This is a genomic window from Burkholderia sp. A2, from assembly GCF_001729305.1.
GTDB classification, from domain to species: Bacteria; Pseudomonadota; Gammaproteobacteria; order Burkholderiales; family Burkholderiaceae; genus Burkholderia; species Burkholderia sola.
The window spans coordinates 57672-115342 of the sequence record NZ_LZXX01000082.1; the positions used below are offsets into that span (position 1 = coordinate 57672).

The window sequence follows — 57671 nt, forward strand, 5'->3', positions numbered from 1 at the left end:
GCCTGCCGAAGGCGGTGGCGTTCACCCATCGGCAGCTCGTGCTGCATACGCTCGCGGGCATGGCGGCGTTGTCGGGCGCCCGCGATCGCGGCCGCGTGCATCGTGACGACGTCTACATGCCGATCACGCCGATGTTTCATGTGCACGCATGGGGCATGCCGTACATCGCGACCGCGCTCGGGCTCAAGCAGGTCTATCCGGGCCGTTATTCGCCGGACGGATTGGTGGCGCTGATCGCGCGCGAAGCGGTGACGTTCTCGCATTGCGTGCCGACGCTGCTCGCGATGATGCTCGACAGCCCGGCGTCCGCGGCGGTCGACCTGTCGGCGTGGAAGGTGATCGTCGGTGGCTCGCCGCTGTCCGACGGGCTGGCGCGGGCGGCGCTCGCGCGCGGGATCGAGGTCTACACCGGGTACGGGATGTCGGAGACCTGCCCGCTGATGACGATCGCGCAGATCGACCCGCCGCGCGCGGCCGGCGGTGCATCGGCCGACGACGACATCGCGCGCCGGACGAAGGCCGGGCTGCCGCTGCCGCTCGTCGACCTGCGCATCGTCGATGCGCAGTTTCGCGACGTGCCGCACGACGGCCGCTCGGCGGGCGAGGTCGTCGTGCGGATGCCGTGGGCGACGCAAGGCTATCTCGGCGATGCGCCGGCGTCGGCGGCGCTGTGGGCCGGCGGCTATCTGCATACGAACGACATCGGCGTGATCGATCCCGACGGCCGGCTGCAGATCACCGACCGGATCAAGGACGTGATCAAGACGGGCGGCGAATGGGTTTCGTCGCTCGAACTGGAGGACATCCTGTCGCGTCATCCGGCCGTGCGCGAATCGGCCGTGATCGGCGTGAAGGATGCGCGCTGGGGCGAGCGTCCGCTCGCGCTGGTCGTGCTGACCGACGAGCAGGTCGGTCGCGTCGAGCCGGAGGAATTGAAAGCGCATGTGAAGCAGGTGGCCGACCGCGGGCTGATCTCGCGCTATGCGGTGCCGGAGCGGCTGCTGATCGTCGACGCGATCGAGAAGACGAGCGTCGGGAAGATCAACAAGCGCGCGTTGCGCGAGCGCTACCAGCCCGACTGAGCGGCGCTTCGACCGCCTGCGACGCCGGTCGGTCGGGATAAGACATCTTCTCCGCCAGACGTCCCCCCCGAATGGGGGGCTGAACATCGCGCGCCGGTTCGACAACAATGCGGGTCCTTTGTCGTCGACCGGTACGCGCGGCATGCGCCTCCGCCGGTACGGACATCACCTAGTTTTGAGGGCCGGCGCGGAATCGCTATGCTGTTTTCGACGCGCGGCGAGACCCGGCCGGCCCTCCGGTCGGGTCGCCGGCTTCGCCTGCCATGCCGGCGGACACGCAATCAGCGCGAGGAGAACAGGAACAGCATGGCGCCGACGGACAGCAGACAACCGGCCCGCGCGCCGGACACCGATGCGATCGAAGTGCTGGTGCGCACCAAGCTGGCGCCGGCGTCGACCCGCGGAATCGTGGCGCGCATCGCGCGGCTCGGCCGGCTCAGGCGCGGCCTCGACCGTCGGCTGACGCTCGTGTGCGCGCCGGCCGGATATGGCAAGACCACGCTGCTGGCGGAATGGCGCCATGCGCTGGTGGCGTCGGGCGTGAAAGTCGCGTGGGTGAGTCTCGATCAGGACGACGACAACCCGTCGATCTTCGCGTCCTACGTGGTTGCCGCGATCGTCGACGCAACCGGCGGAGTCGGCGCCCGCGCGCAGCAGTTGCTGCGCGATCGCGCGCTGATTCCGCTGAAGACCGTATTCGACGAACTCCTCAACGAACTGGACAGCGCGGGCGTCGACCTGTTCCTGATGCTCGACGACTTCGATCGCCTCGCGTCGCCGGTCATCCACGACGCGATGTTCGACCTGCTGCGCTATGCGCCGTCGAACCTGCACGTCGTGCTGGCGTGCCGCTCGGTACCCGCGTTGCCGCTCAGCTATTTCGAATCGCGCGACGAACTCGTGCGGGTGGACGAGAACGACCTGCGCTTCGACGACGCGGAGACGCGCGCGTTCTTCGAGCGGGTGGCCGGCAAGCCGCTCAAAGCGGAAAACGTCGAGCGTCTGCGCGCGGCGACGGAAGGCTGGGTGTCGGGCCTGCAACTGGCGGCGCTGGCGCTGCACGACGACAGCGACGCGGTACGCGTCGCCGAACAGGTCAGCCACGCACGCGCCGGCATCGCCACCTACCTGAACGAGAACGTGATGACGCGGGTGCCGGACGCGATCCGCCACTTCCTGCTGCATACGGCCGTGCTCGACCGGATGACGCCGGCGCTGTGCGATGCGCTGACCGGCCGCGACGACGCGCTCGACTGCCTCGAATGGCTGGGCGCGCACAATCTGTTCATCCGGTCGATCGACGGCGACCGCCGGCGCTACCGCTATCACGCGCTGTTCCTGCAATACCTGCGTGAGGAGCTGGCGCTGCGCGAGCCCGGCGCGGTGGCCACGCTGCATCGCCGCGCGAGCGCCTGGTACGCAGCCGAGCGGCATTGGCCGGACGCCGTCAGGCACGCGCTCGCGGCGGGCGATTTCGATGCGGCGGCCGGCTGGGTCGAGGCATGCGCGATGAAGCTCATCGCGTCGAGCGACGTGCGTACCGTGCTCGACTGGGTGTCGCGCCTGCCCGCGCCGGCGCTGACGGGCCGCCTGCGGTTGAGGATCGCGCATACGTGGGCGCTCGCGCTGTCGATGCAGATGGTCGAGGCGCGCCGCGCGCTGGAAGCGCTGGAAGCCGACATCGCGGCCGGGCGGCTCGATACCGACGCCGTCACGGCGACCGAACTGCTGGCCGTCCGCTCGCTCATCGCGGGGCTGTCGGATCGCAGCATCGAATCGCTGCAGCTCGGCGAGCGCGTGCTGGCGGCCGCCCCGCCGGCCGGTTCGTGGGTCGAGCAGATCGGGCAGACGACGCTGATCTTCGGGCTCGGCTATGCGGGTCGCCTCGGCGACGTGCGGGATCTCGGCGCGCGCGCGGAACATGCGGCGTCGGGGCACGAGCCGCTTTACGCGAACGTGTACCGACGGAACATGTCGGGCCTGGCCGAGTTCGTCGCGGGGCGCCTGCACGACGCGTCGAAGACGTTCGAGACGGCGTTGCGTGCCGCGGAGCGATCGGCGGGGCGACTGTCGGCGGCGACGGCGCTGTCGGCCGGCTACCTGTCGGCGATCTACTACGAATGGAACGACTGGGCGAAGGTGCGCGACGCGCAGGCCGACCGTTTCGACATCGCGATGCAGGCCTGTTCGCTCGGGCCGCTGCTGAGGTTCATGCAGACCGCCGCACTGCTGCAATTCCAGTCGGGAAACGACGCGCGCGCGCACGACGTGCTCGACGAAGCCGATCGCGTCGCGTGCAGCCGGCAATGGCTGCGGCTGCGCGTCGGGTGCATGGCGACCGGTATCCGGCTGCATCTCGCCGCCGGCAAGCCGACGCAGGCCCATCGCGTGGGGCGCGCGCTCGCATCGCTGGTATCGCCCGTGCCGCCGGACGAAGCGTCGAGCCACGTCGAGACGTGGCAGATGGCGCAATCCGCGCAGGCGAGGCTGCTGCTCGCCGATGCGCGGGCGAACGAAGCCGCGCAGCGCATGGCGATCGTGCACGCGGTGCTGGCCGCGCGCGGGTTCGACTGGTTCGCGGCGCAGGCCGCCGTGTTGCATGCGATCGCGCTCGACCAGGCGGGCGACGACAGCGCGGCGCTCGCGGCGTTCGCGCGTGCGCTCGAATACGGCCAGGGCAACGGACTCGTCCGCACCTTCGTCGACGAAGGTGCCGCGGCCGAGCGTCTGCTGGCGCGCGTACAAAAGCGCGCCGACCGCTTTCCGGCAGTCGGCGCATGGTATCTGCGCGATCTGGCCCGTGCGTTCGACGCGCAGCGGGCATCGAACGCCACGCCGGCCACGCGGCAGGGTGGGCCGGGCAACCTCAGCGCGCGGGAAGTCGAGATCCTCGACTACGTCGCGCGTGGCCTGTCGAACAAGGAAATCGCCCGCGCGCTGCGTGTCGCGCCGGAGACGATCAAGTGGCACCTGAAGAACATCTTCGAGAAGCTCAACGTGACGTCGCGCATCCAGGCGGTGCGTAGCGGGCTGGCGCTCGATCCGTCGCGAGTGCGGCGCGACGACGAATGACCGGCTGGGACGGCGCCGACCCGCGTCAGTGGTGTGCGGCGAACGCGGCCACGATCTCGTCGATCGCCGCGCGGATGCGCGCGGTGTGGCGCAGGTCGCGGTGCGTGACGAGCCAGACCTCGTACGGCGACTGCCGCACGCGGTCCGGCCAGATGCGCGTGAGCGCGTCGCGCTCACCCATGTGAACGGGAATCTCGCCGACGCCGAGGCCCGCCCGAAGCGCCGCACGCATCATCAGGTTCGAGTTCGTGCGCGTGACGATGCGCCCGCCGTCGATCGGTTCGCCGGCGAGGGTCGGCTCGCGGCTGGCGTCGATGTACGGCTGGTAGACGACGAGGTCGTGGCCCGCGAACGCGCGGCCGCGCTCGGGCTCGCGGTGCCGATGCAGATAATCGGGCGACGCGAACAGGCCCATGTCCCAGCATGCCAGCCGGCGCGCGACCAGATCGGGGTTCTCGGGCCGCACGGTGCGGATCGCGATATCGGCTTCGCGTTTCGCGAGATTCAGGATGTGGGTCGACGTGTTCAGCGCGACGGAGACGTCGGGGTGCTTCGCGTGCAGCCGCGCGATCGACGGCATCACGAACTCGATCGCGAGCGCGTCGGTCGTCGTGATCTTCACCTCGCCGGCGAGCCGCCGGTCGACGCCCTGCGTCAGTCGCACCAGCTCGTGCGCGTGCTGCTCCATCGCCTCGGCCGCGCGTAGCGCCAGTTCGCCGACCGGCGTGGGCAGATAACCTTTCGACGAACGCAGGAACAGTGTCGCGCCGAGCATGTGCTCGAGCGTCGCGAGCCGCCGCCCGACCGTCGCCTGATCGACGCCGAGCGTCTGCGCCGCGCGACGCAGCGTGCGCTCGCGATGGATCGCCAGAAAGACGCGCGCGTCGTCCCAGTTCATCGTGTGTCCCGACTGATGCATTTTTGCATTCCCCGACCGGTAATTCGCTGCGTGCCCGCACGCGGCATCGCCCATAGACTGGCTTCACATACATGGCGATGCCGCGATTCGGGGATGGCCCGCGAATCGGCCGCGCATCGACGAACGTTGAGGATCATATCGTGATGGATGACGCGAACTCCCTTCCCACCCACATGACCGCGATCGAAATCGTGCGGCCCGGCGGCCCCGACGTGCTCGTACCGGCGACGCGCGCCGTACCGGTGCCGGGCGCCGGCGACGTGCTGATCCGGATTCACGCGGCCGGCGTCAATGGACCGGACGTGTTCCAGCGCAAGGGGCTGTACGATCCGCCGCCTGGCGCGTCCGACATTCCCGGGCTCGAAATTGCCGGCGAAGTCGTCGCGGTGGGGTACGACGTCACGCGGTTCGCCGTCGGCGATCGCGTCTGCGCGCTGATTCCCGGCGGCGGCTACGCGGAATACGCGGTCGCGAACGAGAGCAACACGCTCGCGATTCCCGATGGCCTCGGCATGGCCGAGGCGGCGGCGCTGCCGGAAACCTTCATGACCGTCTGGCTCAATCTGTTCCAGCGCGGCCGGTTTTCGGCCGGCGAAAGCGTGCTGATCCACGGCGGCGCGTCGGGGATCGGCACGACGGCGACGATGCTGGCGAAGGCGTTCGGCGCGTCGACGATCATCACGACCGTCGGGTCGGATGTGCAGCGCGACGCGAGCATGCGGCTCGGCGCGGATCTCGCGATCGACTATCGCAGTGAGGATTTCGTCGACGCGGTCGCGCGCTTCACGGGCGGCAAGGGCGTCGACGTGATCGTCGACATCATCGCGGGCGACTACGTCGCGCGCAATTTCGCGGCGGCCGCGATGAACGGCCGCATCGTGCAGATCGGCGTGATCAACGGGCCCGCGAAGGCGCTCGACCTGTTTCCGATGCTGACGAAGCGGCTCACGCACATCGGCTCGACGCTGCGCTCGCGCACTTACGCGGAGAAGGCGCAGATCATTCGCGAGCTCGAGGAGGCTGTGTGGCCGCTGATCCGGCAGGGCACGGTCAAGCCTCAGGTCTACCGGCTGTTCGATCTGCACGACGCGCGCGCGGCGCACGAGCTGATGGATTCGGGGCGACATATCGGCAAGATCGTGCTGGTGACGGCGGCCGCGGATGGAGCGATTCGGGCTGCCGTCGACGCAAACGCCAAGCATTCCACATGATCGGCCCACGCTTCAGCCCCCCGGTCGGGGGGCTGAAGCCGCGGCGCGGATGGCCCGACAATCGGTGACACCGAATGCGTCGCCGCGCCTGCCGGCGCGTCGCGTGGATGCAGCACCGGACTGGACGATGAGTCGAAATGGACATGCTCGAGAACATGCGGACGTTCGTGCGCGTCGTGCAGGCCGGCAGCTTCACCGCCGTCGCGAAGCAGACCGATGTGGCGACCGCACAGGTGTCGCGGGCCGTCGCGAGCCTGGAGGCGTATGCGCAGATTCGTCTGTTGAACCGGACCACACGGAAGATCGCGCTGACCGACAGCGGGCGCCGCTATTTCGAGCGCCTGCAATCGATCCTCGGCGATGTCGACCAGGCGAATGCAGAGGCGCGGAACGCGCTGGTCTGCCCGTACGGACGCCTGCGCGTGCATACGATGCCGGGGCTCGGACAGAGTCACGTGACCGCGTTGGCGGTCGCCTATCAGGCGCGCTTTCCCGAAGTCGCGATCGAGATGACCTACTCGCAGCGGATGCCCAATCTCGTCGAGGAGGGCTACGACGTATCGGTCGTCACGGCCGCGAGCTTGCCCGACTCCGCCTGCATCGCGCATCCGTGCGGCACGTCCTTCAGCGTGCTGGTCGCGTCGCCGGCATACCTCGCCCGCTACGGCGCGCCGTCCGGGCCCGCCGACCTGGCGCGCCATATCTGCCTGCGCCTCGATACGCCGGCGGAAGCGAACGACGAATGGCTGCTGCACGACCCTGGCGGCCAGACTGCATCGCATGCGGTAACGGCCGCGCCGTTCCACGCGAATGCGCCCGAGGCGCTGTCGATCGCGCTGCGCGCGGGGCTGGGCATCGGCTCGCTCGCGATCTATTCGGCGATCGACGACCTGCGCAGCGGGCGGCTCGTGCGCGTGCTGCCGGACTACCGGTTGACGATGCTCGACGTGTACGCGATGTATGCATCGCGCCGCTTTCTGGACGCGAAGGTCCGCACCTTTGTCGATCATCTGCGCGCGGCGCTGTCGCCCGCGCTGAAAGCCGACGCGCGCGCGCTCGACGCGCTCGCGGCGCCGCACGGCCGCGAGCGTGCCCGCGCGGTGTCCGATGTCACGGCCTGACGGCCGGGCCCATCCGTCGTCCCTATTTGTTCCTGTCGAGGAGAATCCGATGAAGTCCCGTTTTGCAATCGTCGTTGCAGGTTTCGTTGCGCTGGCGCCGTTGGCCGGTCACGCGCAGTCCGCCGCGTCCGCTGCGTCCGCCGAGCAGGCGCCGTCGGCCGCCGCGTCGCCGCGCGCGGCGAAGAAGGCCGAACGCGCGGCCGACCGCGCGTTCGCGAAGAAGGTTCGCCAGGCGGTCGTCAGGGCGCCCGGCGTGGGTAATGCGCAGATCACCGTGTTCGCGAAGGCGAAGACGGGCGATGTGACACTGGCCGGGCAGATCGCCGACGCGTCGCAGGATCGGGCCGCGGTGGACGCGGCTCGCCAGGTATCGGGCGTGACGTCGGTGAAGAGCAAGCTCCAGTTACGCCTGGAAGGCGGCCAGTAACGGGCAGGGTTGACGGCATCGGGTGCATGTCTTTGCGGGTCTCGTCGTGTAAAGAATCCACGTCGAAGGTCCGGGAAGGCGCGCACCCGTGTCGCCGGTGGCGCGGCGTCAGATGCGACCCAGCAGCACCAGTATCACGACAATGACGACGATCAGCCCGACGGTCCCCGATGGCCAGTAACCCCAGCTTCGGCTGTGCGGCCATGCAGGAAATGCTCCGATGAGCAGCAGAATCAGAACGATGATGAGGATCGTACCGAGCATCGCATCCCTCCAGAATTTATTCGACACGGTGTGCGCTGTCGCAATTCGCGTGCCGCGACGGCACGATGAAAACCGGCGCAAGCGCATCGTCTGGATCCGCATAATTCATGCGATGAATACCGATGGATTCAGAAAATAAATTTCAAAAATGCGCACCCGGTCGCTATGCTGGGCCTTCGGTTTTCCTCAGGCGAGCGCAATGGCTGAACTCTTTCTGGTACGGCACGGGCAGGCGTCGTTCGGTACCGACGACTACGACCGGCTGTCCGCGGCCGGCGACCGGCAAGGCGTGTGGCTGGGCGAATACTTCGCACGGCAGGGCCTGACGTTCGACCGCGTGATCTGCGGCACGATGAACCGCCATGCGCAGACGGTCGCCGCGATCCTGCGCGGGATGGGCCGCGAAGGCGTCGAGGTCGACCGCCATCCGGGCCTGAACGAATACGATTTCCACGGATTGTTCGCGGCAGCCGCCAGCGACTACCCGGAGATCGCGCGCCTCGCGGCCGGGTCGATGAAGGATCATTTCCGCGCGCTCCGTCAGGTGCTCCAGCTGTGGGCCGAGGACAAGCTCGGCGATGCGGCCCCCGAAACGTGGGCCCATTTCCAGCAGCGCGTGGCCGACGCGCGCGCGGCGATCCGCGCAGGCGGCGGCCAGCGCGTACTCGCGGTGAGTTCCGGCGGCCCGATCGCGGTCACCGTGCAGCAGGTGCTCGCGGCGCCGCCGTCGAGCGCGATCGCGCTGAACCTGCAGATCCGCAACAGCAGTCTTTCGCAGTTTTTCTTCAACGCCGACGCGTTCCACCTCGCGTCGTTCAACGGCATCCCGCATCTGGAGGATCCCGAACGACACGCGCTGCGAACCTACGGCTGACCCACGAACGATCGCGACGATGACGAACCCTTCCCAGCAACTCGACGTAGCCCGCCTCACGCGCTATCTGGAAACGCACGTCCCGGGCTTCGAAGGCCCGCTCGACACGGAGAAGTTTGCCGGCGGCCAGTCGAATCCGACTTTCCTGCTGAATGCGAAGAGCGGCCGCTACGTGCTGCGCCGCCAGCCGCCGGGCGAGCTGCTGAAATCCGCGCACGCGGTCGACCGCGAATTCCGCGTGCTCGCCGCGCTGTCGGGCACCGCGGTGCCGGTCGCGCACCCGTATCACCTGTGCGAGGACCGCGACGTGATCGGCAGCCTGTTCTACGTGATGAGCTTCGAGGACGGCCGGATCTTCTGGGATCCCGCGCTGCCGGAACTGCCGAAGGCCGATCGCGCGACTTGCTACGACGCGCTGCTGCAAACGATGGCCGCGCTGCACGATGTCGATGTCGACGCGGTGGGCCTCGCCGACTACGGCCGCCCGGGCAACTACTTCGAGCGGCAGATCGGCGTGTGGACGAAGCAGTATCGCGCGGCCGAAACCGGGCGCCTCGACGCGATGGAAACGCTGATCGACTGGTTGCCGAAGGCGTGCCCCGAGGACACGGGCCGGCCGGCGCTCGTGCATGGCGACTTCCGGATCGACAACCTGATGTTCGCGCGCGACGGCTATCGCGTGCAGGCCGTGCTCGACTGGGAACTGTCGACGCTCGGCAACCCGCTCGCCGATCTCGCGTATTTCTGCATGTGCCTGCGGCTGCCGTCGGGCGGGCAGGTGCGCGGGCTCGCGGGCCAGGATCGTGCCGCACTCGGTATTCCGGACGAAGCGGCGATCGTCGCGCGCTACTGCGAATTGCGCGGGATCGCGCCGATCCGCGACTGGCACTTTTACCTCGCATTCAGTTTCTTCCGGCTCGCGGCGATCGCGCAGGGCGTGAAGGCACGCGCGCTGCAGGGCAACGCATCGAGCGAGCAGGCGCTGCGCGTCGGCGAAATGGCCGGCCGGCTGGCCGAACTGGCCGTCGGCGTGATCGACGCGCATCGCTGACCTCGCCGCGAATTGCCACGAATCGCCACGGCCATCACGCGGCGGCACGACCACACAATCCATGGAGGAGCACAGCAACATGGCAACGAACCTGTTCGACCTGACGGGCAAGATCGCATTGGTGACGGGCGCGAGCCGCGGCATCGGCGAGGAAATCGCGAAACTGCTCGCCGAGCAGGGTGCGCACGTGATCGTGTCGAGCCGCAAGCTCGACGACTGCCAGGCGGTTGCGGACGCAATCGTCGCGGCGGGCGGCCGCGCCGAGGCGCTGGCGTGCCACGTCGGGCGGCTGGAGGACATCGCCGCGACGTTCGAGCACATTCGCGGCAAGCACGGCCGCCTCGACATCCTCGTGAACAACGCGGCCGCGAACCCGTATTTCGGGCACATCCTCGATACCGATCTCGCCGCGTACGACAAGACCGTCGACGTGAACATCCGCGGCTACTTCTTCATGTCGGTCGAGGCCGGCAAGCTGATGAAGACGCACGGCGGCGGCGCGATCGTCAACACGGCGTCGGTGAATGCGCTGCAACCGGGCGAGCGGCAGGGCATCTACTCGATCACGAAGGCGGCCGTCGTCAACATGACGAAGGCGTTCGCGAAGGAATGCGGGCCGTTCGGCATCCGCGTGAACGCACTGCTGCCGGGCCTCACGAAGACGAAGTTCGCAGGCGCGCTGTTCGCCGACAAGGACATCTACGAAGCGTGGATGACGAAGATCCCGCTGCGCCGTCACGCGGAGCCGCGCGAAATGGCCGGCACCGTGCTGTATCTCGTGTCGGACGCGGCGAGCTACACGAACGGCGAATGCATCGTCGTCGACGGCGGCCTGACGATCTGAGCGCGCGATGAAACTCGACAGCTACGCCGGCCAGGTCGTGATGATCACCGGCGCCGCGAGCGGCTTCGGCGCGCTGCTCGCGAGCGAGCTCGCCGCGATGGGCGCGCGGCTCGCGCTCGGCGACCTGAGCGGCGACGCGCTCGAACGCGTGGCCGCGCCGCTGCGCGCGGCCGGCGCCGACGTCGTCGCGCAGCACTGCGACGTGCGCGTCGAAACGGACGTCGCCACGCTGGTGCAGGAAGCCGTCGCGCGCTTCGGGCGGCTCGACGTCGGCATCAACAACGCGGGCATCGCGCCGCCGATGAAGGCGCTGATCGACACCGACGAAGCCGATCTCGACCTGAGCTTCGCTGTGAACGCGAAGGGCGTGTTCTTCGGGATGAAGCACCAGATCCGCCAGATGCTCGCGCAGCGCGAAGGCGTGATCCTGAACGTCGCTTCGATGGCCGGGCTCGGCGGCGCGCCGAAGCTGGCCGCGTATGCGGCGTCGAAACATGCGGTGGTCGGGCTCACGAAGACGGCCGCGCTCGAATACGCGCGCCACGGCATCCGCGTGAACGCGGTGTGCCCGTTCTACAGCACGACGCCGATGGTCACCGACAGCGAGCTCGGCGAGCGCCAGGATTTTCTGGCGCAGGGCTCGCCGATGAAGCGGCTCGGCCGCCCCGCCGAAATCGTCGCGACGATGCTGATGCTGTGCGCGAAGGACAACACTTATCTGACCGGGCAGGCCGTCGCCGTCGACGGCGGCGTCTCGGCCTTCTGAACCGAACGAACGGAAACGCGAAAATCTCGAGGAGTCGATCATGGACTTTGGCTACACCCCGAAAGTGGAAGCACTGCGCGAACGCGTGAGCGCATTCATGGATGCGCACATCGTGCCGCGCATCCGCCAGTGGAACGAAGAGGTGCACGCGGGCAAGTATCCGGTGTCGTTCATGGAGGAACTGAAGGAGCGCGCGAAAGCGGAGGGGCTGTGGAACCTGTTCCTGCCGCACCTGAAGGACGACGAGCCGGGCACGGGGCTGACGAACCTCGAATACGCGCCGCTCGCCGAAATCATGGGGCGCGTGAGCTGGGCGTCGGAAGTGTTCAACTGCAACGCGCCGGACACCGGCAACATGGAACTGCTGCACATGTTCGCGACGCCCGAGCAGCGCGAACGGTGGCTGCTGCCGCTGCTGCGCGGCGAAATCCGCTCGGCGTTCGCGATGACGGAGCCCGACGTCGCGTCGTCGGATGCGACCAACATCACGACGCGCATCGAGCGCGCGGGCGACGAGTACGTGATCAACGGCCGCAAGTGGTTCATCACGAACGCCGCGCATCCGAACTGCAAGATCTTCATCGTGATGGGCAAGACCGATCCCGAGGCCGAATCGCACCAGCAGCAGAGCATGATCCTCGTGCCGCGCGACACGCCGGGCGTGACGGTCGTGCGCAACATCACGGTGGTCAATCACTACGCGCCGGAAGGGCACTGCGAGATCACGTTCGACAACGTGCGCGTGCCGGCGCGCAACCTGCTCGGCGAGGAAGGCAGCGGCTTCGCGCTCGCGCAGGCGCGCCTCGGGCCGGGCCGCATCCACCACTGCATGCGGTCGATCGGCGCGGCCGAGCTGGCGCTGGAGCTGATGGTCGACCGCGCGCAGTCGCGCGTCGCGTTCGGCAAGCCGCTGAACCGGCACGGCACCGTCGGCGAATGGATCGCGCGCTCGCGCATCGAGATCGACCAGGCGCGCCTGCTGGTGCTGAAGGCCGCGTGGATGATCGACAAGGTCGGCGCGAAGGCCGCGCGCAAGGAGATCTCGATGATCAAGGCGCTCGTGCCGACCGTCTATACGGACGTGTGCGATCGCGCGATGCAGGTATTCGGCGCGGCCGGGCTGAGTCCCGATACGCCGCTGGCCGACCTGTGGACCTGGGGCCGTGCGCTGCGCTTCGCCGACGGCCCGGACGAGGTGCACCTGCAGGCGATCGCGCGGATGGAGATCAAGGACGGCGAACCCGGTTCGACCGCGCGGTACCTGACGCCGCCGCCGCGCGGCTGAGCGGGGCGCCGCGCGGGAGAGCGACGTGGGCGAACGGGAGGCGCACGCCGTATTAAGATGCCGGCAAGGAGATCCGGCGATGCGCCTTTCGAAGATTGATCTGAACCTGTTCGTCGTATTCGAGGCGATTTACAACAAGCGCAACCTGACGCGCGCGGCCGAGGTGCTGAACCTCACGCAGCCGGCCGTCAGCAACGCGCTGGCGCGGCTGCGCAAGACGCTGAACGATCCGCTGTTCGTCAGCACGCCGGCCGGGATGATGCCGACGCCGATGGCCGAGAACATCGTCGGCCGCGTGCGTGAGGCGCTGCAATTGCTCGATTCGAGCGCGCACGAAGGCGACGTGTTCGATCCGGCTTCGTCCGAGCGCGTATTCCGGCTGAGCATGAGCGACCTGACCGAGGCGCTGCTGCTGCCGGCGCTCGGCGAACTGCTGCAGACGCATGCGCCCGGCATGCACGTGCGCAGCTACACGATGGACCGCCGCGAGGTCGCGACCGCGCTCGCGAACGGCTCGGTCGACATCGCGATCGACGCGCCGCTGATCGGCGATCCGCATCTGCACCAGGCGCTGCTCGTGCAGGACCGCTACGCGTGCATGATCCGCGACGATCATCCGTTCAAGGGCGACACGCTGACCATGGACGACTACCTGTCGATGGGCCACATCCACGTATCGAGCCGCCGCAAGGGCAGCGGGCACGTCGACGCGGAACTGACGCGGCTCGGGCTGCGCCGCAACATCCAGATGCGCGTGCAGCACTACATGGTCGCGCCGCTGATCGCGATGCGCGGCGATCTCGCGCTGACGGCGCCGCTGCGGCTGCTGCAGCGCTATCCGGCGCGTATTCTCGAACTGCCGTTCGAGATGCCGGGACTCGACTACTTCTGCTACTGGCATCGCAGCGCCGACCAGGATCAGGGCAGCCGGTGGCTGCGCGAGCAGTTGATGGCGTTGATGGGCGGGGTGGGGCAGGGGCGGTGACGTGAGCGCGCCCGCTCAATACGAATCGTCGTCGAAGCGAGACGACGCCGGCCGGCGCTTCATGTCCTTCAGCCAGCGCCTGACCTGATCCGGGTCCTCGAACTCGCGCAGCGCGACGCTCAGGTCCTGGTTGCTCCGCTGCGTGCCGGCGATGTCGCGCGCCAGCATGCGCAGCACGGTATCGGGCGCGACCTTGGTGGACGATGCGATCCCGTACGTGCGCCGGAAGTCGTTCTCGACGTGCACGATCTCCTGATCGAGTTCGCGCAGCTGTTCCTCGAGGATGCCGTTGTAGCGCGTGAGCCGCGCTTCGCCGAGGCCGTCGATCGCACGCCGGTCGATCTGCTCGATCTCCAGCTGGAGTTCGAGCAGGTGCAGCAGGTTGCCCTTCTCGTAGGCGCGGTTGACCCGCTGCATCAGCACGGTCTTGCGCTGCTGTTCCTGCGGGTCGGTTTCGCGATCGGGATGCAGCGCGCTGGCGAGCTTGCGATAGATCTCGCGGATCGATTTGTTCGATTCGGCCTGCTCGGCTTCGATCCTGGCCTGGGCGGCCGATTGCTTCGGTGCTTTCTTGCGCTTCGCGCGCTGCGCCTCGCGGGCCGCGTGGGCGGCCATGTCGCGCTCGAACTGGGCGTCGAGTTCGGCCTGCATGCGCTCGGCAAGCTCGTCGGGCGACAGAGCGTCGAGATTTTCCGGCTGTTCGGCGTCGGGTTCCTGCTCCGGCTTGGCCGTTTCAGGAGCGGCCGCTGCAGCGCCGCCATCGGGGGACGCGGCATGCCGGTTGTAAATAACCTTCAGCGCCGCGTCGTCGCTGACGTTCAGCACATCACCCGCCATCTCGGCGATCAGGTCCGACAGCGTGCGCTGCTCGGCCTTGCTCAGGCCCTTCTGCAGGAACGCGTCGTCGAGCAGATGGATCAGCCGGATGCGCAGCGCCGTCGCTTCCTGTTCGAGCGGCAACAGGCCGTCGACGAACTTCTTCTGGAACGCCGGCATCACGGCTTCCCACGCGCCGAGCCGCTCGCGGCGCTTTTCGATCTGCTTGACGAGCGTATTGAACGTTTGCTGGGCTTTCGACAGGCTGGCTGTCTCGTGGCCGGGTGCGATGGCGACCGCGGCACCGCGACGTGCGGTCATGATGAATGTCCTCCGGCCGCGGCGGGACGCGCGGCAGGCCGTATTTTAGCCGCATGCCTGCGGGGCGGCGCGGAATGAGGGCGCGTCCCCACGGCGATCGGCGGCGCGTCAGCGCTTCACGGCGGACACGGCCGGCGCGCTGGAATCCGCGCCCGGGGAGCCGTTCGGCCCGTCGGCCGCTTCGGCATTCCTCTGTTCGGCGAGGCGCTTCGCGGCCAGGCGTTCCTGCGCGGCGACGATGTCGTCCGGATAGCTGTTGCGCTGCCTGAAGGAAATCGGTTGCAGGCACAACCGGGGCAAGCTGGAGTGCGGTCCGTCAGTCGCCGAACAACTGCCCCTGCCCGGAGATCACGCGTTCGAAATCATCGCGCAGAAACGGCAGGATCGCATCGGCGACCGGCTGAAGCTGGCGGCTCAGGTAGAACGCATAGTCGATCGGCGAGCGCATCGTCTCCAGCGGCTCGGGGCCGGCCGTCGTCATCACGTAGCTGATCCAGCCGCCGCGCTGATACTGCAGCGGCCGGCCCTGCGCCTGATTGAACTCGTCGGCGATCCGCGCCGCGCGCACGTGCGGCGGCACGTTGCGCTCGTATTCGCGCAGCGGCCGGCGCACGCGCTTGCGGTAGACGAGTTGATCGTCGAATTCGCCGGCCAGCGTGCGCCGCACGTAGTCGCGAATGAAATCCTGGTACGGTTCGCGGCTGAACACGCGCCGGTACAACTCGCGCTGGAATTGCTGCGCGAGCGGTGTCCAGTCGGTGCGCACCGTTTCGAGCCCTTTGAACACGAGGTCCTCGCCGCCGTCGGCCGTCGCCGCGAGGCCGGCGTACCGCTTCTTGCTGCCTTCTTCCGCGCCGCGCACGGTCGGCATCAGGAAGCGGCGGTAATGCCGCTCGTATTGCAGCTCCAGCGCGCTGTCGAGCCCGAACCGTTCGCGCAGATGGGCTTGCCACCAGCGGTTCACGTGCTCGACGAGCGCGCGGCCCTTGGCGCCGGCGTCGTCATCGTCATGCGCGCGGCCGAGCCACACGAACGTCGAATCGGTATCGCCGTAAATCACTTCGTAACCCTGATCTTCGATCAGTTGGCGCGTGCGGTGCATGATCTCGTGGCCGCGCATCGTGATCGACGACGCGAGGCGCGGGTCGAAGAAGCGGCAGCCCGTCGAGCCGAGCACGCCGTAAAACGAATTCATGATGATCTTCAGCGCCTGCGACAGCGGCGCGTTGCGCTGCCGTTTCGCTTCGTCGCGGCCTTCCGACACGCGACGCACGATGTCGGGCAGGCAGTGCGCGGTGCGCGAGAAACGCGCGCCGAGAAAACCGGGCACCGACGCGTCGTCGCCGGGATGCGCGAGCCCTTCGATCAGGCCGACCGGATCGATCAGGAACGTGCGGATGATCGACGGATAGAGGCTCTTGTAGTCGAACACGAGCACCGAGTCGTACAGCCCGGGGCGCGAATCCATCACGAAGCCGCCGGGGCTGTTCTGCCCCGTCACGTCGCCGAGGTTAGGCGCGACATAGCCGAGCCGGTGCATGCGCGGCAGGTACAGGTGCGTGAACGCCGCGACCGAGCCGCCGGTGCGATCGGCCGCGAGGCCCGTGACGCTCGCGCGTTCCAGCGCGAAGGACAGCAGGTCGGCCTTGTCGAAGATGCGCGTGACGAGTTCGCAGTCCTTCAGGTTGTAGCGCGCGAGCGCGGGCTTGTCGTGATCGAAGCGGCGCTGGATCTCGTCCATTCGCTGGTACGGATTGTCGATCGACTTGCCTTCGCCGAGCAGCGACTGCGACACGTATTCGAGGCTGAAGGACGGGAAGGTCCACGTCGCGGATTTCAGCATGTCGATGCCGTCGAGGATCAGCCGGCCGGCCGCGCCGGCGAAGAAGTGGTCGGGCTGCTGGCCGTGCGCACGCCAGTCGAGCACGCTGCCGCCGCGCCCGAGCTTCAGCGGGATGCCGTATTGCTCCGCGTGCGCATGCAGGATGCGCAGGTCGAACTGCACGAGGTTCCAGCCGATCACCGCGTCGGGGTCGTGTTCGTTGAACCAGTCGTTGAGTCGCGCCAGCATCGTGGCCCGGCTGTCGCAGTAGTCGAGGTTGAAGTCCAGCGCGCTTGCGCTGCCGCTTTCGTCGCCGTTCGGCGGGCCGAGCATGTAGACCTGGCGCTGCCCGCAGCCTTCGAGCGCGATCGAGTACAGCTCGCCGTGGACGCTGGTTTCGATGTCGAGCGACACGCAGCGCAGCACGGGGCGGTAACCGGTTGCGGGCTTCAGCTCGCCGGCCGTGAGCGTGCCGTCGCGGCCGGGCTGGCCGCGAAACTGGACGCAGGCGGTGATGAAGCGCTCCATCGCGTAGCGGTCGGGTGGCTGCACGTCGGCTTCGTAGACGTCGACGCCGGCTGCGGCGAGCCGCTTTTGCAGCCCGGACAGATGGCGGTAGCGCTTGCAATAGAGGCCGACGACCGGGCGCTGCCGGAAGTCGCGCAGTGTGAGTGGGCGCAACTCGGCTTCGCGCTCGTCGGCCAGCGTCCGTTCAGCGAGCGCCTGCTGTTCGGCCGGGATGAACGCGACGGCTTCCTGCGGGCGCAACCGCACGCGGCGCGGACCGTGTTCGGTGGCCAGCCAGAACTCGATCTCGATGCCGGATGCGGTATCCCGCCAGTGGCGGGTAAGGATGAAGCCCTGCTCGAACGCCGTCAAAACGCTTGCTCGTGGTGGATGCCCAGGGGGCGGATTTTAGCGCCTGGAAGCGCTTCGCGCCGGCGGCGGGCCGGTGGCATCAGGTGGCAGGAAGCGGGCGCGTGATGCGCCATCCGATGCGGGCCGCATCGATTGGCCGCAGCAACCAGCGGCGCGCGACGATCGCGTGGCGCTTCTGCGTGACGTATTCGTCTACCGCGAGTTCGAGGGCATCGTCACCGACGCGGGACAGTGTCGCGGTGGCGCCGGAGCCATCCGCGAATTCGATGATGGAGGGATGCGGCTTTGCGGTGCGAGGTGCATCGCGGTCGAGCGTCACGATGCTGCCTTGGTAGAGGTGCGAATGGCTTGTACGCAGCAGGATGGCGGTGGGCATGGAAAGCGCTGCGGAAAACGTCGGCTTGGGCAACGTGAGCCCGATTCCGGAGCCTATGGGAAGGTGAGCGTTTGCAGCGTCATGGCCGGCGGATGCCGGGCTGTTCGGTGCCTGAGGCCGGACCCGAGCCGGCACCTCTCAAACATGCCCCTCATGCTCGATCGCCCCGCCATGCCCCGCGCGTGCCGCGACCCTCGCCGGCACCCCTGACGCCCTGGCCGCCCGCTTCGCCCACATCGCCGTGAGAATCGGCACGAGAATCGCCGTCACGAGGCACGCGGTCGCGACGATCGCCGTCGCCGCCGGCACCATCGGCTTGAACTTCGGAATCATCTCGCCGATGATCGCCGGGTTCGCGACCGCGGCCCCGGCCGTCGACGACGCGGCCAGCCCGGCCGTCCCGTTGCCGCCGCCCACGAACTTGTCGGCGAGAATCAACGGCACACCGGTTACGACGATCACCGCGAGCCCGAGCGCGATGCCCGGCAGCCCGCTCTTCGCGATCACGTTGAGATCGATGCCGTTGCCGAGCGCGAAGCCGAAGAACGGAATCAGCGGGTGGACGCAGCGCCCGAACAATTCGCGCAGCGCCACGTCGAGATTGCCGAGCGTGAAGCCGATCAGGAACGGCAGCACCGCGCCGACGAAAAGCCGTGTCTCGAACACCGCGACACCGGCCGCGCCGAGAATCAGCATGCTGACGAGCGGCCCCGATTCGATCGACATCAATACGAACGCACCGGCTTCTTCCTTGGTGCCGTACTGCTGCATCACGGCCGCGTAGAGGCCGCCGTTGGTCATGTCCATCGACGTCGTGATCGCGAGCAGCGACAGGCCCGCGAACAGGCCCGTGCGGATACCGTCGTCGGGGATGAATCGTGCGGCGATCACCGTCGCGAGCCACGCGACCACGATTTTCGTCGCGAGCAGCGTGCCCGATTTGCGCAGCACGACGCCTGTTGCGCGCAGGTCGATCGTCGCGCCCATGCAGAAGAACCAGACGGCGAGGATCGGCACCGTGCCCGCGATCAGGCCGTTGGTGAACGAGCCGAAGTACTTCCCGGCATTCGGTGCGAACGTGTGCACGCACGCGCCCAGCAGCATCGGGACCAGCATGAGGCCGCCCGGAATGCGGTCGATAGCCTGTTTCAGCTTCACGTCTCCTCCGTGGACGTCGATGCGTCCCGTTGTCGAATGATGTCTGCTGACTGACTATAGGACAGGATTCGGAACGGTGGCCGGTTTTTATGCGTTTCGACGGTAGTCGTATCATCCCCAAGCAGTCGGCACCGTAGCGACGAGTCGAAGTGACGACGGTCGCGCAGGATTGCGCGTGCGCCGGCCCCGAACCGGCAAACCGAAAAAACGATAAGGCGTAGAGGGCGAACGATGAAGATGAAAATGACGATGCGCATGGGCATCGCGATGCTGGCGCTCGGCGCGAGCCTGGGTGCGAACGGTGCATACGCAAACAGCGCGGTCGATTGCGGGAAGCTCGACGCAGCCACGAGCGGCCCCGACGACAACTTCCGGCCGCCGGCGTTCGGCACGGTCATCGGCGCGGGGCGCGCGTATTTCCATTCGGCGCCCGACGCGCAGTGCGTGACGAAGCGGACCTTCATCGTCCCCGGCGATTCGGTGACCGTCTACAAGTCGCACGGGCGCTGGTACAACATCATGTACGTGAACGGCAAGACTGGCGACGACTTCGAAGGATGGGTCGAGCAGGGGCGCGTGCGCCTCGGCGGTCAATACGGCGCGCAGTAGTCGCCGCCGGCGTGGCGGCTACATCGGCGCCGATGCGACATCGCGCCTCAGGTTCTCTGCGCGCAGCGGCCGCTGGTACAGGTATCCCTGCGCGTACTGGATCCCGACCGCATGCAGCGCGCGATGCTGGGCTTCCGTCTCCACGCCTTCCGCGATGATCTTCATGCCGTAGTGATGCGCGACGGCCGCGATCCCCTCGATGAGCTGCGCGCTGCCGCTGTCCAGCTGCGAGACGAACTGTCGATCGATCTTCACGTAGTCGAAAGGGAAGCGCGACAGCATGTCGAGATTGCTGTGATGCGTGCCGAAATCGTCGATCGCGAACTTCGCGCCTTTGGATCGCAGCGCCTGGAAGATCTCGGTGGTGCGCGCGTTCTTCTCGAGCAGGATGCGCTCGGTGACTTCGAGCACCAGCGTGAAGCCGGGCGGCAGCGCGCGGATCGTTTCCTCGACGACGGCCACGAACCGCGTGCGCTCGAGATCCTGCGGCGCCACGTTCACGGCGATGCGCAGCGGCGCGGACGGCGTCAGCGCGGTCAGCTCGGACACCGCCGTGCGCAGCACGAATTCGGTGACCTTCGGCAGCAGCGTGCTCGATTCCACCTGCGGGATGAACACGGCCGGGCTGATGGCCCCCCACTTCGGATGGTGCCAGCGCAGCAGCGCCTCGACGCCGACCGTCCTGCGCGTCTGCACGTCGACGATCGGCTGGTACACGACATGGAACTCGTTGCGTCTGAGCGCGTGGCGCACGGCCTTCAGCAACAGCCGCCGCGGCGCCATCGCGAGCAGGTAGGCGGCCATCACGAGGCTGTCGGCCAGCAGGACGATCGTCGCGCAGATCAGCCGGTCGTGGCGCTGGACCTGTGACGCGTAGCGCGCCGATGCGACGACCGACACCGTGAACGGCCAGCGCTGCGACGCAATCGTGCTGCCGCCCGTGGGGCCTGCGTCCGTGTCCGGCGCGAACCTCCCGTGCTGATCGAGGCGGCCCGACCCCGCGATCGACAGCGTCGCCGTTTCCGCCCCGTTGGCGGTGCCGAGGGCGAGCGCGTCGGCCACGTAGTCGCCTTCGATCAGGTACAGGACGCCCGCGCCGCGCGCAGTGGCGCGGAACGCGTACAGCACCGGAATGCCGTGCTGGAACGCCGTCTGGCGCAGCAGCGTGACGGTCATCGATCCCGGTTCGGGCTCGCGCGCATACTTGATGAGCGGCACGTCGATCGAACCGAGCGCCGACGAGCACATGACGCGGCCGTCGTTCACCAGCGCGACCGCACGCAGATAGCGCAGGCGAGTGCTCACTTCGGCCAGCGTCCGGAACACCGTCGCACACGGCTTTCCGACGAGCGCGGTCAGCTCGTCCGCGTGTCGGAGGCGCACGCCGTCCAGGATGCGGTCCACGGAAGCCACGATGTCGTTGGCCACGGCGCGCTCATGCGCGGTGACGGTATCGCGTGCGTAGCGGTCGGCTAGCACGATCGCGAACGCGGGCACGAGTACGCAAATGATCACGGCGGCGAAAAGGACGACGCGCGGCCAAGCGCCGCCGCGGTGGAAAAGATGTGTCGAGCCGGGCGGGAGCGCCCGCAATCCCGTGGTTGCCTTTGGTGTTGTACGCATGGCGTGGCAAGTCGAACCAGTCGGTGCGCCGACGGCGTGCATGCCGCATGCCTGATTCGGACCATGCGGCTTGCGCGCCGGTTTCGGGACGCCGGCCGAGTCGACCGTCGCGATGGCATCCGCTCGGCCAGTCGCGATCAGCCATTCATCTGGCAGCATTCCTCAATAACATGCGCGCATTCGGCATGTATATCGACGCAACGTACCGAAAAAAGCCCCGGCCACACGGTGCGTGCAGCCGGGACAAAAGACACCGTCTCTTGGCACGAGGATGGTGCGCGGCAAGTATAAGATGCGGCGCGCCATTACGTAATATTGTTGTCTAAAAATTGATGCCGTTTCGGGATTGTGTCTCGAAAGGAAACATTTCAATAGGGCGCCGTGGTCGGCAGTTTGCCGCCATCGCGTCAAACCGGAGCGTTGCGATGGAAGAAAGTGCCGCACCGACGGTCATGGTGACCGATGGCGCCGCCGCGGCGGACGGCGGGTCACTGTGGATCCGGATTTCGGTGGACGGGGAGGCCCGCGACTATTCGCTCGATCGCGCGCTCACGTCGCGCGGTACGCCGCGTTACGACAGTATCCGCGGCGCGCACGGCGTGTTGTCGGAAGGAGAACGACGGGAATTGCGGGTGCTGCTGGCGCGCATTGCCGACCCCGCGATGTGGGCCGGCATCGTCGGTACGTTCATCCAGGTGCTGACGCGCCCCGACGAGCCGTGAACGATGCAGTGCCGGCGGCGATTGCTCGCTTCAGAAATCGTTGCGCATTTTGTGGAGCAGGGCGCTGGGCGACTGGTGCGTGTCCACGGCGGTGAGGACATCGGTCATGAACCACGGCAGGTTCAGCTGCGTATCGGAATCGCCGACGCAGACGCGAATCGGCGGCGCGCTGGACGGTGAACGGGCGCCTTGCGCGGCATCCCGCGACGGCACGCAATTCTTTGCGTAGGCCTGAGCGTGAACCGGCGCGACGCCGGAGGACGCACCGGCGAATGCCGACGCGGACACGCCGATGGTGGCAAACAGGGTCAGGGCAGCGGCAAGGGCGACGCGTTTCATGAGGGGTCTCCGGCGATGCTCGTTCGACCATTCGAGCCGCCGCGAGTTCGTCGGCCAAGATATGAGTCACCTGCCCGAAGAGACTGCTCGGCCGCGTGCAACGCCGGCCGCCCGCGTCGGTCGCTCGCCGCACTGGTGTCGTTCCGCGCATGTATATTGTCGCCGTGCATCGATCGGCCGACGACATCGCGCGGCTTCGTTTGCACGTCACCGCGCGCGCACTGCCAACCTGCCGGAGCGCGGTGCTCGCGGTGAAGCGCCAAGCGCCATTACAAGAACCAGAGAACGTTCCGAGCCCGCCCATGAGCGATACCGAAGCCGTTTTTCAAATAACCGCGGATGATCTCGTCCACGCATACCGCCTGCATCTTTGGCGCAGGTACAACTGGAAATACCTGCTCAAGTCATTTGCGATCGTTACGATCGTGTACGTTGTCCTGCTGGTCGGCGGCCTCCGGCTGGCAAGCGGACATTTTCCTGAATGGCGCTATGTCTGGATGGCCGGGGGAATCGCGGCTGTCGCCGCGATCGGCGTGCCCGTCCTGAATCATCTGATATTGCCGCGCGCAGGCCGCAAGATTTACGATCAGCAAAGGACGCTTCATCAGGTGCACACGGTCATTTTCCAACGCGACCGGTTCATTGTCGAAACGCCGACTTCGCGCGACGACATTCACTATGCGGATCTCATTCACTGGAGCGAGGATCGTCAAATGATCCTGCTGTATCAGTCATCGGTGATGTTCCGCGTGGTACCGAAGCGCGTGCTGGACGACGGACAAGTGGCGTTCCTGCATCGAGTGCTGCTTCAGAACGGCGTGCGCAAAGTCTAGCGGGCCATGGAGCGCATGACGAAGTCCGGACGGCCTGCGCCGTCCGGGTTGCAAAGTGCGGTTCGGGTCAGAAAGCCCCGGACATCACATCACCGATACCCGTAACACTGCTTCAACCCCGTGTAGTCGTAGAAGTGGCTGCCCGGCGCGATCTTCGCGCCGTCGCACGCGGCCTGGAAATCCGTCTCGCGCTCGTTGTACAGCATCTTCACGATGAGCCGCGACCCGTTGCGATAGACGTCCCACTGCATGTTCGCGGCCATCGGCGACACCTGGTCGCCGCGCCACGGGTTGTTCGCATACGTGTACGTCTGTGCCTGCGGCGTCGGCACGAACACGTTCTTCAGGTTCATGACCGACGCGAACGGAATCACGATCTCCGCGTGCGTGAAGCGCAGCTTTGCGGCGTGCGTCAGGTCGCCGCGCGCGATCGCGTCGACTTCGCCGAAGAAATCGTCCTGCAGCACCTTCGCCATCCGGTATGTCACCGGGTTCGCTTCCTGGATGCCGGGGCCCTTCTGGTAGTAATCCTCGGCATCCTGCAGATACGCGAGATACTGCGCCTGCGCCGCGCCGATGTACTTCTCCATCGTGACGCCGCCGGTTTCCGCGGTCATCGCCGGCGCGACCTGCAGCAGGTTGTACAGCACGTTCACCGCATCGACGGCGGTTGCGATCTTCGTCTTGCCGTCGCCCTTCAGCGTGTTGGTGAACTTGCCATCCGTCGACGTGAACGCATAGGTGCCGGTGTTCGCGAACGTGTAGCCGTCGGAGCCGAGCTTCGCGATGAAGGCCGGCGACACGAGCGCGGACAACACCGTTTGCGCGACGTCGGCCGCCTGCGGCGCGGCCTTGATCGCCTTCAGCTTCGCGGCCACCGTCGCGTCGTTTGCATAGGCCTGGTACGTCTGGCTCGCCTGATAGGTCGCGTAGTACGGATCGCTGGTGTCGGTCACGAGATCGGTGGCCGGCTTCAGCGAATGGAAATACAGCAGGAAACGGTTGGTGCCGGCCGGCTGCGCGACCGGTGCGCTCGCAGGATAGCCGGCTGGCGCGGCCGGCAGCGTGATGGCCGGCGACAGTGCCGGCTGCGCGGCAACCAGTGCCGCCGAGAAATACGTCGAACTGTCGACCGCGCGATCCTGGCCGGAGTTGACGACGACTACCTGCCGGTTGCCCGTCGCGAACAGCGCGGGTAGCCGCTGCGCGAGACGCGCGGCGAGTTGCTGATGCTCGCGGATGCCGGTTTGCGTGAGGTTGCCGTACCCGGGTGTCGAGATGCCTTGTACGCCATAGCCGAGCAGCGCATTGGCCTTCATCATCGCGTACGTGTCGGCCTTGAGCTGCACGCCGAGCGGCGTCAGCGCGCCGTCGGCCTCGGCCTTAACCAGCATCGCGTAGATCGCGCCGTCGTATTTGAAGCCCGACAGCCCGCGCGAGCCGTGACGGGCGACGAGTTCGGTATAGACGGGCGCATAGCCGGCCGGCGGTGCTTCGTACGTCGCGGCGTCCTGCTGCGGGCGGTACGGCGTCTTCGTCTGGTAGTAGGTCGCGGGTGCCGGGGGCGGCGTGGGTTGCGGCTGCGGTGCGGGCGCCGTGCCGTTGTTGTCGGCCGACGCGGCGGGCGGTGTCGAATCTTCACCGCCGCAAGCGGCGAGCAACAGGCAGGCAATCGCGAGGGCGGCGGCGGTGCGGGTCGGGCGTGTCATCGTGGCGGGCAACGGACGGGACGAAGCGCATGTGCGTCGTCCCGTCTTCGGGAGAAGGTAGTCGAGCCCCGAAGTGTTGCAAGCGACTTTGACAGCAGAATGTCAGGATGCGGTCGGGCAATCGTCGGATCGCCGCCGGATCGACGTGGATGGCCAGCCGCGGCCGGCCCGTGTGCCGGCGTTCAGTGCAGACCGGCCGACGCGATCGAGCGCACCGTATCGGTGATGTTCACGCAGCGCGACAGCCCGAAATGCTCGGCTTCACGGCGTTCCGGTTCGCTGCTCGCGATCCCGACCGCGCGCTCGCGCGGCACGCCGAGCGCTTGCAGCGCGACATCGAACGGATGCTGATTCGATCCGGAGTCCTGCTGATTCGTATCCGTGACGACGACCGAGAAACGGTCGAGGTTCGCGCGGCCGAACTGGCCTTCGAACACGTCGTTGAGCCGCGCGGCCGGCAGCGTCGTGACGAGGCCGAGCCGATAGCCCTCTTCCGATGCGCGGTCGAGCCACTGGATGATTGCATCGCGCTGATGGCGCGATTCGCGCGAATCCGGGGTTGCTTCGATTTGCGCGAATGCTGCGTCGAGACGGGTGACGATGGCTTCGATGACCACGGTGATTCCTTTTCAGAAACGTGATGATCCGTTCGCCGACGGGAATGCCACACACCTTAGCGTCGATCCGGAAAACGCGACCAATTAATATTTTTAGCCGACTCATACGATTCGACTAATGAATGAGGTGGCAAGCCAGAGCGGGCGCGGGCTGCGTGTCGCGCGGCATGCCCCGCATGAATGGCGTCGTGAAGACGGCCTTCTACGTGATGCACCAGCGTGGCGCGCATCGTGAATGCATCGCGCATATGCATATAAAAAAACGGCATATCGAGCGATGCCCGCCCGATATGCCGCGTTGCGATGCCGTGCGCGAACCGATGCGATCAATGCAGCTTGATCGACGGCTGGTTACGGCTTTGCAGCCAGTGGCTCAGCGACTGGAACAGCGCGCGCTTCATGCCGACCACGCTGAACAGGTGCTTGCGATACAGGAAATTGTACAGCCCGATCGCCGCGAGCCCGTCGACGATCAGCGAGCGCGAGCGTACGCCGATGTCCGCCTGATACGCGGCGCCCGCTTGCCCGAGCGACACGACGGTGCCTGCGTCGTGGAACGTGAAGCCGGCCACCGGCTTGCCGGCGATGCGGCGCGCCAATGCGTTGACCAGATACACGGCCTGCTGGTGCGCGACTTGCGCACGCGGCGGCAGGCACCCGCTTGCACCGGTCGACGGGCACGCGGCGCAGTCGCCGAACGCATACACGTGCGGATCGTCGGGCGTCTGCAGCGTGTCGGTCACGATCACCTGATTCGACCGGTTGAGCGCGATGTCGCCGATGTTTCGCAGCATCGCGGGGCCCGCGACGCCGGCTGCCCAGATCGTGATGTCGCTCGCGAGCCGTTCGCCGGTCGCGGTCGTTACGGCGTCCGCACCGACTTCCGCCACGCGCGTATCGGTCAGTACGTCGACGTTCAGCGTGCGCAACTGCGCGTGCATCTTGCCGGCCAGTCGTTCGTCGAGCGCCGGCAGGATGCGCGGGCCACCTTCGATCAGCCGGATGTGCACGTCGCGCGCGGACACCAGCGCCTTGAAGCGATACGTCGTCAGTTGCTGGATCGCGTGCCGCAATGCGGCGGCCAGTTCGACGCCCGTCGCGCCCGCGCCGATCACGTTGATGCAGATGGGCGCCGCGCGCCGTGCGGGCTGCTGCTCGGCGACGTGATTTGCCTTCGTGCAGGCGGCAAGGAACTTGCGGCGGAAATCCTCGGCGTGGTCGAGGTTTTCGAGCGGCAGCGCGTGACGCTCGGCGCCCGGCACGTCAAAGAAGTTCGTCACGCTGCCGACCGCCAGCACGAGATCGTCATAGTCGAGTGCCCGCTGCGGCAGGATTTCCGTGCCGTCCGCATCGTGCACGGCCGCGATCGTTGCCGTGCGCGCCGCTCGATCGACCCGCTGCAGCGCGCCCTGCACGAAGCGGAAGCCGTGGCGCTTCGCCTGCGCTGCGTATTCGATCGTGTGGGAAGCCGGATCGCGATGGCCCGATGCGGCTTCGTGCAAGAGCGGCTTCCAGAAGTGCGTCGGATAGCGGTCGACGAGCACGACGTCGGCCTGTCCGCGGCGTCCGACCGTATCGCCGAGGCGCGTCGCGAGCTGCAGGCCGCCGGCGCCGCCGCCGACGATCACGATGCGCGGCACGCGCGGTGCGCGGTCCGTTGCAAGGGTGGGCGTGGTGTTGTCCATGTTGGGCTCCCGCTGAATGACGATTCGGATGACATTGCTCAAGAACCGACGATATAGTTTCGTACCCAGTCGAACAATTTAATGTTTATAAGCGACTCATATGTATTCACTTATAGGAAAGACCGCGACGTTCCGGCAGTTGAAGGCGCTGGACATGATCGCGCGGCTCGGCAGCGTGTCGCGCGCGGCGGAGGAGCTGAACCTGACGCAGCCGGCCGTGTCGCTGCAGGTTCGCCTGCTCGAGGAGGCCGTGGGCGCCGCGTTGTTGCAGCGGGTGGGGCGTGGCGTGCAGCTGACCGCGGCCGGCGAGATCGTGGCGCGCTACGCGCGCGAGATCCTGCACCTGTGGAGCGAGGCCGGCGACGAAGTGGCCGCGCTGACGGGCGATCTCGGCGGCACGCTGCGGATCGGCGCGATCACGACGGCCGAATACCTGATCCCGCCGCTGCTCGTCAAATTCACCGCGACGCGTCCGCACGTGAAGACGTATTTCAAGGTCGGCAACCGCGACGACATCATCCGCATGCTCGCGACGCATGAAATCGATCTCGCGGTGATGGGCAGCGCGCCGAAGGAGCTGCGCACGCACGCGGTCGAGTTCGCGAAGCATCCGATGGTGTTCGTCGCGGCGCCCGGCCATCCGCTGATGCAGCGCAAGCGCGTCGCGCTGAAGGATCTCGAATCCGCGCACCTCCTCGTGCGCGAGCGTGGCGCGGGTACGCGCTCGACCGTCGAGAGCCTGTTCAAGAACGCGGGCTATCGCTTTCATGTCGGATCCGAACTGTCCAGCAACGAGGCAATCAAGCAGATGGCTGAAGCGGGCCTTGGCGTCGCCTTCCTGTCGTTGCACGCGTGTGCGCTCGAACTGCGGACCGGGCTGCTCGGGCAGTTGCCGTTTCCCGGCAATCCGATCGAGCGCGAATGGTATGTCGTCACGCTCGCCGACCGGCGGATCTCGCAGGTGACGGGGCTGTTCCGCGACTTCCTGATCAAGCAGGGCGCGCCGGTGATCGACGGCGCGACGGTGGCGTCGCACGAGCGGCGACGCAAATAGATCGAGTGTGTCGACCGGCCGGTCAGACGAGCCCGAAGTCGTCGTTGCTGTCGGGAATCGACGCGAGCAGCCGTTCGAGCCGGTACCCGCCGACGACGCGCAGGCACCACATGGCGATGGCGGTGCGGCCGTTGCGGGAGTCGGGGCCGGATGAAGGGCGGGCGGCGGACGGCGAGGGCGCGATGAACGCCGCGCGTAGCGGGCAGTATTGGGGCATGACGGGGCTCCGTAGGTGTCGGATGACGCGATCGTAGGCCTCGCGGCGCCAGCCGGCGCGCACGCAAGGATCGTCCCGAGCAGAAACGGATGATCTTTTTCTGCTTGATTCGACGGCGGCCGCGCACGGCCGGCACGCCGGCCCGAAACGCGTCACAATGCGCGTTCGGCACCTGATCTGGTGGAGACCATCAATGAGCGATCCGATTCTTGCCGCGCCGACGGACAACGGCGTCCCCGTCAGCCTGCGCTCCAGCCGCGGGCTCGGCTGGCGCGGCTTCGGCGCGTCGCTGCTGGAAATTCGCGCGGGCACGTACCGGATTCCGGCGGCCGAGCACCACCGGATCGGCGTGCATATCGGCGCGCCGGTGCGCGCGGATTGCGTGTGCGACGGCGAGCGCGTGTCGCGCATCCAGGCGCACGGCGACGTCGACGTGATTCCGGCCGGCCTGCCCGGCCAGTGGACCGACAGCGCCGACTGCCGGATCCTGCACATCGCGCTCAGCGACACGTTCGTGCGGCGCACCGTCGAACAGCTCGAACTGAAGCCGTCGCACGCGCAGATCCGCCGGCGGCTGCAGGTGCGCGACCCGCGGCTGCAGCACATCGCGTGGGCGATGGCCGCCGAACTCGAAGCGGAAGACGCATCGGATCCGCTCTACGCGGAAAGCCTGTGCACGGCGCTCGTCGCACGGCTGGTCGACGGCCAGCCGGCGTTTCGCGAACGCCGGCGCACGCTGGCGCCGAAGGCCGCGGCGCGCGTGATCGACTATGTCGAGGCGAATCTCGACCGGCGCATGACGCTGGCCGAACTGGCGGCGCTCGTGTCGATCAGCGTGCCGCATTTCAAGGTGCTGTTCCGCGAAACGCTCGGGATGCCCGTGCACCAGTACGTCGTGCGGCGCCGGGTGGAGCGCGCGAAGGCGCTGCTGCTCGAAGGGCGGCTCAGTATCAGCCAGATCGCGCTGGAAGCCGGGTTTGCGCATCAGAGCCACATGGCGAACTGGATGAACCGCGTGCTTGGGGCGACGCCGACGGAGATCGCGCGGTCGGGCGCGCGGGGCGGGTTGCGGCTGGCTTATGACGGTGAGGATGGCGGGAAGCCTTCGCGTCGTTAGCGTGACGACGAATGCGCGGGCCATGCCTGCGCTTGCATCGCGTCATCCTTTCCTGTCCGATTCATCCCTCCGTGCGCGCTTTCCCGGCCTCGCATGCCGACAATCACAACACTTTCATCCATCAGGAGCGAATCGTGTTCGTGATCTTCGGAGCATCCGGCAACGTGGGCCGGTCGACCGTGACAGCCTTGCGCGACGCAGGCCATTCCGTGCGCGCGGTGCTGCGCGACACACGCCATCGTGAACGTTTCGTGCAGCTCGGCTGCGATGTCGCGATCGCGGACCTGACGGACGCGAACGCGATCGCCGCGGCGATCGACGGCGCGCAGGCCGTGCAGATACTGTGCCCGGTGCCGACCGCCGATCCCGATCCGGCCGCGACGATGACACGGACGATCGATGCAGCGACCGCCGCGCTCGCCGCGAACCCGCCGCGGGCATTGCTTGCGTTGTCGGACTACGGCGCGGAGCTTGAAGGCAATACGGGTATCACGCGTCTGTTCCATGACTTCGAGGAACGGCTGAAGCCGATCCCCACTCGACTGACGTTGCTGCGGTCAGCCGAACATTTGCAGAACTGGGCGCGTGTGCTGCCCATCGCACTCGGCACCGGCGTGCTGCCGAGCTTCCATCATCCGGTCGGCAAGGCGTTTCCGACGATCTGGGCGTCCGATGTGGGCGTCGTCGCGGCGCGGCTGCTGCTCGATGCACCGGAAGGCGGGAGCGGGCCGCGCATCGTCAGCGTCGAAGGGCCGCGGCGGGTGAGCGTGACGGCGATCGCGGATACGTTGGGCGCGGCGGCGGGCCGCTCGATCGTCGCGCACGAATTGCCGCGCGATACGTGGAACGCGGTGCTGTTGCGTGCCGGGCTCAGCGAACGTCATGCGCAGCTGATCGTCGATCTGTACGACGTGCATAACGCCGGGCGGATCGATGTGGAAGCCGACGTGTCGGAGCGGGTGTACGGGACGACGACGCTGGAGGAAGCGCTTGCTGCGCTGGTGCGCGCGCATGCGGCGACGGCGTGACGCAGGTAACCGGCATCTGGCGTCGATTTCGATGGACCGGGATTCGCGAGTCGCGAAACCGGTCCGGACCTCGGGGAGCACTTTTAATCGTGCCCGGTACTCCGGCGTTTCAACCACATACGTCCGGGCGGCTCGAAATACGTGCCGAACCGCACGAGTCCGGCCTTCTTCAGATGGCACGTCATTTCAAAGCTCACCAGCACGCCGGGATCGTCGTTTTCGAGGATGGCGACGTCGATGGAGCGGATACGAGGCTCATATTGCAGGAGTGTCGCCTCCATCTGCTGCTTGAGCATGTGGGCTGACGCGGGCAGCGCCTTGTAAATGTTCGTCAGATCCGGCAGACCATAGTCCGGCAGATGCTTCAGCGCGCCGGCACGCGAGTTCAGGATGCGCTGCACATTTTGCTGGACGCTCATGCACTCGAGTGTTCGGTCGTCGTAGGCATCGAGCGGCTCACCGCCGATCTGGCCCAGCAGCATGTCGTGGAGAGAGGAGCGCGCCTGCATGGTCCTGGCCTCCGGTTACGCGGTCGCGCGGGTCGGCTTCGCCGCGCCCGCCGCGGCGTTGTTCCGGTCAATGAAATCGATCGTCACGCTCGCTTCGGCCGAGCTCGACAGCACGATCTTTTCCGGCGCGGTACCGGCAGCCATCCGCGCAAGCAGTTCACGCGACACGTTCGGCAGAATCCGCTGGTTGAGGAACGCATCGACGTTGCGCGCACCGGACTCGCGCGCGAGGCAAAGCTCGGCCATCGTGTCGATCAAGGATTCGTCGCACGCCAGCTCGACGCCGTGTTGCCGGCGCAGGCGGTCGGCAACCTTCGACAGCTTGAGCCGCACGATCGACGCGAGTGCGGCGGCATCGAGCGGCCGATAGACCAGCGACCGGAAGCGCGCGAGCAGCGCGGGCTGGAAGTGCGCCACAAGCTGCGGGTGGATCGCCTCGAGCAACGCTGCCTGGGAAATCTGTGGATCGTCGGCGGTCATCTCGTCAATCCGTGCGCTGCCGAGATTGGACGTCATCAGAATCACGCAATTGCGGAAGTCGATCTCGCGCCCTTCGCCGTCGCGCATCATGCCGCGGTCGAACACTTGATAGAACATGTCGAGCACGTCGCGGTGGGCTTTTTCGACTTCATCGAGCAGCACGACACCGTACGGCCGCTGCCGCACGGCTTCGGTGAGGATGCCGCCGCGGCCGTAGCCGACATAGCCTGGTGGCGACCCTTTCAGTTGCGACACCGTGTGTGCTTCCTGATACTCGGACATGTTGATCGTCGTGAGCGCGGCCTCGCCGCCGAACAGCAGGTCGGCCAGGGCCAGCGCCGTTTCGGTCTTGCCGACACCCGATGGTCCTGCGAGCAGAAAGACGCCGAGTGGTGCATGTTCATGCTTCAGGCCCGCTTTCGCGGTGCGCAGGCTCTCCGCGAGCGCGGCGAGCGCATCGTCTTGTGCGACCACGCGCGTCGCCAATTGCTGTTCGAGGTTCAGCAGGCTCAGCAGTTCGTCTTCGACGAGGTTGCCGACCGGCACACCCGTCCATTCCGCAACGACACGCGCGATGGCCGCTGCATCGACATCGACGGAGATGAGCGGGGCGTTGCCTTGCCGGTCGGCCAGTAGGCGCTTGATGTCATCGAGCTGGCCGTGGCTGGATGCCGAGCCGCGTTCGGCGATCTCCTCCCGACGCTGGTGAACGAGGCGAACCAGCTCGAGTTCGCCGACATGGCGCGCCTGCAGGCCGGTCAGGATGTTCCGCGCGTCGGTCAGCGCGTGCTCCAGCGCTACACGCCGCGGCGCAACGTCATCGATACCAGCCTGCGCGTCCGCGTCGAGCGTCGCCAGTTCGAGTTCGAGGGCGGAGACAGCGGCGCGCGCACGCTGCAGTTCCGCTGGCGGCGATTCAAGTCCGATTCGCACCCGTGCGGCAGCGGTATCGATCAGATCGACCGCCTTGTCCGGCAGCTGACGCGCCGGAATATAGCGTCGAGAGAGTTTCACTGCCGCGATCAGCGCTTCATCCCGAATGTGCACGTTGTGATATTCCGCATAGCGGTTCTTCAGGCCTCGCAACATCAGGCAGGCCGCATCGTCGTCGGGTTCGCCGACCTTGATGATCTGGAAGCGGCGCTCGAGCGCGGCGTCGCGCTCGAAGAATTCCTTGTACTCGGACCATGTCGTTGCCGCGATCGTCCGCAGTTCGCCGCGCGCGAGCGCCGGTTTGAGCAGGTTCGCGGCGTCGGCGCCGCCGGCGGCATTGCCCGCGCCGATCAATGTGTGCGCCTCATCGATGAAGAGCAGGATCGGTTCGGGTGAAGACTGAACCTCGTCGATGACGTTCTTCAGGCGTTGCTCGAATTCCCCTTTCACCCCGGCACCGGCCTGCAGCAGGCCCAAATCGAGTGTCAGGATGCGCACGTCGCGAATCACGTTCGGGACGCTTGCCTCGGCGACGCGCAGCGCGAGCCCTTCGACGAGCGCGGTTTTGCCGACGCCGGGCTCGCCGACCAGGATCGGATTGTTCTTGCGCCGACGCGCGAGCACGTCGACCATCTGCTGGATTTCGCGATCGCGGCCGAATACCGGATCGATCGCGCCGCGTCGAGCCTTGTCCGTCAGATCGATCGCGAAGCGGCAAAGGGCATCACCGTCCGTGGTTCGCCGGGGCGCGAGCATTGCTGCCGCGACGGGTGCGGCCGATTTCGGCGTCTGATTGGCTACGGGGACGAACGGAGGGTCATCCGCACCGGTTTCGACATCGTTCGCGTGCGAGCGCTCGCATGAACGATGCGCAAGACGCGGCAGGACGCGCTGGATCTGCGTGCTGCTGACGGACAGCAGAGGCCACGCGTTTTGCGCACGCAGTACGTGGGGCCGATCGACGATCGCCTGCAGCAGATCGCCAGACCGGATGGTCGCGTCGTCTGTCTCGGACGCTGCGCGCACCCATGCGTCCTGCAGCACGGTCGCCAGTTGCGGAGACAATGCCGGCTTGCCCCGAAGATTACGTGGAAGATGTTCGATCGATGCGAGCAGCGCATCCCAGACGATGTCGAGGTCGATACTGTAATGCCGCAAGATCGCCGGGATGTCTCCGTCGCCGGCCTCGATCAGTTTCAGCAGCCAGTGCTCGACGGTGATCTCATCCGCGAGACGCGTCAGGCATAAGCTCACGGCCGCTTCGAGCGCCTTCGCGCAGTGCGGATTGAGTCGGCGGAGCAGGTGAGTCGTGTCGCGCGGGGTCATGTCGATGTCCGAAGAGGGGAGGGGCGACGCGCAGTCGTTGGCCGGACTGGGTCTTGAGAACATGAAGGCCAGCCTGACCCGGCCAGGCTGGCAAAGGAACCGCGCGAGGAGCCGGCGGTTCGACCAACGATAGGGATCAGGACCGCTCGTTCCAGGTGTCCTTGTGGATAATGTTGCCGTCCTTGTACGACCAGGTGATCGTTTCGTAGCGAAGCTCCACGTTTTCGAGGTGGTTGTGCTTCTCGTAGGCCGGATTCTTGATGTCGTGCATGACCGGATTCACGGCGACGATCTTCACGTTGTCGAGCTTCGTGTTGAAGTATTCCTTCTCCTTGCCCGCGTCGTCGATCTTGTACCACTTGATCTCGACCGACTTGAGCGTCTGGCCGCTCGTCACGGCCTTGTACAGATACGGCGTCGACGCGTCGGTTTCCTTCGTCAGCGTGATGGGTTTGTGGACGCGCGTGCCTGTCAGCTTGCCGGTATTGCCGTCGGTCGGGATATGCACGCCGTGATCGAATGCGACGAGTTCGACGCTGCCTTCGCGTTCCTGAACCGTCACCGAACCCTTGATGTCGGCGCCGCCGTCGTCCTTGAGCCACATGTAGGCCGGAATTGCCATTGCCTTGCTCCTTTATATTTCACTGTACGCACTACTAAACTCGCCAGGAGCGAGCCCCTGAGCTTGAGAATCCCGAAGCGGATTGCTTCGGGGGCTGAACCTGGATCGCTACCTTCCCGTGTCGGGTACCAGGGTAATTTCCACGCGACGGTTTCTCGCGCGTCCGTCAGGCGTGTCATTGCTCGAGAGCGGGCGCGTCATGCCGTAGCCTTGAATCGCAAACCGGGTTGCGGAAATACCGGATGCGTCGACCAGCCAGTCGCGCACGGCTTGCGCGCGGGCGGCCGAAAGCTTCAGGTTGCTGTCCGGATTGCCCACGTTGTCGGTGTAGCCGGCGACGAGGATGCGTTTATCGGGGTGTGCTTGGATCATCTCCAGTGCGCCGACCATCGCACGGTTCGACCCGGGCTTCAGCAGCGCCTTGCCACTGTCGAACAGCGACATGCTGTCGAGCGAGACGACAGCAGGAGGAGGTGGCGGCGGCTCGTACGAGGCGATCGCGCTGTTCAGCACGGGCATCAAGTGCGCGCCCCGATACATGCCGAACGACAAGCGCAGCGGAATACCGGTGCGCGCGTAGCGATCGAGTTGATCGCGATCGGCCACGAGCGCCTGCAGTGCGTCCCGCTTTGCCGCGTCGTGCTTTGCCGGGATATTCGAATAGCGGGCGAGATCGGCGGCGATGCGATCCAGCAGCGCTTCGTTGTTCCTGGCCGCACCCCAGAATGCGACGGCAGCGGCGCAGGCGAGCACGGCGAGTGCGTGGCCCGTGGCGGCCCGGCGCGGAGACATCCAGTATCGTCGCGGCATCGCTTCGATCAGCGACTGCGGGAGCGGCCACGGCGTCGGCGAGGAGATGGCGTTGACACGCGCCACGTGCGTCCGCATTTCGACATCGCGTTCCCACAGGTTTCGGGGCGTACTCGCCGGTCCGCAGTCTATCCAGCCGGTGCCGAACAGCGCCCATGGTGCCGCCGGCTGTTGTCGGTCCGTCAGTGGGCCGACAATCACGCGTTGCGTCCAGCCGACGATTGAGGCCAGCGCGGCGGCGCGTGCCGCCGCGACGCAATCGCCGGCCGCGCGCTGGGCCTGGTTTTCCGCCGCGCGGACCACGGATTCGAAACGTTCGCCGACCGCCATGCGGGCGGCCGACGACAAGCCGTACCACTCTGGCGTCGAGGGGGCGACGGGGCCGGTGGTGAGCCGCTGGTAGACCGCGACATAGCCCGGTAGTCGCGTACCCAGCACGCGGGCGGCATCGGCGACGGCCTGTCGTACGGCACGCAGGTTCTGGGTCAGCGTGTCGATTTCCGCATGCAGCGCAGGCGCGACCGACAGCACGACGCCGTCCGGGGCCCGCCCGTCGCGCCACTGCCTGACCGCAACGGCCAGGCGCGGCAGATCCTGAGGGCGATCGACGCGCAGCCAGATGCCGCCGTCGCCCATGTGTGCGTGCCGGACTTCTCCGGCACGGTCGAACAGCGCGGGCAGACCATCGCCGGTCACCAGCACGAGCGGCATGCGTGTGCGCAGCTTCACCGGAATGTCGGCCGTCGCTTCGCCCAGCGCGGTCAGCACATGTGCGCCCCGGCGACGCGCGTGGGCAAGCTTGCGCGTACACCACAGCATCAGCCCGAAGGCGGCACTCCCGGCAATGGCCGAAAGTGCCCAGGCTGCGCCGGAGCCGAGCGGAAGTACCAGCCAGATCACCGCGAACGCCAACACGGTTGCGAACGCGATCATGAGCCGCGACGGATAGCCGAGGCCTTCGTGCGTGCAGTCAGGTGGCCGCTTCGATTCCGCGGACCGAACAGGCGGGGCGGATCTCACGGGCGAACGGCTTTTGCCGCCACGAGATGCGCGAGCTGCCCGTCGAGCGCGGCCGACCAGATACCCCATACGATCGCGGCCGCGGCACAGGTGAGCCCCGCGATCGCCCACGGGGACAGCCGGTAGAACCAGTCGGACACACGGCGTCCCGCGCGATCTGTGATGAACGGCTGATCCAGGGCGGGCCGCAACGTTTCCAGTCTGGCATTCAACGCCGCGATCAATGCAGTCCGCTTGGCTTCACCGTCGCGCGCGTACCGGCCGACGAATCCCAACCCAAGGATGGCGGAGTAGCATTCGAGCAAAGCGACGGGCGGGGCGGGCTCGCTCATCCGGATGTCCAGGCGCTCGAATACGCGCTCACCGGCTTCATGCAGGTTGAATTGTTCCACTTGCAGCGGTTCGCGCTCCCATGCGGATCGGAATTCCCCGGGAAGGTGCCGCAGCGCGACCTCGTCGAGCAGCCCGCATTGGGCAATCAGTGCGTCGTTGCGCACGTCGTCCGAAAAGCCTCGGTGCCGCAGCGCGCTCGCAAATTGCTCGACCAGCTGCTTGCACCGAGCACGCAACGCGACCGCGTCCTGAGTCTGTCCGCCGGAGGCCAGCGTCGTCGCGAGCAGTGCGGTGTCGCGCAGCAGATCGCGCATCCGGTCGCCGTGCGGGTTGCCGGCGCCCGTCGCGTTCGGCAGCAGGGCGGTGTCGCTTCGATTGGAGGTCAGGGCATTCATGAACGCAACACAGCGTAGAGTTCGAGCGACGCGTCCGGTATCGACGCGGGCAGATAGATTTGACAGGCTCGCGCGGCGAGCATCTTCGCGTGCACGGCACTGGACGCGTCCAGCGCGAAATAGTGATTGTCCAGACGCACCGGGATCGCGCCGGGCACGCGCTGGACGGCCTTGAGCGGGACGCCTAGCAAGGCCGAATTGATGATGTGTTCGACGTCGTCGGGGGCGCCGATCTTGCATAGCCGTGGAAACTGCTCGACCAGTTCGAATGCGGGCATTGGCGCGCTGACCGACAGATACCAATCGACGGAATCCGCGACGATCCGTTCGTCGAGGAACTGGCCGGTCCACGTGGTCGGCCCCTTGCGGATGAGGCCGATCGACACGACTCTTGACGGAATGATGGCGTCGAGCAGCGTGCGGATCAGCGATTCCAGTTTCGCGAATACCTCGTCGGCGTGCACATGGTCGTACACCGGAATGTCGGTGAGCTCCGCTTCGGTCGAGAACGTCATCAGCGCGCTCGTCAGTTGCGCGAGTGCCGTGTACAGATGCTCCGGAGGGCGGCTCGGATGCGTGGCGAACAGTCGCAACTGCGGCCATGCCGCGTGGATGCAATGAAGCAGCCAGAAGAGTTGCACGTCGGCCACGCCGTATTCCGCGACGTCGGTCAAGCGCTCGCTACGACGCGTACCGAGCGCGAGGGTCCTGGCGTGAAGGATGTCCGTCAGACGATTGATTCGCTCGACGTGCAGCGGATGGCTGGCGAGCGTCAGGCACGGCGGCACGAAGTGTCGATCGACCTGGAACTGGCCGCCGGCGCCGCGCGTCAGTCGCGCGATCGCACAGACCGTGTCGTCGGCGTGCGACTCGAAGTCGAACACGAGCCGTACTGCATGCCGTTCGACTGCGATTTCGGCTTCGGCGGTCCCGTTCAGGTCCGTGACCTTGACGAATTCACGGTAAGCGCGCCGCGGGCGGGCGAGTGACGTCTCGTCGAAACGGCAGTTGCTGCCATTTGCATCCGGCAACGCGAGCGCTGCGAACACGACGACGCTCTGCATGTCCGCTGGCACGCCTTGCGTCAGATCGCGCGCCGGCGGCAGCGTATCGGCGACGGTCGTATCGATCGGCGTGCCGTCCGGAAAACACAGCCGCAGGCCAGCGAGTTTCAGGCGCCCTGTCGACAGCGCTTCTTCGTCGACCTCGACGGCAAGCGTTCCCCATGGCTGTGCGACAGCCGTGCAGGCGTACTGACGTAGCGCAAATTCAGCCCATCTATCCTGTTGCTGAAAATGCTGTTGGGTCAGGATGAGGCCCTCGTGCCATAGCGGCTTCGCGATTCGCATGGTCTCTCGTGTGGTTTGTTTGTTCGTTATTCGGGTCAAGGGCGTAACCTATACACGACCTCTTTTTGAACGTGCAACCTATTTTTCGAATAACCATATTGTTCGGTTTACTAATTGAAAGGCGTGAAGTGTGAACGAATTTCACAATCGGTCGGGTGGTTATTTTTGGGATATATGGTTGCGTGGACGAATGTGAGAGGCGCCGAAAACGATGGCACGCGATCGATTGGAAACGCATGAGTCGCCGTGTAACAAGGAAGTGCGGCGGAATTGCCGGTCGATTTGAGTATCGTCATTCGGCTCGACCGAAATTTATCTCGAAAATATCGGGTGTCTTTTGAATTGCAAATTGTTTCAGAATGTTTGCGATTTTTTGCATTTGATCGTTGTGGTTTTTTGAACAACGCGCTTTGACTCACTCGGAATTTGCCGTGTATAAGTCCCATGCGATTTCGTCGCGCGAACGGAGACCATGCGATGAAATATCGATCGGGACACGGTGCACATTGCATCCACGCGCGACATATCGAAGAGACCATCGTGCCGAACACGCGGTGCGCCCGACCTATGCTTGACCATCACTAAATAAGGATTGCAAATGGATAGCTTCCAGAGAGAAATTCCGAAGAGTCGCGTCTCGATTACGCTGGATTTGCATACGGGCGGGGCCCAGAAGAAGGTCGAGCTGCCGTTGAAGCTGCTCGTCGCGGGCGATTTCAGCGCGGGCCGCGAACAGGCGCCGCTGGCGGAGCGCAAGAAGGTCAATATCGACAAGAACAACTTCGACGCGGTCCTGGCCGACCATGCACCGGATCTCAAGATCGCCGCGGAGAACACCCTGGCCGGCGACGGCTCCGAACTGCCGGTGAATCTCTCGTTCCGTTCGATGAAGGATTTCGAGCCCGAGCAGGTTGCTCGCCAGATTCCGGAACTGCAAGCGATGCTGGCGATGCGCAATCTGCTGCGCGACCTCAAGTCGAATCTGCTCGACAACGGCATGTTCCGGCGCGAGTTCGAGAAGATCCTGAAGGACAAGCGCCTGTCCGACAAGCTGCGCGGCGAACTGGGACAAATCGCGACGGCCACCCTGCAACAGGAAGGCCATGCGTGAGCGCGGCCGGCCCAAGACGGCCGTCACCGCCTCCCGCAACCACGCAGCCATACCAAACGTGACTGAGAGAAACATGAACCAGAATGAATCGCGCCAGGGCGCCACGGAAACCATCGCGCTCGACAACGACAGTGTCTATGCCGCGCTGTGCAACAAGATCAACCTGAAGCCGGTCGCCGAGGCGCGGCCGATGGAAGCGTTCCGCGACAACGATGCGTTGTCGGAAGCGTCGGCCGACGAACGGGTCGCGCGCGGCATGGACGCGCTGCTCAACCTGATCGCGAAGGAAAGCAAGCCGGTCGACCGACTCGACAAGTCGCTGCTCGATTTTTACATCGGGCAGCTTGATCGGCAGATCAGCCGCCAGCTCGACGCGGTCATGCATGCACCGGATTTCCAGGCGCTCGAAGGTCGCTGGCGGGGCCTGAAGATGCTCGTGTCGCGCACGGATTTCCGCAAGAACGCCCGCATCGAGGTGCTGGATGTATCGAAGGATGCGCTGCAGCGCGACTTCGAGGATTCGCCGGAACTGATTCAGAGCAGCCTGTATCGTCTCACGTACATCGAGGAATACGACACGCCGGGCGGCCAGCCGATCAGCGCGATGATCAGCGATTTCGAATTCGGGAACGCGCCGATGGATGTCGCGCTGCTGCGCAATATTTCGAAGGTCGCGGCTGCGGCGCACATGCCGTTCATCGGCTCGGTGGGCGCGGCATTCTTCGGCAAGAAGTCGATGGAAGAAGTGGCGTCGATCCAGGACATCGGCAACTACTTCGATCGTGCCGAGTACATCAAGTGGAAAAGCTTCCGCGACACCGACGATGCGCGTTACGTCGGCCTGACGATGCCGCGCGTGCTCGGCCGTTTGCCGTACGGCAAGGATACGACGCCGGTGCGTGCATTCAACTACGAAGAAGCGGTGAAGGGCCCGGACCACGACAAGTATCTGTGGGTCAACGCGTCGTTCGCGTTCGCGGCCAACATGGTACGCAGCTTCGTCAGCAACGGCTGGTGCGTGCAGATTCGCGGCCCTCAGGCGGGCGGCAAGGTGGAAGACCTGCCGGTTCACCTGTATGACCTCGGCACCGGCGTGCAGCCGAAGATTCCGACCGAAGTGCTGATCCCGGAAACGCGCGAATTCGAGTTCGCGAATCTCGGCTTCATTCCGCTGTCGTTCTACAAGAACCACGATTTCGCGTGCTTCTTCTCGGCCAGCTCGACGCAAAAGCCGGCACTATACGAGACGAAGGAGGCGACGGCCAACAGCCGCATCAATGCGCGCTTGCCGTACATCTTCCTGCTGTCGCGCATCGCGCACTACCTGAAGCTGATTCAGCGCGAGAACATCGGCACGACCAAGGACCGGCGTCTGCTCGAGCTCGAGCTGAACAACTGGATCAAGGGGCTCGTGACCGAGATGAAGGATCCGGGCGACGAGCTGCAGGCGTCGCACCCGCTGCGCGAGGCGAAGGTGACGGTCGAGGACATCGACGACAACCCGGGCTTCTTCCGCATCAAGCTCTTCATCATCCCGCACTTCCAGGTCGAGGGCATGGACATCGGCCTGTCGCTCGTGTCGCAGATGCCGAAGGCCAAGGGCTGATCCGCCGTTTCATGCATGACCCGCCGGGACGCTGATGGCTGCCCGGCGGCGCCGTGGTGTTCGTGCACCTGAGAGAAAATCCATGTCGATGATACTGCCGTCGCAGGCTTATGAATTGAAGCTGGCGCCTCATCCGGCGCCGACGTCCGTGCTGCGGTTCACGGGCCGGGACGCCGTGAGCGAGCTGTACCGCTACGACATCGAATTCACGAGCCCGATGGCCGGTATCCCGATGGATCAGGTGGTCGGCCGTCCCGCTAAATTCATCATCGCGCCGGTCGATCCGAACCTCGACTATCTGCGCAGGATGTTTGGCGAGAACGCAGGCCAATTCAGCACGATGTCGCCGGCTTATACGATTCACGGCGTCATCACGCAGTTCGACGAGTTCGGCAGTTCGGCCGATCAAACCCACTATCGCGTGCGGCTCGAGCCGAAGCTCGCCGACTTGAACCGGGGGGTGACGAGCCGGCTGTTCCAGAAGCAGTCGGTCGAGGAGATCGTGACCGACACGCTACGTCATTACGGCTACCGGGCCGGGGTCGACTTCCTGTTTAAGCTGCGCGGCGAATACAGGCGGCGCGAGTACATTACCCAGTATCACGAAACGACATTTGCGTTTATTCAGCGCCTTTGCGCGGAAGAAGGAATCTGGTTCCGCTGGGAGCAGAAGAAGGATCACGCTGTGATCGTGTTTGGCGATGATCTGGATGCCTACGCACGCAAGCAACGTACCGTGTCGCACCGGCGAGACTCGGGGCTCGAAAGTTCCGGTGCTGACGCGATCAAGACGCTCGAGAAGCGGACCCGCCGTGTACCTGAAGCTGTTCGTCTGCACGACTACAACCATCGGCAGGCCGGTGTGTCGCTGCTCATCGAGGAAAACGCCGCGCGCGACGACACGACGACGAGCGGCGTCGATTACCGCTGGGGCGAGCATTACGAGACGCCGGAAGAAGGTAAGGGTGTGGCCCGCCGACGTCACGAGGCGCATCTCGCCGCACAGATCACGTTCAAGGGAACGGGTAATCCGTTCTGTCTCGAAGCCGGTGAAGTCATGCGGATCGAGCCGAACCCGGCCGACGCGAAGCATGGAGTCTTCATCACGGCGGTTCAGTCGCAGGGCGGTCGCGATCAGTCGTATTGGATGACGTTCGAGGGGATTCCGTCCGATCGTGTGTGGCGCACGTCCATCGATGCGATCAAGCGACCGGCGATCGACGGCATTCTGCCCGCGCGCATTACCTCTCCCGGGGATTACAAGTACGCATATCTGACCGAACAGGGCTGGTATGTGATCAAGTTGCCGTTCGATCTCGATGAGTGGAGTCCGGGCGGCACGAGCCGGCCGGTGCGGTTCGCGAAGCCGTATAGCGGTGACGACTATGGGCATCATTTTCCGCTGATCGATGGGGCGGAGGTGGCCGTTGTTTTCACGCAAGGTCATCCGGATCGGCCTGTGATTATCGGGGCGATGCATGACAGTCTGCATCCGGATCTCGTCACCAGTCAGAACCATACCCGGAACCTGATCCGCACCGCAGCTCGGAACGAGATGCGGATGGAGGATAAGGAAGGTGTCGAGCATATTCATCTGACGACGCCGTTTCAGACCAGTGAGCTGAACCTGGGGCACATGGCCGACGGGGAGTGCAAGGAGCGCGGACAGGGCGCCGAGTTGCGCACCGACGGCCCGGCGGCGATTCGAGGATCGAAGGGCGTATTGATTAGCGCGGAAGGACAACTTGGCGCCGCAGGCCCGCAGCTCGCGATGCAGGACGCCGACGCGACGCTTGAGCAGGCCGAACAGATCCTGAGTGCACTCAACGACTCGGCGAACGCGGCAAAGGCGCTACAGGCCGACATCGATCAACAGCGCGTGTTGATCCAGCAAAAGCTCCAACGGCTTCAGAAGCCGGTCCTCGTCGCAACCGCTCCCGACGGCGTCGGGCTCGTCAGTGGGCAGCAGATGCAGCTTGCCGCCCGCAAGCAGATGTTTGTGACCGCCGGCGACGGGCTCGACATCGGCGTGATGAAGCGTATAGCAGTGGCGGCAGGTGAGGCGATCTCGCTTTTTGCAGCGAAGCTTGGGATTCGGATCTTCGCAGCGAAAGGCAAGGTCCAGGTGCAGGCGCAGTCCGACGGGATGGAGTTGATGTCGATGCAGGATATGACAGCGAGTTCATCGGATGGCGAAGTGATCATCACCGGTCGCAAAGGCGTCACGCTCGGCGATGGGGCAGGCGCCTACATCAAGCTCTCAGGCGGCAAGATCGTTCTCGGCAGTCCAGCCGGAGAAATCGAACTCAAGGGAAATCTGACCGTCGACGCCCCTGACGGCGGCAGTTTCAAGTTCCCGACATGGGCTGCGGCACCTGTCAAAGACATGAAGCACGCAACGAACTTCGGATTCTCTGAATAACGGACGACCATGGCAACTCGACCCAAACCGAAGAAGCCGCAATCACCCACGCCGGCTCCGGCCAAGCTGAAACCGCTGCCGTTCGTCTTTCCGTTCCTTCGAAAGGGGCAGGGCAAGTCCGACGCTTCCGCGCAATTTACCGATGAGCACGAGATCTACCGCCTGCTGTCCGAACGCGAGCCATCAGGCGCGTATCTCGTGAGCCGCAAGGGCATGTGGCATGGTGGCATCCACATCACGGAGGCAGGCGCCGGGCAATCGCTGGATCTCGACGCGGGGCTGCGCTGCATTGCCGACGGCACACTGATTGCATTTCGCGCCAACAAGACCTATCCGGTCAGCGAACTCGGCGAGGTCGGTAGCGAGACGCTGGTTCAGGCGCCGTACAGCACGGGCTTTGCGCTGGTGCGGCATACGATGGAGTTTCCGCGTGATACGAAGCTGACGTTTTACAGCCTGTATATGCACCTGATGTCGTGGGAGGACTACGCAAATTTTCCGAAGCGGAACAAGCCGTCGTACTGGCCACGGCAATGGCAGGTCACGCAATACGCGCAGGACAAGCCTTTGCCGGGTCGTAACGGGCAGGTTCCCGATGAGTCGCAACGGGGGCTGCGGGTTCGAAAAAGCTATCCGCGCGGCGAAATCATTGGTCTTCTTCCGCAGGGGGCGAGTGTCAGCATCGGCAAGCGGGAAAAGAATTGGGGGCAAGTGACGGATTTGCACGGTGCATCGCTGTTCGCCGCCGAAGCTGGCGGCTATGCCGAGTCGGCCCATGCCATTGGCGGCTGGGTTTTTATCGGCCAGGAGAATGGTGGACCGACCGTCGAAGAGACGATCCAGGATTCGATGTTCGACCGGGTGATTACCACGACAGAACAGACGAGTCGGACGGGCAATTCGCAAGGAGCCGAAGGTGGGATCCCGATCAAGGCTGGTGACCTGATCGGCCACCTCGGTCGCTACGATTCGCTGAACGAACGCACGTCCGGAACCCGGATGGTGCACATCGAAGTGTTCTGCGATGACGGCATTCAGGTGTTCCTCGAGCAGGGACGCGCGTGGGTCAACCAGCACGGTCCGCAAAAGGAGAACTGGACGGCGCTGGGCCTGCCGTCGGAGCCGACAATCCTGCGGATTGCACCCGGCACGGTGCTTTACCAACGCACTCAGGGTGACAAGTTCGTCCCCGGCGCTGACCCGCAGTCGCGAAAGACGGATGCTGTTCAGGTGTATTCGCTTGCAGAGCTGGCACGTGATCCGAATCGGCGAGTCCCCGAGAAGCATCCGAATCCCAATCCCGGTTACCCGGTGAACTGGTGGCACGTCGAGGGGGTGAATGCCCTAGGCCAGCCGATCGACGGCTGGGTGTGCGACTTTAACTTCCCCGGCGGGCGCGTGACGCGAGAATTCGCACAGCAATGGATCGACTTTGAGTGCCTGAAGGATACCCACGATCCGGCGCATACGATCTTTGCGACGACCCGGAAGTGGGCGGATTATGCGAGCGGCGCCAATGTCGCCGACCTTGCTTCGCGTTCGAACATCAGTCCACTGATGCTTAAAGTGTATGACGCCCTGTTCAAGAAAGGCGACGGCCAGCAAGCGGCTGATGAACTATGCACGCTGTCGCAGACCGAGCGTGGTGGATATCCGTGGCTGATGCAGGCGGCGTCCCGGCTGATCGTCAAGCACGAAAGCGAATGGGCGAATCCGGCGAAGTGGAAGCAGTTGATCGTCGAGGTGGAGAAGCAGACGGGACCGAAGTCGCAGCACGCCGAAGAGCAGATGCGGATCGAGAAGCTCGCTTGGTGGGACGAGGTGAAGGCAGCTGTACCAAGCTTCCCCGGGCCGGAGGTTTTTCATGTCAATCCAATTGGCTTAATTGGAAATTTTTCTATCGGCCTGGGAATTATCACACTTGAGATGCTTGCGGCAGTTGATCCAAGTGGCAATCAAAACTACCATCGACAGATCCTTCCGGCACTCAACAAATACGCGAAAGGCTATCAGGTCACCACGCCAAAAAGGATCGCGCATTTTCTCTCGCAGATCGCCGTCGAGAGTGGTTTTAAGAATGTCGAAGAAGGACTTTCATATTCTTCAAAGCGAATGAAGCAGGTTTACGGATGCAATCCTGCGCCAAAAGGCAAAAAAAAGTATAGCGAAGTATCGGGTGATATTGTTTGCAATTTTGGACGGATGCGAGATAAATTGTGGACGGAAGCAAGCAAGTATGAGCATAATCCAAAAAATCTCGCAAGCTACGTTTATGCCGATCGATATAAAAATGGAAATGAAGAATCTGGTGATGGATATAAATATCGCGGCAGAGGACTTATACAAACAACATTTAAAAGCAACTATATGGTGCTTACGGATGAGCATAATCGACGCTTCCCGGATGATCAGCGTGACTTCGTAGAGAATCCAGATCTAGTTCTTAGTGATTTGGAGTATGGGATCGAATCGGCATTTGTTTACTGGGCTGTTACTAGAAATGTCAACGGAATTGCAGATTCTGGAAATGTTCTTGCGGTTTCGAAGGTGGTAAACGGTGGAAAAAATGGGTATTCAGAGCGCCTTACTGCCTACAACAACGTGGCGCCAATTCTTGGGCTACAAAAGGAGGTGGCGTAAGATGTTTCTTTCTAGGCTGTTGGTGACGAGCGCAATGTCGCTCCTCCTCTCGCTCAGTGCATATGGGGCTAAAATTGTCTCGAATTGCCCGGAAATAAATATAAATAACAACGTTTTTGATGCGTCAGTGCTGGAATATAATTCGAGGGTTTCCGTCGAAAGCGGTACATTTGAATATCCGATTGTCCTTTATTTTTATCGACCAACAAAAAATGGATGTAAAAAAACTGAATTTGCACGATATTCTGTTGAGGGAGGGGCGCCGAATGTCGAGTCGATATTTTTTATGCGGCTTCACGGTCGCATCAATGTGTTCTCCATTGTTGCGTGGGATGTAAACAGTCGCGGCGATGGCACTTATGGACGACTCTATCAGGTGTACGCCTATTTTTTTGATAAAGATGGCATGCTGGTTGAAAATAAGCATATTTCTGAAGATGACTCAATGACCGGGATTGATGGATACTCCCAGGGCGCAGAGTCAAAATTTCGATACAGAACGGCTTCTGACGTTAAGAAATACTGGCGCAGCCGACGGGAATAGATTCGTAGGATGCGGTAGGACTTCAAATGATTCGTAGATCGCTATTTTTGTTCTTGGCCGTACTGTCTGCCTACGTTCAGGCCCAGGTAAGTGTGTCCGATGAATCAAATGCTTTACAGTATACCAATCGCGAGCACAATGCCTACCGAACGATTCACTTTAAGCGGCAAGATGGCACGATTTTTACCCCTTTCGATGAGGGATTGAGATTTTACGAGCCCGACACGAATAGTCTGTCTCCGGACAAACAGTACTCGATCGTGAATTTTTCTGCTGAAGGAGACCTTGCTGATTCCAGCGGTGTGCCCGTGCATTCCGAATATCTGTGTGCCTTCGTACGTATGAAGGATGGTTGCGTTGTGCATGTGGCACAAGACGCGGTCTGTGGTGGAGAGTGGCGCGCGCCTCACCAGTGGTCCGTCAACATTGAGCCGATCTTCGATAATCCGCCTAATGCAGCCGACATCTATGCCGCTTATTCATCGAAACACAAAAATGGATACCAAAGTTCACAGCCGCCAATCTTAGCATATTTGGCAGAAGGTACCTCGTTTGACAATCTGCTTGCATGCGATCCACCAAGTACAGGTAACAGAAGTGCTTACTCGAAACTACTTGCCCAATTGCAGAGGGATGGAGATGCCGAAAATGCCGACAAGCTCAAGAAGACTTTGACTAGTGGCCGGAATGGCGCATCTATCCACGTAGCACCAGTTGAGTCGGGTGCCTGGGGCGGACATGCAGTGATTTCAAGGAGGGCATATCTATACGCAATGCCTGAGAAATCATCCGTTACTAGAGCCTATCTTGTGCAAGGTGATTCAGTATTGGTGAATGAATCTAGCTTGTCGAAGGGATTTGTGGTGTCAAGGTATCGTCAGAGGAACGGGAATGTTATCGAACGATGGATTCGTTGTGAAGATGTGAATGCGTGTTTCTCGGGTAATTGACTCATCGAGTCTTAATTCCATAGTCAATATTTGATTGAGGTGTGCGATGCTCGGTTGCGTTAATGGGCCGGTAAGCGAGCTTGCTGCAATTATGGGCAATGACACGGATAGCCGTGGCAGGCGCGTCGACAATTTCAAGGAAATAAACGGCCGCGGGGATTTAAATTGAGTTATCGATCGCTACATGTGTCAGCTGGTCTCATCGGTGTAATTATTGGATGTCAAGTGGTTAATGCTGATGAAATTACATTGTGTCAACCACACGAGGAAGTCTATTTCAGCTGTCCGATTGATGGGAAAGTGGTCTCGTTGTGCGCGTCGGGAAATATTTCGCCAGACAATGGATATGTACATTACAGATATGGGGTGCCGGGGCATGTCGAGCTTCAGTTTCCGGAAAAACCAAACCCTCCGGTGAATCTCTTCGTAATTAGCGATATTTATGTGGGAAATTTGAATTTTACACACGTAAAGTTCATGGTCGGAGCATATGACTACGTAATTTATCAAGGTTCGACAAGTGGAGTGTATGTAAAAAGACATGGGAGCCTTATATCAAATCATATGTGCGCACCGGGAATTTATCAGAAGCTAAATCAACGAATATTTCGCGGGTTAAGAACGAATTCACCTGTCAATGGTGTAGATGACTGACCGCACGCTTTTCCCTTCTTCGTGTCGGGTTTGAAAACACTCTGAAATCGATGAAAAATCTCGTATATGAAGGTGACGCAACGAGCCACGGCGGCAGGATTCTGACCGGCTCGGATCGCATCAAGGTAAAGGGGCGCCGAGCCGCACGCGTCGGCGACAAGATCTCATGTCCGATCCACGGCGATAACGAAATCGTCGAAGGTAGCGGCAGGATGAGAGATGGCGCGACGCCGCTATCGCGCGATGGCGATCACACGCGGTGTGGCGCGGAACTCATTGCGTCGGCCGGCGGAGCGCGGGTTCGCTAAGCGATGCCTGTCGATTTCAATCGCGTGCCGCCGCGGGTGGCGGTGCCGCCTTCACCTCAGGTCTCGATGATCGTCTGGGCCGTCCTGCTGGTGCTAGTCGTGGCTGCGGGCGCGGGTCTGGCGATCATGCTCTGGCCAGCAGGCCGTCCGACCAACACGCTGTGGTTCTGGTTCTGCGTCGTGGGCTACCCCTTTCTGGTTTGGGCTTTCGGGTTGTTCGCATGGTTCGGATACGGGTACGCCCGCCGTAACCAGGCGCTTGCGACGAACCGGGTCAGCGACGAAGCTGAGCAGGCCTGCCACGCGTTGGCGGCCAGACCGCTGGCGATACTCGGACATGCCTGGTGTTTCGCCGCGAACGATTCGGAGAACGCGCTCGAGGGCATCTGGAACGGCAGCACACTGTCGACACGACGGCCAAGTGGCGCAATCGCGGATAGCGACGTCCATGCACGTTGGCTCGACATCCCCGATCTGCCTTTTCACCCGGGGAACGAACTTGTCGAACATGCGCGCCATCATGCGATAGGTATGTGGTTGCTCGAACGTTTGATCGACGATCTCCTGCCGCAGCTCAGCGCGCTTCCACCACGGACGCAGCTTCAGGTCGAGCTACAGCACCGGTCCAGAGTGAAGTCCGAGATCATCGAGACTCGGATACGTGAGTTGATCGCTGGACGCGTCCCTATCTTGAAGATCGACCTGAAGCCTGGAGAGCACACGTCCTCCCTCTTTCGAACGGACGCGTGGCTCGACATGCGAGACGCCAATACGGCTCACCTGCTCATCGCCGTTGAGCTTCGCGATGCCATCAGTACCGTCCTGTCGGGTGGCGTTGCAGAGGCGGGCGTGGCCCTGCTGGTGGGGGGCTCGCGACTTGCGTCGACGGCAAATTCCGTCGGACTACGGTTGCATCGTCCTGCCAAGGACTCGCTCGATGCAGTCACCCGAACGGTCGAGCTGGCGACCCGTTGGGGGCAGGCCTCCCGCGATCGTCTACGCACGGTATGGACACACGGTCTGACGGACCACAGCGTCGGCGCGGTTCGGCAAGCCGCACCATTTCCCGACCAGACGCATTGGAACGTACTCGAGAAATCAGTGGGCGATTGTTCAGGTGCGGGACCGTGGCTGGCGGTTGCCCTTGCCGCCGAAAGTGCCCGGATAACGGGCGATTTGCAAATGGTGCTGTGTGGCGAAGGAAAGGACCTGATTGCCCTCGTGTGCAGAAAACAGACATGAACAACAAGAACGACACCAAGACTCTACCTGCGGGCCTCTTTATTGGCATCGCGGCTGCCATCGTCCTCCTTGCACTCGGTATCGCAGTATGGGTGGAAGGGCCTCGGCATGGCTGGTCCCTTGAGATACGAATCATCATCGAGCTTATTCTGTTCTCGGTCTTGCTGGTGGTGATCCTGCTGGTCAAGTACTTGGAGGGAGTACTGCTTTGGATCGCATCGTTGAAAGCTTCCCGCTGGTTCGCCCGATACGACGCGGGTCAGCGTGCAGTGTCGGTTGAACTCAACGATCAAGGTCGACCGCCAGGACAGGCCGACCGGGCTGCTGCGCTACGCAATGCGCTGCGTGACCGCCACGGATCGCGCTGGCGCTATCGCACACGGTGGGTGCTGATTGCCGGTGATGAACCGCTCGTGCAGCGTCTCGCGCCGGGCCTGATCGAGACCGGCTACGCGATTTCCGGCGATACCGTCCTGTTGTGCGCAGAGCAGACGAGCAGTACGCTCGATACCGCATGGCTCGATCAGATCCGCCGACTGCGCCGCCGCCGTCCGGTCGATGCGGTCGTCGCAGTCACATGTAACCGCAATTCCGTCGATGCCCCGTTTGACACCGACAATCTTTCGCAACGGCTCACGCGCCATGCGCGTGCACTACGTTGGGCCGCGCCGGCCTATCTGCTCAATGTGACGGATTTCGGCAGCGAGGCGTCGAGTTCCGACGAGGCAATCGGTTTCACCTGGTCGAACGCGCGCGTCAACTCGGACGCGTTCGACGCGTCGCTCCAAGAGCTCGCCAACAACCTGGCGGATACCGGTGTCGTGCGCCTCACGAAGGATGGAGGCGATCGCTACCCAGCTGAACTGTCGCAGCACATTTCGAATCTCGGAAGTGCGCTGTCTGGTCTGGTGCTACAGACCTCCCAATCACGCATCTGGCGGCATGCAGTCCACGGCCTTCTGTTCGCATCGCTATTCAACGAGCGGGAACTGGCACTGTCGCAGGCACCGGCCAGCGCAAACGATGACGACCCGCCACACCGCACGATATGGCAAACCGTCGCTGAACACAGTCGCAAGGTCCACGGCCGCCGCGTGGGCTTCTCGTTGTCGACCGCGGCCGCGTGGCTAACAACCGGCCTGCTCGGCTGCTGGATCGCCGGCACGATGCTGTCTGGATTCGTCAACCTTGCAACGATCCAGAGCACCGCGGACACGATCGCTAATCTCTCCACGATTCAGGACCGCACGCGGGCGTTGCAATCCCTGAACACCTTGGGCCAACAGATCGACACGCTCGAAGTCCATCAGCGCGAAGGCGCACCCTGGTCATCGCGATTCGGCCTGAATCGCGACAGCGCGCTTCTCGACGCGTTGTGGCCGAGCTACGCCGGCGCGGCGAACCGCACCCTCATCGCCCCGATCCGCCAGACGCTCGAAGCGCGCCTGCAACAGCTCGCATCCCTGTCCGACGCTCAGATTGCTGACGGCGGCGACGCACAGACCCAGGCCGCCTATGACACGCTCAAGGCCTACCTGATGCTCGCGAAGCCGGAGCGCGCCGTCGCTGCCTTTCTGATGCCGCAGCTTACCGCGACGGCCGTGCCCGCGCGCCCGTCCAATTCGCCTCTATCTGCGGGCGCTTGGGAGGACCTGCGTCTGCACGCTATCGCGTTCTTCGCCAATCATCTCGGCCGCGCCCCCGCATCAAACGCTTCGGCGTTCGCAAGCACACTGAACGCCAACCTGATTGCGTCAGCCCGCCAAACAGTGATTGGTGTGCGGGGCATCCAGAATTCGACGGACGCGCTCTACCAGCAGATCATCGACGAAGCGACGCCGAAATATCCGCCGGTTTCTCTCGCGACGCTGCTCGGCGACACGACCAGCCGAGGCCTGTTCAATACGACCGCGACCATCCCCGGTGTTTTCACGCGTGCGGCATGGGACGAGCGCATCTCGAAGGCGATCGACGACGCAAGCGCCAAGCGCGACGTGTCTGGCGACTGGGTGTTGCGGCCCGAAGGACACGCCGTTGGCGCATCCGACAACAAGGACAGCAACCACTCTCCACCGACATTGAAAGCCGAATTGCGCCAACGCTACTTCGACGACTACGCGCGCGCATGGGCAGTGTTCCTCAACAGCTTGCGCTGGCAATCCGCGCCAACGCTGTCAGCCACGGCCGACCAATTGACGCTGCTGGGCGACTCGCAACGTTCGCCGCTCGTCGCGCTGATGAACGCGATCGTCTACCAGGCGGGCGCGGGTGCGAGCGCCCAGTCGCTCTCCGAGAGCCTGATCAACAAGGCGCAACAACTGGTCGGCGCTGACGAAAAGGATCCGTCGAAGCAGGCTCAACCGCCGCTCGCGCCGCTTGCCTCAGCCTTCGGCCCGATCCTGCGCCTGACCGGCAGCGACCTCGTGTCCGGCGCGTCGGCCAACGGCAAGGCCGCCACGCAACTGGCCGCGACCGGTGATCTCAGTCTCGCACGCTACCTCGAGCGGGTCACGGCGATGCGTCTGAAGGCATCGCAGATCGTCTCCGGCGCCGATCCGGATGCGATCGCGCGGCTGGCCGCTCAATCGGTCCTGCAGGGCAAGACGTCCGATATCTCGGATAGCCGCGACTACGCGAGCCGTGTGGCTGCAAGCCTGGGCGAGCAGTGGGCCGGCTTCGGCGCGCTGTTTCGGGCACCGTTCGATCAGGCATGGCAAGTCGTCGTGCAGCCGGCCGCGTCGAGCCTGAACGAAATCTGGCGGACGGCGATCCTGGCCGACTGGAACAAGTCGTTCGGCGGCCGATATCCATTCTCGGACGCCGACAACGACGCGTCGCTGCCCGAGATGGCGCGCTTCATGCGACCCGACAACGGCGTGATCGCACAGTTCGTCGCCACGCAGCTCGCCGGCGTGATCGAGCGGCGGGGCGATCGGTGGGTCGTCGCGCAAGGTGCCGATCAGGGCGCGCTCACGATCGATCCCGCCTTCCTGAGCGGCCTGAACAAGCTCACGCGGATTTCGACCGTGTTGTTCCCGTCCGGAGACGCGCGCGTACGGTACGAACTGCAGGCCATACCGACGCCAGGCGTCACCGGCATGAACTTCGTGCTGTCCGGGCGCGAACTGCGCTACTTCAACCAGAAGCAGGAATGGGTGCCGTTCGAGTGGCCGGGCCAGTCGCTCGAGAACCTGTCGCATATCGAATGGCAGACCGAGCAGGGTGGATTGCGCACGGCGCTCGACTCGCAGGGGCGCTTCGGCCTGATCCGGTTGCTGGAGCGTGCGAAGGTCGCACAGCAGGACAACGCGCGTTACTTGCTGACCTGGATGCCGGACGCGAGCCGGGGCATTCCGCTGAAGGTGCAATTGCGCGCCGAAGCGGGCGCCGGGCCGCTCGACGTACTCCAGTTGCGCAACTTCGCGCTGCCGGCACGGATTTTCGTGACCGGAGCGGCGGGTACCGGGCCAAAGATGTCGACAGCCAGTCCGCCGCCGTTGCCGGCTGCGGCAATCGCCGCGGCAAAGCATGCTGCCGTACCGTTGCCGCCGGGACTTCCGGGGGCGATGTCGTTGCAGGATGAGCCGATGCCGGCGACGCCGGCGCCTCGTCGAACTGCCGCGGCGGAATCGGCGCGAGCGAACGCGCAACCGGCTACGTCCGGCATGAAGTCGCCCACGGCCGATCCGGGGATGACGGTGTCGTCTCTGGCGACAACGTCGATGTCCGCCGACGCTTCCTCCAAACCATTCGGACACGCCCTCCAGTTGTTGGGCGACGCATTTGCGTTTTGAGACCTGCGATGACGCTAGCCAATTTCGTAAAGACACTCGTTGGCGGTCCACGCCTCGATTCGCTGCATGAAGCGCGCCGGAATACCTGGGCGGCATGGCTTGCCCCGATACCGGGGGAGCACGCGCATGGCCGCGATCCCGGTTACGAGGATGCATTCTTCGAACTGAAGGACGAAGCGACCAAGCTGTCCGGAATCGACGACGGCCTGATTACCCGAGCATGCGAACAGCTTCTCAAGGAAACCGGAAAGGATCTGCGTCTGGTCGGTTACTACGCATTTGCGCGGCTGCGTCAGGATGGTCCCACCGGGTTCGCCGACGGACTCGAGCTGGCCGCGTCGCTGGTCGACCGGTTCGGCGAGACCTTGCTGCCCGCGCGCGCCGAGGCAAAGCGGGCGGCGCTGGAAATGCTGTCGACCGCGCGAATGATCGAAACGCTGGACAGCCGCAGTGACTTCGGCCCCGCGGATCGCGAGCGCGCGATTGCAGCGCTCGATGTACTCGTCACCCGCACCGGTACGTGGTCCGACGCCGCCCGTCCGAACCTGCATCCGCTGGTTGCCCGCTTCGGGAACAAGGACGAACCGGTTCGCAACGTGAGCCCGGACATGGCGATGCCGCAGATGTCCGCCTCAGCAAGCGTATCGAGCGGATCGATCGCATCGGCGCGCGACCTGCTCGATCATGCCCGCGCGATGTCGGCATGGCTGCGCGATCAGGAAAACGGCTATTTGCCGTCGGTGCGTATCGCGCGCAGCGTGCGGTGGGACACCTTGCACGACGTGCCGCCGTCGGATGCCGCGTCGCACACGCGTCTGGCGCCGCCGCGCGCCGAATTGCGCCAGCAACTGAAGCGGCTCGTGCTGCAGAAGCAGTGGCACGAACTGCTCGAGCGCGTCGAAGGGGCGTTCATGGAAGGCGTGAATCACCTGTGGTTCGACCTGCAGTACTTCCAGCATGTCGCGCTCGATCACGTCGGCGCGCCCTACCACGCATGGAGCGACGTGCTGCGCGCGGACTTTGCGTTGTTCCTGGAACGATTGCCGGGCATCGAGCGGCTTTCGTTCAGCGACGGCACGCCATTCTCCGACGACACGACGCTCGAGTGGATCGCCCGCCACGCGGTGGTGCGCGACCTCGAAGCGGGCGAGGCCGTTGCGCTGTTGCCGGTGTCCGCGGATAGCGAAGGCGATGCGGGCGACTGGCCGGAGATCGAGGCGCAGGCTCGCGAGCAGGTCGTGCGCGACGGCGTCGAGGCCGCGTTCGCATGGCTCGATGCGCTGCCCGGCATGAAGACCGAGCGTCACCGTTTCCTGCAGCGGCTCGTGATGGCGCGCGTGGCCGATCATGCCGGTAGACCGGATACGGCCCTTGCATTGCTGGTCGAACTGGACACGTCGTCACGCTCGCTGCCGGTGATGCGCTGGGAGCCTGCGCTGGCGTTCGAGGTCAAGCAGCAACTCGTGCGCGTGTTGAAAGCGACGAGCAACCGCAAGGACGCCGACAAACCGACGCTCGCGCGCCGCATCGGCGAACTGCAGGCGGAACTTACCGTGCTCGACCCGGCTCGAGCGCTGACTCTTTCGTAACGAGAATTCATGGCAAACGACGATCCCATCCTGCGCTACTACGAAGCGGAAATGCGCTATTTGCGCGAGGCCGGCAAGGAATTCGCGAAGGCGCATCCTGATCGCGCGCGGCTGCTCAACCTCGACCGTGTCGGCGATCGCGATCCGTACGTCGAGCGGCTGTTCGAGGGTTTCGCATTCCTGACCGGGCGCCTTCGGCAGAAGCTCGACGACGAGTTGCCGGAGCTGACGGAAGGGCTGGTCAGCCTGCTATGGCCGCACTACTTGCGCATGATCCCGTCGTTGTCGGTCGTGGAACTCATTCCGCTGTCGGAAAAGCTTCAGAAGACCGAAGTCGTGCCAGCGGGCGCATCGATACGCTCAGCGCCGATCGCCGTACCGCCGCCCGCTGGCGCGGAAGGTTTGTCGCCGAAGGCCGTGCAATGCATTTACAGGACCACGCAAGCGGTCACGCTGCAACCGGTCACGATAACGCATGCCGCGCCGACCGTGCGGCACGACGGCCGCTCGGTCATCCGGCTCGGTTTCTCGCTGGGCGGGTCGGCACGCCGGATGGAAACGGATCTGTCCCGGCTGCGCCTGTACCTGAATGCGGATCTGCCGACGGCGTTCGCGATGCACCTTGCGCTCACGCGCCAGGTCGACACGATTCAGTTGCGCATTCCGGAGATTCGCGATGGCGAGGCGATGCCGCTCGCCGGCGTCACGATCAAGCCGGCCGGCTTCTCGGCCGAGGAGCGACTGTGGCCGAAGGCCGACGCGGCTTTCTCCGGCTATCAGTTGCTGCTCGAATACTTCACGTTCCGCGAGAAATTCCTGTTTGTGGATCTTTGCGGACTGGATGTCACGAAGCTGCCCGACCGTACCACCCGGTTCGAGCTGGAGATCGTGCTGACGCAGGCCTATCCGTCGGACCAGCGCTTCAGCGCGGAAAACGTGCGGTTATTCTGCTCGCCGGTGATCAACCTGTTCGAGCTGGATGCCGAGCCGATCGAAATCGACCATCACGAAACCGAATATCGCGTGGTGCCGGCGGGCCATCAAGGCGAACATGTCGAAACGTATTCCGTCGATGCGATCGAGGCATTCGACCACGAAACGGCCGAGCGGTATGAATACGTGCCGTTTGCGACGTTTCGTCATCGTGGCGGCATGCTGCGCCACGAGGCGCCGGAGCGGTATTTCCATTCGCGTGTGCGCTCGGGCGTGGCGGGGTTGCACGAAACGTGGGTGGTGCTCGGTGGTCATGCATGGGAAACCATGGAGGCGCTGCCCGAGGAAAGCCTGTCATTGCGCGTGACGGGCACGAACGGGCTGCTGCCGCGCAAGGGGCTGCGGGAAGCCAGTCTCGACGAACTCGCGACCAGTTCGCAGAACGTCACCGGGGTGCGCAATCTCGTCTCGCCGACGCTGCCGCTGTATCCGCCGACGGAAGACCGGTTCCAGTGGCGTGTGCTGTCGCACCTGGCGCCGAACTTCCTGTCGATGATGAACGCGGAAGTGCTGCGCGGGGCGCTCGCGCTCTACGACTGGACGGATGACGAGCTGAACCGTCGACGGCTCGCGGGCATCCTGTGGGTGTCACAGGCACTGATCGAGGAGGTGTCGGGCGGCTCGGTCGAGCGCGGCGTGCTGATCGAGGTCACGCTCGACAGCCATGCGTTCGCCGGGGACGGTGACGTGATGCTGTTCGGCGAACTGCTGCATCGGTTCTTCGCGCTGTACGCGGACATCAACCTGTTCACGAAGCTCGCGATCGTCAGCCTGCCGTCTCAGGCACGCATCGAATGGCCGCGGAGCAAGGCCGAGCGGGCTCCGCTATGAAGCTGCACGACATGCCGAATCTTGACCCGCTTGTCGCGTCGCTGCTGGCGCGTGCACCGCGAATGAACTTCATGCAGCTGTGCCGGTTGCTCGAGGTGCGCTTTCCCGATCAGCCCGGGTTCGGTACACGCGACGCGCTCGAGCATGAACCGGTTCGCTTCCGGCCGCGACCGCGGATGGGTTTTCCGGCGAGCGAAGTTGCATCAGTCGAATTTGACGATGGACCGGACACGTTCGGGCCTGGCTTACCGCCGACCGTGCGCACGACCTTCATGGGGCTGTACGGCGTCGATGCGGCGATGCCGTCGCACATGGTCGACGAGATCGTGCTGCGCGAGGAAGGGCACGAGGCGGTCGAGGCGTTTCTCGACCAGTTCAATCATC

Annotated in this window: 47 protein-coding genes and 1 pseudogene (2 of these 48 cut by a window edge); 29 read left to right on the forward strand and 19 right to left on the reverse strand. The window is 64.5% G+C overall.

Going from position 1 to position 57671, the window contains the following annotated elements; all coding sequences use genetic code 11:
• Positions 1–1082, forward strand: the 3' portion of a protein-coding gene (locus A9Z05_RS07445) for a fatty acid--CoA ligase (RefSeq protein ID WP_176730171.1). It extends 586 nt beyond the left edge of the window; 1082 of the gene's 1668 nt are visible here — the last part of the coding sequence; its start codon lies off the left edge, out of view; it ends in the stop codon at positions 1080–1082.
• Between the two features lie 306 nt (positions 1083–1388).
• A complete protein-coding gene (locus A9Z05_RS07450; RefSeq protein ID WP_069617534.1) occupies positions 1389–4154 on the forward strand; it encodes a LuxR C-terminal-related transcriptional regulator in 2766 nt (921 codons plus the stop codon).
• A gap of 25 nt (positions 4155–4179) precedes the next feature.
• Here the strand turns inward: A9Z05_RS07450 and A9Z05_RS07455 are convergent, their stop codons facing one another.
• Positions 4180–5052, reverse strand: coding sequence for a LysR family transcriptional regulator (locus tag A9Z05_RS07455; RefSeq protein WP_069617606.1), 873 nt, complete (start codon positions 5050–5052; stop codon positions 4180–4182).
• Between the two features lie 194 nt (positions 5053–5246).
• On the opposite strand from A9Z05_RS07455, the gene A9Z05_RS07460 reads away from it, so the two are divergent.
• The 3 genes from A9Z05_RS07460 to A9Z05_RS07470 all read left to right on the forward strand — a co-directional run bounded on the left by A9Z05_RS07460 (position 5247) and on the right by A9Z05_RS07470 (position 7832).
• Positions 5247–6284 (forward strand): NAD(P)H-quinone oxidoreductase, encoded by a 1038-nt coding sequence (locus tag A9Z05_RS07460; protein ID WP_069617535.1) that lies wholly within the window; start codon positions 5247–5249, stop codon positions 6282–6284.
• 137 nt (positions 6285–6421) lie between these two features.
• Entirely contained in the window at positions 6422–7405 is a 984-nt protein-coding gene (locus A9Z05_RS07465; RefSeq protein ID WP_069617536.1) for a LysR family transcriptional regulator, read from the forward strand.
• A gap of 49 nt (positions 7406–7454) precedes the next feature.
• Positions 7455–7832, forward strand: coding sequence for a BON domain-containing protein (locus tag A9Z05_RS07470; protein WP_069617537.1), 378 nt, complete (start codon positions 7455–7457; stop codon positions 7830–7832).
• Positions 7833–7940: 108 nt separating this feature from the next.
• On the opposite strand, the gene A9Z05_RS07475 is transcribed toward A9Z05_RS07470, so the two are convergent.
• Entirely contained in the window at positions 7941–8096 is a 156-nt protein-coding gene (locus A9Z05_RS07475; RefSeq protein WP_006483086.1) for a DUF3309 family protein, read from the reverse strand.
• Positions 8097–8295: 199 nt separating this feature from the next.
• Here A9Z05_RS07475 and A9Z05_RS07480 point away from each other — a divergent pair, with 199 nt between their 5' ends.
• From A9Z05_RS07480 to A9Z05_RS07505, 6 genes are all read left to right on the forward strand, one after another.
• The gene (locus tag A9Z05_RS07480; protein ID WP_069617538.1) at positions 8296–8970 is read left to right on the forward strand and encodes a histidine phosphatase family protein; all 675 of its coding nucleotides are present in this window, start codon (positions 8296–8298) and stop codon (positions 8968–8970) included.
• A 19-nt stretch (positions 8971–8989) separates the two neighbouring features.
• A complete protein-coding gene (locus A9Z05_RS07485) occupies positions 8990–10021 on the forward strand; it encodes a phosphotransferase (RefSeq protein ID WP_069617539.1) in 1032 nt (343 codons plus the stop codon).
• A 79-nt stretch (positions 10022–10100) separates the two neighbouring features.
• Positions 10101–10865, forward strand: coding sequence for an SDR family oxidoreductase (locus tag A9Z05_RS07490; protein WP_069617607.1), 765 nt, complete (start codon positions 10101–10103; stop codon positions 10863–10865).
• Between the two features lie 7 nt (positions 10866–10872).
• Positions 10873–11631, forward strand: coding sequence for an SDR family NAD(P)-dependent oxidoreductase (locus A9Z05_RS07495; protein WP_069617540.1), 759 nt, complete (start codon positions 10873–10875; stop codon positions 11629–11631).
• A gap of 40 nt (positions 11632–11671) precedes the next feature.
• Complete coding sequence (locus A9Z05_RS07500; RefSeq protein WP_069617541.1) at positions 11672–12916, forward strand: acyl-CoA dehydrogenase family protein; 1245 nt, start codon at positions 11672–11674, stop codon at positions 12914–12916.
• A 79-nt stretch (positions 12917–12995) separates the two neighbouring features.
• Positions 12996–13901, forward strand: a complete 906-nt coding sequence (locus A9Z05_RS07505) for a LysR family transcriptional regulator (RefSeq protein WP_069617542.1) — start codon at positions 12996–12998, stop codon at positions 13899–13901.
• Between the two features lie 15 nt (positions 13902–13916).
• Here the strand turns inward: A9Z05_RS07505 and A9Z05_RS07510 are convergent, their stop codons facing one another.
• The 5 genes and pseudogenes from A9Z05_RS07510 to kdgT all read right to left on the reverse strand — a co-directional run bounded on the left by A9Z05_RS07510 (position 13917) and on the right by kdgT (position 19273).
• Entirely contained in the window at positions 13917–15038 is a 1122-nt protein-coding gene (locus tag A9Z05_RS07510) for a J domain-containing protein (protein ID WP_069617543.1), read from the reverse strand.
• Between the two features lie 108 nt (positions 15039–15146).
• Positions 15147–15296: pseudogene (locus tag A9Z05_RS07515) on the reverse strand (DUF4148 domain-containing protein); the annotation flags it as partial.
• 58 nt (positions 15297–15354) lie between these two features.
• Complete coding sequence (locus A9Z05_RS07520; protein WP_069617545.1) at positions 15355–17739, reverse strand: DNA polymerase II; 2385 nt, start codon at positions 17737–17739, stop codon at positions 15355–15357.
• Between the two features lie 79 nt (positions 17740–17818).
• Positions 17819–18115 carry a hypothetical protein gene (locus A9Z05_RS07525; RefSeq protein WP_069617546.1) on the reverse strand — a complete coding sequence of 99 codons (297 nt, stop codon included), beginning with the start codon at positions 18113–18115 and terminating at the stop codon, positions 17819–17821.
• Positions 18116–18253: 138 nt separating this feature from the next.
• On the reverse strand, positions 18254–19273 hold the full coding sequence (gene kdgT, locus A9Z05_RS07530; protein WP_069617547.1) for a 2-keto-3-deoxygluconate transporter: 1020 nt from the start codon (positions 19271–19273) through the stop codon (positions 18254–18256).
• Positions 19274–19510: 237 nt separating this feature from the next.
• On the opposite strand from kdgT, the gene A9Z05_RS07535 reads away from it, so the two are divergent.
• Positions 19511–19882, forward strand: coding sequence for an SH3 domain-containing protein (locus tag A9Z05_RS07535; RefSeq protein WP_069617608.1), 372 nt, complete (start codon positions 19511–19513; stop codon positions 19880–19882).
• Between the two features lie 18 nt (positions 19883–19900).
• On the opposite strand, the gene A9Z05_RS07540 is transcribed toward A9Z05_RS07535, so the two are convergent.
• On the reverse strand, positions 19901–21505 hold the full coding sequence (locus tag A9Z05_RS07540; RefSeq protein WP_069617609.1) for an EAL domain-containing protein: 1605 nt from the start codon (positions 21503–21505) through the stop codon (positions 19901–19903).
• Positions 21506–21957: 452 nt separating this feature from the next.
• Between A9Z05_RS07540 and A9Z05_RS07545 the strand changes: the two genes are divergently transcribed.
• Positions 21958–22227, forward strand: coding sequence for a hypothetical protein (locus tag A9Z05_RS07545; RefSeq protein WP_256121891.1), 270 nt, complete (start codon positions 21958–21960; stop codon positions 22225–22227).
• A 30-nt stretch (positions 22228–22257) separates the two neighbouring features.
• Here the strand turns inward: A9Z05_RS07545 and A9Z05_RS07550 are convergent, their stop codons facing one another.
• The gene (locus A9Z05_RS07550; protein WP_069617549.1) at positions 22258–22566 is read right to left on the reverse strand and encodes a hypothetical protein; all 309 of its coding nucleotides are present in this window, start codon (positions 22564–22566) and stop codon (positions 22258–22260) included.
• Between the two features lie 149 nt (positions 22567–22715).
• On the opposite strand from A9Z05_RS07550, the gene A9Z05_RS07555 reads away from it, so the two are divergent.
• Entirely contained in the window at positions 22716–23399 is a 684-nt protein-coding gene (locus A9Z05_RS07555) for a YcxB family protein (protein WP_256121892.1), read from the forward strand.
• An 89-nt stretch (positions 23400–23488) separates the two neighbouring features.
• On the opposite strand, the gene A9Z05_RS07560 is transcribed toward A9Z05_RS07555, so the two are convergent.
• The 3 genes from A9Z05_RS07560 to A9Z05_RS07570 all read right to left on the reverse strand — a co-directional run bounded on the left by A9Z05_RS07560 (position 23489) and on the right by A9Z05_RS07570 (position 27410).
• Complete coding sequence (locus tag A9Z05_RS07560; protein WP_069617551.1) at positions 23489–25108, reverse strand: histidine-type phosphatase; 1620 nt, start codon at positions 25106–25108, stop codon at positions 23489–23491.
• Between the two features lie 182 nt (positions 25109–25290).
• On the reverse strand, positions 25291–25725 hold the full coding sequence (locus A9Z05_RS07565) for a phosphatase (RefSeq protein WP_069617552.1): 435 nt from the start codon (positions 25723–25725) through the stop codon (positions 25291–25293).
• A gap of 326 nt (positions 25726–26051) precedes the next feature.
• Positions 26052–27410, reverse strand: coding sequence for an NAD(P)/FAD-dependent oxidoreductase (locus A9Z05_RS07570; protein WP_069617553.1), 1359 nt, complete (start codon positions 27408–27410; stop codon positions 26052–26054).
• Between the two features lie 100 nt (positions 27411–27510).
• Between A9Z05_RS07570 and A9Z05_RS07575 the strand changes: the two genes are divergently transcribed.
• Positions 27511–28464 carry a LysR family transcriptional regulator gene (locus A9Z05_RS07575; protein ID WP_034203040.1) on the forward strand — a complete coding sequence of 318 codons (954 nt, stop codon included), beginning with the start codon at positions 27511–27513 and terminating at the stop codon, positions 28462–28464.
• A gap of 22 nt (positions 28465–28486) precedes the next feature.
• Here the strand turns inward: A9Z05_RS07575 and A9Z05_RS07580 are convergent, their stop codons facing one another.
• On the reverse strand, positions 28487–28681 hold the full coding sequence (locus tag A9Z05_RS07580; RefSeq protein ID WP_069617554.1) for a hypothetical protein: 195 nt from the start codon (positions 28679–28681) through the stop codon (positions 28487–28489).
• A gap of 193 nt (positions 28682–28874) precedes the next feature.
• On the opposite strand from A9Z05_RS07580, the gene A9Z05_RS07585 reads away from it, so the two are divergent.
• Complete coding sequence (locus tag A9Z05_RS07585) at positions 28875–29798, forward strand: AraC family transcriptional regulator (RefSeq protein WP_069617555.1); 924 nt, start codon at positions 28875–28877, stop codon at positions 29796–29798.
• A gap of 134 nt (positions 29799–29932) precedes the next feature.
• Positions 29933–30826, forward strand: a complete 894-nt coding sequence (locus A9Z05_RS07590) for an NAD(P)H-binding protein (RefSeq protein ID WP_069617610.1) — start codon at positions 29933–29935, stop codon at positions 30824–30826.
• A gap of 83 nt (positions 30827–30909) precedes the next feature.
• Here the strand turns inward: A9Z05_RS07590 and tssE are convergent, their stop codons facing one another.
• The 6 genes from tssE to tssK all read right to left on the reverse strand — a co-directional run bounded on the left by tssE (position 30910) and on the right by tssK (position 38603).
• On the reverse strand, positions 30910–31335 hold the full coding sequence (gene tssE, locus A9Z05_RS07595) for a type VI secretion system baseplate subunit TssE (protein ID WP_069617556.1): 426 nt from the start codon (positions 31333–31335) through the stop codon (positions 30910–30912).
• Positions 31336–31350: 15 nt separating this feature from the next.
• Positions 31351–34074, reverse strand: a complete 2724-nt coding sequence (tssH, locus tag A9Z05_RS07600) for a type VI secretion system ATPase TssH (RefSeq protein WP_069617557.1) — start codon at positions 34072–34074, stop codon at positions 31351–31353.
• 136 nt (positions 34075–34210) lie between these two features.
• Positions 34211–34696, reverse strand: coding sequence for an Hcp family type VI secretion system effector (locus tag A9Z05_RS07605; protein ID WP_069617558.1), 486 nt, complete (start codon positions 34694–34696; stop codon positions 34211–34213).
• 108 nt (positions 34697–34804) lie between these two features.
• On the reverse strand, positions 34805–36439 hold the full coding sequence (locus A9Z05_RS07610) for an OmpA family protein (protein ID WP_084044160.1): 1635 nt from the start codon (positions 36437–36439) through the stop codon (positions 34805–34807).
• An 83-nt stretch (positions 36440–36522) separates the two neighbouring features.
• Positions 36523–37254, reverse strand: a complete 732-nt coding sequence (locus A9Z05_RS07615; protein WP_069617560.1) for a DotU family type IV/VI secretion system protein — start codon at positions 37252–37254, stop codon at positions 36523–36525.
• On the reverse strand, positions 37251–38603 hold the full coding sequence (gene tssK / locus A9Z05_RS07620) for a type VI secretion system baseplate subunit TssK (protein ID WP_069617561.1): 1353 nt from the start codon (positions 38601–38603) through the stop codon (positions 37251–37253). The genes A9Z05_RS07615 and tssK overlap by 4 nt, the downstream gene beginning before the upstream one ends.
• 598 nt (positions 38604–39201) lie before the next feature.
• On the opposite strand from tssK, the gene tssB reads away from it, so the two are divergent.
• The 12 genes from tssB to tssG all read left to right on the forward strand — a co-directional run.
• A complete protein-coding gene (tssB, locus tag A9Z05_RS07625; RefSeq protein ID WP_069230479.1) occupies positions 39202–39714 on the forward strand; it encodes a type VI secretion system contractile sheath small subunit in 513 nt (170 codons plus the stop codon).
• Between the two features lie 73 nt (positions 39715–39787).
• Positions 39788–41320, forward strand: a complete 1533-nt coding sequence (tssC, locus tag A9Z05_RS07630; RefSeq protein ID WP_069617562.1) for a type VI secretion system contractile sheath large subunit — start codon at positions 39788–39790, stop codon at positions 41318–41320.
• 82 nt (positions 41321–41402) lie between these two features.
• Complete coding sequence (locus tag A9Z05_RS07635) at positions 41403–43742, forward strand: type VI secretion system Vgr family protein (RefSeq protein WP_069617563.1); 2340 nt, start codon at positions 41403–41405, stop codon at positions 43740–43742.
• A 9-nt stretch (positions 43743–43751) separates the two neighbouring features.
• Complete coding sequence (locus A9Z05_RS07640; RefSeq protein ID WP_069617564.1) at positions 43752–46382, forward strand: hypothetical protein; 2631 nt, start codon at positions 43752–43754, stop codon at positions 46380–46382.
• A 34-nt stretch (positions 46383–46416) separates the two neighbouring features.
• Positions 46417–46926, forward strand: coding sequence for a hypothetical protein (locus A9Z05_RS36005; RefSeq protein WP_141723386.1), 510 nt, complete (start codon positions 46417–46419; stop codon positions 46924–46926).
• A gap of 26 nt (positions 46927–46952) precedes the next feature.
• Positions 46953–47876 (forward strand): hypothetical protein, encoded by a 924-nt coding sequence (locus A9Z05_RS36010; protein ID WP_141723387.1) that lies wholly within the window; start codon positions 46953–46955, stop codon positions 47874–47876.
• A 704-nt stretch (positions 47877–48580) separates the two neighbouring features.
• Positions 48581–48838 carry a PAAR domain-containing protein gene (locus tag A9Z05_RS34285; RefSeq protein ID WP_084044161.1) on the forward strand — a complete coding sequence of 86 codons (258 nt, stop codon included), beginning with the start codon at positions 48581–48583 and terminating at the stop codon, positions 48836–48838.
• Positions 48839–48841: 3 nt separating this feature from the next.
• On the forward strand, positions 48842–50080 hold the full coding sequence (locus tag A9Z05_RS07645; protein WP_069617565.1) for a hypothetical protein: 1239 nt from the start codon (positions 48842–48844) through the stop codon (positions 50078–50080).
• Positions 50077–53874 (forward strand): ImcF-related family protein, encoded by a 3798-nt coding sequence (locus A9Z05_RS07650; RefSeq protein ID WP_069617566.1) that lies wholly within the window; start codon positions 50077–50079, stop codon positions 53872–53874. The genes A9Z05_RS07645 and A9Z05_RS07650 overlap by 4 nt, the downstream gene beginning before the upstream one ends.
• Positions 53875–53882: 8 nt before the next feature.
• Positions 53883–55463: a type VI secretion system protein TssA gene (gene tssA / locus A9Z05_RS07655; RefSeq protein WP_069617567.1), complete on the forward strand. Its 1581-nt coding sequence runs from the start codon at positions 53883–53885 to the stop codon at positions 55461–55463.
• A gap of 9 nt (positions 55464–55472) precedes the next feature.
• Entirely contained in the window at positions 55473–57287 is a 1815-nt protein-coding gene (gene tssF / locus A9Z05_RS07660) for a type VI secretion system baseplate subunit TssF (RefSeq protein WP_069617568.1), read from the forward strand.
• Positions 57251–57671 carry the 5' end (the start) of a type VI secretion system baseplate subunit TssG gene (gene tssG / locus A9Z05_RS07665; protein WP_069617569.1) on the forward strand. It continues 722 nt past the right edge of the window, so only the first 421 of its 1143 coding nucleotides appear in the window; the start codon lies at positions 57251–57253; its stop codon lies off the right edge, out of view. Before tssF ends, tssG begins: the two co-directional genes overlap by 37 nt.

Excerpts from the sequence above, each read along its gene's own strand:
- A9Z05_RS07560 (WP_069617551.1), bottom strand. The coding sequence starts at position 25,108 with ATGACACGCCCGACCCGCACCGCCGCCGCCCTCGCGATTGCCTGCCTG.
- A9Z05_RS07480 (WP_069617538.1), top strand. The coding sequence starts at position 8,296 with ATGGCTGAACTCTTTCTGGTACGGCACGGGCAGGCGTCGTTCGGTACC.
- A9Z05_RS07605 (WP_069617558.1), bottom strand. The coding sequence starts at position 34,696 with ATGGCAATTCCGGCCTACATGTGGCTCAAGGACGACGGCGGCGCCGAC.
- tssK (WP_069617561.1), bottom strand. The coding sequence starts at position 38,603 with ATGCGAATCGCGAAGCCGCTATGGCACGAGGGCCTCATCCTGACCCAA.
- A9Z05_RS07550 (WP_069617549.1), bottom strand. The coding sequence starts at position 22,566 with ATGAAACGCGTCGCCCTTGCCGCTGCCCTGACCCTGTTTGCCACCATC.
- A9Z05_RS07490 (WP_069617607.1), top strand. The coding sequence starts at position 10,101 with ATGGCAACGAACCTGTTCGACCTGACGGGCAAGATCGCATTGGTGACG.
- tssE (WP_069617556.1), bottom strand. The coding sequence starts at position 31,335 with ATGCAGGCGCGCTCCTCTCTCCACGACATGCTGCTGGGCCAGATCGGC.
- A9Z05_RS07610 (WP_084044160.1), bottom strand. The coding sequence starts at position 36,439 with ATGATCGCGTTCGCAACCGTGTTGGCGTTCGCGGTGATCTGGCTGGTA.
- A9Z05_RS07640 (WP_069617564.1), top strand. The coding sequence starts at position 43,752 with ATGGCAACTCGACCCAAACCGAAGAAGCCGCAATCACCCACGCCGGCT.
- A9Z05_RS07470 (WP_069617537.1), top strand. The coding sequence starts at position 7,455 with ATGAAGTCCCGTTTTGCAATCGTCGTTGCAGGTTTCGTTGCGCTGGCG.
- A9Z05_RS07650 (WP_069617566.1), top strand. The coding sequence starts at position 50,077 with ATGAACAACAAGAACGACACCAAGACTCTACCTGCGGGCCTCTTTATT.
- A9Z05_RS34285 (WP_084044161.1), top strand. The coding sequence starts at position 48,581 with ATGAAAAATCTCGTATATGAAGGTGACGCAACGAGCCACGGCGGCAGG.
- tssA (WP_069617567.1), top strand. The coding sequence starts at position 53,883 with ATGACGCTAGCCAATTTCGTAAAGACACTCGTTGGCGGTCCACGCCTC.
- A9Z05_RS07635 (WP_069617563.1), top strand. The coding sequence starts at position 41,403 with ATGTCGATGATACTGCCGTCGCAGGCTTATGAATTGAAGCTGGCGCCT.
- A9Z05_RS36005 (WP_141723386.1), top strand. The coding sequence starts at position 46,417 with ATGTCGCTCCTCCTCTCGCTCAGTGCATATGGGGCTAAAATTGTCTCG.
- A9Z05_RS07580 (WP_069617554.1), bottom strand. The coding sequence starts at position 28,681 with ATGCCCCAATACTGCCCGCTACGCGCGGCGTTCATCGCGCCCTCGCCG.
- A9Z05_RS07510 (WP_069617543.1), bottom strand. The coding sequence starts at position 15,038 with ATGACCGCACGTCGCGGTGCCGCGGTCGCCATCGCACCCGGCCACGAG.
- A9Z05_RS36010 (WP_141723387.1), top strand. The coding sequence starts at position 46,953 with ATGATTCGTAGATCGCTATTTTTGTTCTTGGCCGTACTGTCTGCCTAC.
- A9Z05_RS07460 (WP_069617535.1), top strand. The coding sequence starts at position 5,247 with ATGACCGCGATCGAAATCGTGCGGCCCGGCGGCCCCGACGTGCTCGTA.
- A9Z05_RS07475 (WP_006483086.1), bottom strand. The coding sequence starts at position 8,096 with ATGCTCGGTACGATCCTCATCATCGTTCTGATTCTGCTGCTCATCGGA.
- A9Z05_RS07450 (WP_069617534.1), top strand. The coding sequence starts at position 1,389 with ATGGCGCCGACGGACAGCAGACAACCGGCCCGCGCGCCGGACACCGAT.
- A9Z05_RS07455 (WP_069617606.1), bottom strand. The coding sequence starts at position 5,052 with ATGAACTGGGACGACGCGCGCGTCTTTCTGGCGATCCATCGCGAGCGC.
- A9Z05_RS07575 (WP_034203040.1), top strand. The coding sequence starts at position 27,511 with ATGTATTCACTTATAGGAAAGACCGCGACGTTCCGGCAGTTGAAGGCG.
- tssC (WP_069617562.1), top strand. The coding sequence starts at position 39,788 with ATGAACCAGAATGAATCGCGCCAGGGCGCCACGGAAACCATCGCGCTC.
- A9Z05_RS07485 (WP_069617539.1), top strand. The coding sequence starts at position 8,990 with ATGACGAACCCTTCCCAGCAACTCGACGTAGCCCGCCTCACGCGCTAT.
- A9Z05_RS07615 (WP_069617560.1), bottom strand. The coding sequence starts at position 37,254 with ATGAATGCCCTGACCTCCAATCGAAGCGACACCGCCCTGCTGCCGAAC.
- A9Z05_RS07570 (WP_069617553.1), bottom strand. The coding sequence starts at position 27,410 with ATGGACAACACCACGCCCACCCTTGCAACGGACCGCGCACCGCGCGTG.
- A9Z05_RS07540 (WP_069617609.1), bottom strand. The coding sequence starts at position 21,505 with ATGCGTACAACACCAAAGGCAACCACGGGATTGCGGGCGCTCCCGCCC.
- A9Z05_RS07505 (WP_069617542.1), top strand. The coding sequence starts at position 12,996 with ATGCGCCTTTCGAAGATTGATCTGAACCTGTTCGTCGTATTCGAGGCG.
- tssB (WP_069230479.1), top strand. The coding sequence starts at position 39,202 with ATGGATAGCTTCCAGAGAGAAATTCCGAAGAGTCGCGTCTCGATTACG.
- A9Z05_RS07525 (WP_069617546.1), bottom strand. The coding sequence starts at position 18,115 with ATGCCCACCGCCATCCTGCTGCGTACAAGCCATTCGCACCTCTACCAA.
- A9Z05_RS07545 (WP_256121891.1), top strand. The coding sequence starts at position 21,958 with ATGGTGACCGATGGCGCCGCCGCGGCGGACGGCGGGTCACTGTGGATC.
- tssF (WP_069617568.1), top strand. The coding sequence starts at position 55,473 with ATGGCAAACGACGATCCCATCCTGCGCTACTACGAAGCGGAAATGCGC.
- A9Z05_RS07465 (WP_069617536.1), top strand. The coding sequence starts at position 6,422 with ATGGACATGCTCGAGAACATGCGGACGTTCGTGCGCGTCGTGCAGGCC.
- tssH (WP_069617557.1), bottom strand. The coding sequence starts at position 34,074 with ATGACCCCGCGCGACACGACTCACCTGCTCCGCCGACTCAATCCGCAC.
- A9Z05_RS07585 (WP_069617555.1), top strand. The coding sequence starts at position 28,875 with ATGAGCGATCCGATTCTTGCCGCGCCGACGGACAACGGCGTCCCCGTC.
- A9Z05_RS07495 (WP_069617540.1), top strand. The coding sequence starts at position 10,873 with ATGAAACTCGACAGCTACGCCGGCCAGGTCGTGATGATCACCGGCGCC.
- A9Z05_RS07555 (WP_256121892.1), top strand. The coding sequence starts at position 22,716 with ATGTATATTGTCGCCGTGCATCGATCGGCCGACGACATCGCGCGGCTT.
- A9Z05_RS07500 (WP_069617541.1), top strand. The coding sequence starts at position 11,672 with ATGGACTTTGGCTACACCCCGAAAGTGGAAGCACTGCGCGAACGCGTG.
- A9Z05_RS07535 (WP_069617608.1), top strand. The coding sequence starts at position 19,511 with ATGAAAATGACGATGCGCATGGGCATCGCGATGCTGGCGCTCGGCGCG.
- A9Z05_RS07645 (WP_069617565.1), top strand. The coding sequence starts at position 48,842 with ATGCCTGTCGATTTCAATCGCGTGCCGCCGCGGGTGGCGGTGCCGCCT.